Below are 55,706 nucleotides of genomic sequence, written 5' to 3'. Positions count from 1 at the left end.
GCCGGCGTGGTGAACATCGTCAACGGGTTCGGCATCGAGGCGGGCGCGCCGCTCGCTCAGCACAAGCGCATCCGCAAGGTCGCCTTCACCGGCGAGACCACCACCGGGCGCCTCATCATGCAGTACGCGTCGCAGAACCTCATCCCGGTGACCCTGGAGCTCGGGGGCAAGAGCGCCAACGTCTTCTTCGAGGACGTCGCGCGCTCCACCGACGATGCCTACTACGACAAGGCGCTCGAAGGCTTCACGTTCTTCGCGCTGAACCAGGGCGAGGTGTGCACCTGTCCGTCGCGCGCGCTCATCCAGCGGTCCATCTACGATCGCTTCCTCGGCGATGGGCTCGACCGGGTGTCGAAGATCGTGCAGGGGAACCCCCTCGACCCGGCGACCATGATCGGCGCGCAGGCCTCGAACGATCAGCTCGAGAAGATTCTGTCGTACATCGACATCGGCAAGCAGGGTGGCGCGAAGCTCCTCACCGGCGGCGAGCGCGTTGACCTCGGCGGAGACCTGTCGGAGGGCTACTACGTCGCCCCGACGGTGTTCGAGGGCACGAACGACATGCGCATCTTCCAGGAGGAGATCTTCGGGCCCGTCGTGTCGGTGACCTCGTTCGACGACTTCGACGACGCCATCTCGATCGCCAACGACACCCTCTACGGCCTCGGCGCCGGGGTGTGGAGCCGCTCGGGCGACACCGCGTACCGCGCGGGCCGGGCGATCGAGGCCGGCCGGGTGTGGACCAACACGTACCACCAGTACCCCGCGCACGCCGCCTTCGGCGGCTACAAGCAGTCGGGCATCGGGCGGGAGAACCACCTGAAGATGCTCGACCACTACCAGCAGACCAAGAACCTGCTGGTGTCGTACGCCGAAGGCGCGATGGGCTTCTTCTGAGCCGTCGACGTTTCATCCCCCGCTTCGCGGCTCGCTCAACGACCGGGTCCCCCGCCCCCGGTCGTTGAGCGAGCCCAGCGCCCACCCCGGTCGTTGAGCGAGCCCAGCGCCCACCCCGGTTGTTGAGCGAGCGCAGCGAGTCGAAACGCCCGAAAGGAGAAACCGATGAGCGACCCGACGCCGCACAGCCGCGTGGCGGTCTCAGACGCGGCGGCGACCCTGCTGCGCAGCCTCACCGCGCAGTACGGCCCGCTGATGTTCCATCAGTCGGGAGGATGCTGCGACGGCAGCGCACCGATGTGTTACCCGGTCGGCATGTTCCTCATCGGGCCCAGCGACGTGCACCTCGGCTCGCTCGAGGTGGGGCTCGATGCGCCGATCGAGGTCTACATCTCCGAGGCCCAGTTCGAGTACTGGAAGTACACCCACCTCACCATCGACGTGGTGCCCGGCCGTGGGGCGGGCTTCAGCGTCGAGGGGCCCACCGGCAACAGGTTCATCATCCGCTCGCGAATGCTCGACGGGGCAGAACTCCAGGCTTTCGGCCTCGCTCCGTCGGCCTGACACCGCGTCGTCCGGCGTACCTGGGCGTCGCGTCTGAGATCCCGTGAGGATTTGCGTCCTCCTCCCCACCGATGCCTACCGTGGAAGTCGGGCGACGGAAGGGAGTGGTGTGTTCCTCACCACGGACGACGGGAACATCGGCGACAACGTCACGCAGGCGCTGGAGGAGGGTTGGCGGACCTGGACGGGCTTCGGCCTCGCACTGGCAATCGCCGTCGGAGTCGCCCTCGCGGTGATGGTCGTCGTCTCGGTGGCCCTTTCCCTGATCGGCCGCCGTGGTCGGTGGGCGGCTGAGCTGCACGCCCGCACGCGGTGGCCGTTCCGTGCCACCCTGCTCGTCATCGCACTCCTCATCGCGTCCATCGCCCTCCCCGTGGGGCAGAGTCTGCGAGACGGAGTGCACCACAGCCTGGGGATCGTGCTCATCGCGTCGGCGGCCTGGTTCCTCACCCGGCTGTTCCTCTTCTTCGTCGACAGCGGTACGAAGCGGTATCAGCGTCACGGCGTGGACAGCTTCTCGTCGCGCAAGGTGAGGACGCAGCTGCAGATCATCCGGCGCCTGGTCGTCGCGGTCATCGTGATCTTCGCAGTCGGTGCGATCCTCATGACCTTCGAGTCGGTGCGGGCGGTGGGCGCGAGCGTTCTCGCCTCGGCCGGCGTCGCGTCGATCGTCGCAGGCCTTGCCGCGCAATCCATCCTCGGAAACCTGTTCGCCGGAGTGCAGCTCGCCTTCAGCGAGGCCATCCGGGTCGGCGACGTCGTGGTCGTCCAGGGCGAGTACGGGAAGATCCGCGAGATCACGCTCAGCTATGTCGTGCTCGAGGTCTGGGATCAGCGCACGCTGGTGCTGCCCTGCACCTACTTCACCACCACGCCGTTCGAGAACTGGACCAAGCTCGGCCGCGCACTCATCGGCACGGTCTACTTCGATCTCGATTGGCGCGTCGACGTCGATGCCCTGCGCGGAGAGGTGGACCGCCTGCTGTCGACCACCGATCTTTGGGACGGGGTGGGAAGCGGAGTGGTCGTGACCGACGCGAGCGCCGGGATGCTGCAGGTGCGCGTCATGGTCAGCGCGGTCGACGCCGACAAGCTGTGGTCGCTGCGCTGCCTGGTGCGCGAGCAGCTCGCGAGCTGGGTGCGCCGCGAGCATCCGGATGCCCTTCCCCTGCAGCGGGTGCGCATGGACGAGCCGACCGGCGGCCCGCGCGATTCCGTCGACGCGATGAGCGCCCGCGCCCTGGCCGGTGCCGGTGCGGCGCTCCCCGCGCGGTCGTTCGTATAGCCCAGCGCCCCGCGCGGGGCGGCGCCTCTCGGGCCGGGTCGCAACCGCGGGGATCGGGCCCGACACGCCGCGGCGCGGCATCCGTCCCCCGCGTGTCCGCCCGCGGCCCCGCCGTCCAGCACCGCCTCGCGCCGGCGGGGTGTCCTCAGCTCGGCACGACCACCGCGCGCCCGCGCACCGTGCCGTCGTGGAGCTTGCGGTAGGCCGCGACGGCGTCGTCGATCCCGAAGCGTTCGACGTGCACCGAGACCGCGCCCGCTCGGGCGAGGTCGAACACCTCTTGCAGCTCCGCGCGCGTTCCCCAGTAGGGTGCGCGCACGGCGGCACCGAACGGTGTGGCGAAGAACCCCGTCGGCAGCACGCCGCCGCCGATGCCCACGATGTGGATGTACCCGTCGACCGCCACGACGTCGCGCGACATGTCGAGCGTCGGCTGCGCTCCGACGAAGTCGAAGACGGCCTCGGCGCCGCGACCACCGGTCAGGGCGCGGATCTGCTCGGCGGTGTCGGGTCCTGACACGAGGGTCTCGTGAGCGCCGACCTCGGAGGCCAGGGCGAGCTTGTCGTCGTTGAGGTCGACTGCGATCACGCGCGCTGTGGAGATCGCGCGAAGGATCTGGATGCCCACGTGCCCGAGGCCGCCCGCACCGATGACGACGGCGGTGGAGCCGGGGTACAGCTTGTGCTGGGCGGCGCGGATCGCGTGGTACGGCGTCAGGCCGGCATCCGTCAACGACACGAACTCGACCGGATCCAGGTCGCCGAGCGGTACGAGATGGCGGACGTCGTCGACGATCATGTACTCGGCCATCGCGCCCGGGGCCCCGAGCCCCGGCGGCACGATGCCGAGGTCGGCGGCGTTCGGGCAGTAGTTCTCGGCGCCCTGCGCGCACGCGTGGCAGAGCCCGCAACCCCAGGGACCGTAGACGGCGTAGGAGCTCCCGAGCTCGACACCCTCGACGCCCTCACCCAGCTTGTCGACGATGCCGGCCCCCTCGTGACCGAGGGTGAGGGGAAGGCCGTAGATGTACTGCTCCTCGGGAAGATCCATGAGGAACCAGTCGGAATGGCAGAGCCCGGCGGCGGTCACCCTCAGCCTGATCTGGCCGGGACCGGGCTCGGGCACGTCGATCTCGACGACCTCGGGACCCTTGCCGATCTCGCGATACTGCACAGCCTTCATGGCGTCTCCCCACTGGTTGTGGACGGTCGACTCCACTCTCCGGCGCGGCATGGCATCGCGCCACCCCTTCTCCCATTCACCGCCCGTGACCCGGGAAACACGACGAGGGTGCGTCAGCGGAAGAAGAGGCCGAGAAACCCCGTCTGGCTGATGAGCCAGAACAGCCCCATGACGCCGAAGACGATGATGGCGACCCACGGCACCCCGCGTTTGAGACGTCGACCGGGCGCGGCGACCCCCGGCGGAGGGCGGAGCGCCGCTGTCGGAACCAAGAAGGGGACCGCGGTCGCGGCAGGTGCCGACGGACCGGGAACAGGCAAGGCGGATGCCGCGGCTGCGGCGTGCGCGGCCTGAGCGGCCCCGTCGGCGAGCCGTTCGTCGCGCCATCGCGTCCACTGGGCGAGCTTGTCGAGGAGGGCGCCGACGACGGAGAACAGCCAGGCCCAGGTGGCGGGGTCGAGGGTGGAGAAGTCGCGCTTGGCGTAGAGGAAGAGCCAGTCGTCGACGATCTCGACGTCGAGGGCGGCGGCGTTGTCGATGAACCGCGCCATGATGTCGGGGGTGAAGAGGTAGAGGGCGTCGCGCTCGTACCCGGCGGGGCAGTAGAGGGAGAAGTAGCGGTCGAAGTCGCCCTCGAGGCCGAGGCGCTGGTCTTTGTCGAAGGTGAGCGGCAGGTTCGAGCCGAACAGGCCGTTGTTGCCGGTGGCATCGAGCACGATGTGGGGAAGCGGCACGTCGAGCTTCACCGCCACGTATCCCCACTTGTGAGTGGTCTGGTTCTTGCCCGATCCGGTGACGAAGCGGTAGTTCGCGAACTCGACGAATCGCGGACGATCACCGCGCACGAGGTCGGTCGACTGGCGCGACCGGCCCTGCGTGAAGATCATGCCGGGCAGTCCCGGCGATGCGAACTGCGGCACGTAGCTCATTCCGTTCGCCCGCGCGAACCCCTCGAGGCGATACCAGCGCTCGGCGGAGCCCTGCACGGCGCGCACGATGAGCACCGCCGCCAGCGCGATCACCCCGATCACGAGCACTGCCGGGATGAGGCCGACGAGACCGGCCGCGGGGGTGTTGCTCTGAGCGAACGCGAACAGCACGGTGGCGAACACGCCGAGAACCGACGTCCCCACGAAGACCAGGACCACTCCGGCGACGACGAAGCCGATGATCGCCTGCGGCGACCCGAACATGCTCGGCACCCGGCCCTCGGCACGGAGCCGCCGGGCGAAAGCGCGGACCGCCCGTCGGTCGACCGGCTGCACGAGCGGGCTCGCGTCGAAGGGGTAGGCCGTCCGCATCCCCGCCCCCTCCGGCGCGGTCACCCGTTCACCTCGTCGCCGCCCCACGACAGGTTCGCGCCCTCTTCGAGGGCCTGCGCCTCCAGACGCCGATCGCTGCACACCGCGCGGATCGCCGCGGCGGACCCCGCGATCACCGTGGAATCGGAATCCACATCGGTGGCCAGCACCCAGGCCCGATCCATCGGCCAGACGAGACTCGGCGAGACAGCGGATGCCGCGCCGCCGGGCGCCTCCAGCGTGCGGTCGCGCCAGGGCACCCGCCAGGGCCATTCGGGGTCGGTGATGATGGTCAGGTCGGCGTGGAAGAGGACGTGGTCGCGGTTCGGCAGCCGCAGCCGTGGTCCGCGCGACACCTCGTCGTCGAGGACCCCTGGCTGCCACGAGGGCCGCCGGAACACATCGTTGAAGCGGTCGCGCAGCGAGGTGGCGAGGAAGTTCGCGTGACGATCGGCGCTCGGGTCCGAGGCGTCGCCGGCGGCGGCGAAGAGCACCCGCGACGGACCGTAGCCGAGTCCTCCGACCAGTCCGCCCCAGCCCTCCCAGAGAGCAACGAACCCGTCGCCCGGGGTGGTCGTGTGAGCGAGCAGCGTCTGCGTCACTGCCGAGACCAGATCGCTCGGCAGCTCACCGGTCGGTGGATCGGAATAGCGCCAGCCCGCGGCATCCCTTGGCCCGTCCTCGTCCTCGACCTCGCGGGGTCCGACGATGCCCTGCCACTGCGCCCGCGCATGCATGGTGGTGCCGAACGCCTCGGCGACGGCGGCCCAGCTCACCCGTTCGACGTCGATCTGAGGCGCGTCGGCCTGGAAGGCCGCCCATTCGCGGTGGTGGCGATCGTAGGGGAGTGGCGGCCAGGGGCGGCCGACGGGGCGGTCGCGGTCGGCGGGGTGGAAGATGCGGGCGTAGGCCTCGTAGCCGCGCGGCACCCAGGCATGCATGGTGGCGCCCCATGCGGGACCGTCCGCGTCGAGCCGGCCGCGCAGCCAGTCGCCTGCGGCGACGTCCCCGGTCCATTCCATCCGTTCACGCTAGCCCGACCGGCTTCGCTTCGTGGTGGTCACAGGTCGATATGTCTGCGACTTCGGGGAGCACGAGCGACCTACACTGGCGCCGTGCCGACACTCGCCGAGGCCCCGACGCGGGCAACCGTCGTGCTCGACGGCGGGCTCGGCACGCTGCTCGAGGCTCACGGTCACGACCTGACGTCGCACCTCTGGACGGCTCGGCTGCTGCGCGACGACCCCGTCGCTGTGCGCCGCGCGCACGAGGCGTACTTCGCTGCCGGTGCGCGGGTGGCGATCTCAGGGTCGTACCAGGTCAGCTACGAGGGGCTCGCCGCGGTGGGGGTGGAGCGTGCCGAGGTCGACGGACTCCTCGCTCGCAGTGTCGAGATCGCCCGCGAGGCGCGAGCCGCGTCGGGTCTCGGCCCCGGAGAGGCCTGGGTCGCCGCGTCGGTCGGACCGTACGGGGCCGCCCGCGCCGACGGCAGTGAGTACACCGGCGACTACGGGATGACGGTGGCCGAGCTCCGTGCCTGGCACCGTCCGCGCCTCGCGGCGCTCGCCGCCGCGGGCGCCGACGTGCTGGCGGTCGAGACGATCCCGTCGCTGGCGGAAGTGGAGGCGATCTGCGCCGAGCTCACCGACCTCGACGTGCCGGCCTGGGTGAGTCTCACCATCGCCGATGACGGCGCGCTGCGCACCGGCGAGTCACTGTCCGAGGCGGCGGGGATCGCGGAGTCTCTCCCGCAGCTCGTCGCCGTCGGACTCAACTGCTGCGACCCGCGCGGTGTCGAGGCGGCACTGGGGGTGCTGGCCGGCGCGACCGGTGCGCCGCTCCTGGTGTACCCCAACAGCGGGGAGGCGTGGCGGGCGGAGGAGCGGCGATGGTCGGGCGCCGGACGCGGGCGAGGACTCGCCGATGATGCCGCGGCGTGGCGCGACGCCGGCGCCCGCGGCATCGGCGGGTGCTGCCGGGTCGGCCCGGACGAGATCCGCGCCATCGCGGGCGCGCTCGGCTGACGTCGGCGCGGTGGTGCTCGGCGGAGCGTGGTGCTCGGCGGCGCGCGGTGGTGCTCGGCGGCGTGCGGTGCTCGGCGGCGTGCGGTGAATCCTCGACGTCGACGGTGATACTCGACGGATGTCGGGCGCATCGCGCCGTCATCGCCTCACCCGTCACACCGGTCTCGTCCCGCCCCGGCGGTCTTGCATCCGTCGCGGCATGCGCCTTCGAGACACACGGAATCGCGCCGGGACGGGCCATCCGGTAGCATGGGAGGGTTGTCCGGCTGGGCCCTCTGCCCGTGAGTCCGTGACGACGTGCACACACCCTCCTGCTACCGGGAAATGCCCGGCAGCCGTTCTAGTCCGAAGGAGGTGGGTAAGTGACGCACACGCACCAGTACGAGCTCATGGTCATCCTGAACCCTGAGATCGACGAGCGCCAGGTCGCCCCGAACCTCGACAAGTTCCTGAAGGTCATCACCAACGCTGATGGCTCGATCGACAACGTCGACATCTGGGGTCGCCGCCGTCTCGCCTACGAGATTCAGAAGAAGACCGAGGGCATCTACGCCGTCGTGAACTTCACCTCGACCAGCGAAGCCGCTCAGGAGCTCGACCGTCAGCTGAAGCTCAACGAGAGCATCATGCGCACCAAGGTCCTGCGCGCCGAAGAGGCGCAGGCCATGGTCGCCGCCGAGAAGAAGCGCGCCGACGAGAAGGCTGCCCGCAAGGCTGCCGCTCCCGCCCGGGCCTCGCGCCGCGAGTCGGCTGAAGCGAAGGCGTAACGACGATGGCCGGCGAAACGATCATCACCGTCGTGGGCAACCTCACGGCAGACCCCGAGCTGCGGTACACGCAGAACGGCCTGCCCGTCGCGAACTTCACGATCGCATCGACGCCGCGTACCTTCGACCGTCAGGCGAACGAGTGGAAGGACGGCGACGCGCTGTTCCTCCGCGCGAGCGTGTGGCGGGAGTTCGCCGAGCATGTCGCCGGGTCGCTGACGAAGGGCTCCCGCGTCATCGCGACCGGTCGCCTGAAGCAGCGCAACTACCAGGACCGCGAGGGCAACAACCGCACCTCCATCGAGCTCGAGGTCGACGAGATCGGTCCGTCGCTGCGCTATGCGACGGCCCAGGTCACGCGCGCATCGAGCGGCGGTGGCGGTGGTGGCGGCGGTGGCGGAAGCCGTCAGCAGGCGCAGGTGGCGGATGAGCCGTGGGCGACCCCCGGCTCGTCGAACGCCGGCGGCGCCGACGCCTGGAGCACCCCCGGGTCCGCCGCCTACGGCGATGACACTCCGTTCTAAGAGATCTCAAGAAACGTAAAGGAACACCATGGCTGGAAAGTCGAGCGGCGACCGCCGCAAGCCGCGGAAGGGCGCGAAGAACGCCGCTCCCGCGAAGGCGATCCGCGTCGGCGTCATTGACTACAAGGACGTCGCCACGCTTCGCAAGTTCATCTCGGAGCGCGGCAAGATCCGCGCCCGTCGTATCACCGGTGTCTCGGTGCAGGAGCAGCGTCTGATCGCCCGCGCGATCAAGAACGCCCGCGAAATGGCGCTCCTGCCCTACTCCGGCGCTGGCCGCTAAGGAGCACCCATGTCGAAGCTGATTCTCACGAACGAGGTCGCCGGCCTCGGCTCGGCCGGTGACGTCGTCGATGTCAAGGACGGGTACGCCCGTAACTACCTCATCCCGCAGGGCTTCGCCGTGCAGTGGACCCGCGGTGGCGAGAAGCAGGTGGCGTCGATCCGCGCCGCCCGCGAGGCCCGCGCCTTCCACGACCACGAAGAGGCCGTGGCCCTGAAGAACCGCCTGGAGTCCAACACCGTCAAGCTGACCGTCAAGGCCGGTGCCGAGGGGCGTCTGTTCGGTTCGGTCAAGACCGGTGACGTGGCCGACGCGGTCAAGGCCGCCGGCCTCGGCGAGCTGGACAAGCGCACCATCCACATCACCTCGCCGATCAAGGCCGTGGGCGACCACGAGGCGACCGTTCGCCTTCGTGACGACCTCACCGCCGTGATCACGCTGCAGGTCGTCGCCGCGAAGTAGACGCGACCCGCAGAGCGGATTCCGGATGCCGCGGAGCGGCCCTCCTCAAGAGGGTTGCCCCGCGGCATCCGTCGTTTTCGCGCGCGCTCGGCGCCCGTTCCGCGCCGGCGCACCGCTCCTGTGCCCTCCCCGCGCCGAGGTGTCGGGCGGGACGGGAAGCGACGAGGTGAGGGGGCCGGATGCCGCGGAGCTGCCCATCCCCCCGGGGCCGTGCTCCGCGACATCCGTCGTAGCGGCGTGACGATCATGGTGCGTGTCCCCCGCGGCACGCACCATGATCACAGGTGTCACGCCGTACGGTTGCGCGCCGTCCGCAGGACCATGCCCAGCGCGATGAGTCCGAGCGCCAGCAGCGAGGCTGCAGGGCCGGCCATCGTGCCGCCGGTGGCGGCGAGGGGCGTGGAGGCGGTGGCGGCGCCACCCGTTACGCGCTGTGCAGCGAGTGACGGGTCGGCGGATGTGCCGGCGGCGCCCGGAATGCCAAGCTGACCGGGCGTGCCAGGGGTGCCGGGCGTTCCGGGGACGCCGGGTGTGCCAGGAGTTCCCGGCTGACCCGGAGTGCCAGGCATACCGGGGGCTCCCGGTGTTCCGGGCTGACCGGGCGTGCCGGGGGCGCCGGGCGTGCCAGGAGTACCCGGTTGACCCGGGGCGCCAGGGGTTCCGGGCTGTCCAGGAGTCCCCGGGGTACCGGGCGTTCCGGGAGTTCCCGGGGTACCGGGCGTTCCGGGTATTCCCGGCGTGCCGGGGTTCCGGGCTGTCCGGGAGTTCCCGGGGTACCAGGCGTTCCGGGTGTGAACGGAGTCCCCGGGGTTCCCGGCACGACCGTGGTCGAGCCGGTCTCGCTGTCTCCGACGACCGAGATGGCGTTGCCGCCGATGGTGACGGGAAGCGTGATCGGGGCGATGACCTGGGTTCCGCCGAGGATGCTGTCCTCGCCGGAGGTCACCCCGGTGATCCCGGTGCTCCCGCCGTCCCCTCCGGTGTTGGCCGCGGTGTCGGACGAGCTGTCGCTGTCTCCGAGGCCGGAGATGGCGGTGCCGGCGACGGTGATCGGTGCGGTGATCGGCGCGATGACCTGGGTTCCGCCGAGGATTCTGTCCTCGCCGGAGGTCACGCCGGTGATCCCGCCGCTGTCGCCCGTCCCGCCGGTGTTGACCGCGGTGTCGGACGAGCTGTCGCTGTCTCCGATGCCGGAGATGGCGTTGCCGGCGACCGTGATCGGTGCGGTGATCGGCGCGATGACCTGCGTTCCGCCGAGGATGCTGTCCTCGCCGGAGGTCCCCCCGGTGATCCCGCCGCTGTAGCCGCCGCCTCCGCCACCGGTGGCCGTGGACGACGAGCTTTCGCTGTCGCCGACGACCGACACAGCATTGCCCGACACGGTGACGGGGACGTCGACCGAGACGATCCCCTGGGTTCCACCGAGGATGCTGTCCTCGCCGGATGTCTCGGCGGTGACCGGCGCCGACACCGGCGCCGAGGTGGTCGTCGATGACTCCGAAGAGGTGTCACCCAGCACCGAGATCGCGTTGCCGGCGACGGTGACGGGCGCCTCGACGCCGAGGACGGCTTGCGAACCCGACCCGATCGCCTCGGAGCCGTCGGTGGTTGCCGCCGGTTGCGACGGCGACGACTCACCCCCCGGCGGCAGGGCGGTCGACGTCTCCGACGACGACTCGCTGTCGCCGATGACCGAGACGGCGTTGCCGACGAGTGAGACCGGCGCGTTCAGCTGGGCGACGGCTTGGGTGCCGGAGAGGAGGCCGTCCTCTCCCGTGGTTTCGGCCGCCGTGGCGACCGTTGCGCCGAACAGCGTGAGACCGCCGGCGATGACCGTGCCCCAGAGGGCACGCTTGACGAACGTATGCATGGAAGTTTCTCCCTAGAACGGATGGATGACGCGCGAACGCGGTGACTCTCGTGCCGCCGTCGGGCGGCGCGAAGTCCATCAGTCGGGAGAAGCGTCTGTCTCGAAGATCGGCGCCCCGGGAAGGCGATCATCCTCAGGACCGGCTCGACGCATCCAGGCACGGTATGCGAAAAGCGGTCCGAGGGCGATCAGCCCCCAGGCGCCGGAATTGGCGCCGCCAGAGGGAGCAGCGTTGGCGTCACCGGGGGCGAAACCCCCGGGTGAGTGGAAGGGGAAGGGGCCGCCGCTCGGGGTGATGGCGGCAGCAGAGGTCGTATCGTCGGCCGATTCGGCGACGGGTGCGGGCGAAGCCCCGCCCGCACCCGCGAGCGCGAGGCGTGTGCGGTCGGTCGGGTAGTGAGCGCCGAAGGAAGGGCCGGATGCTGCGAGTGCGGCCGCGCTCCTGGCATCCGCCTCTCCGCCGGCGGCGGGAAGGACGGTGACCAGCACTGACCCAGACCAGGTGGGCCGCTCGCCTGCCACGGGAGGCCGAGCCGGGGGAATCGGCGGGAGCGGGCGTGCCGGAGCGAGGTTCTCGCCCGAATCGCCGATGGTCTCACCGACGGATTCGACGCCCCCGTCGATCGATTCGCCGACCTGATTCACGGCGTCGGGGATGCCCAGCCCCTCGGTCACCTCACCGACGACCGGGGTGTGCTCGACGACGTCGGTCAGCGCGCCGATGACCTGCGACACCGGCCCCTCAGCGCCCACCGACTCCGTCAGATCACCGACGGTGTCTGCCACCCCCGACACCGTCCCGGCGACCGGCCGCACGACCGGCTGCAACGGCGCCGCATCGAGAACGTCACCGGCAGCGCCGGTGACGCCGTCGACGACGTCACCCGCCCCACCAGTCGCTGCGCCCACAGCGTCGTCGACGAGTCTGGCGCCCCCACTCACGACGTCGCCCACCGGCGCGCTGAGCGGCTCGATGGCCTCCGAAGCCGGCTCCGCCGCCCTGGTGGCGGGTGCGGCGACCTGTGCGAGCGGCACGGCGGCTTCCGCAACCGGCTCTGCGACCTCGGCGGCCGGTTCGCTGACCGCCGCAACCGGTTCAGTGACCCCCACGACCGCGTCAACGCCGTCCGAGATCACCCCGCCCGCCGTGTCTGCGACAGGTTCAGCGACAGTGCCCACAACCTCGGCGCCGCCCGCTGCAACGGTGCTCACGGCACCCACCAGTCCCCCAGAGTTCTCCGACTCGTCGGCGAGGGCGCTCGAGGACGACAGTCCGAGCGCGATGGACAGAAGCATCCAGCCGATCGCGAGGCCGAGGCCCGCCAGCACAAGCTGCACGGGTCGCGGGCTACGACCGGGAATCGCCCTGTCCATCCTTCACCTCCGCACGCGAATGACTCGCTCCGCCTCTTGTCGGGCGGATCTGGGGTGCCTGGACTCCCGACCCTATGACCGGGCTATGAGACTGTCAAGGGGCCCTCGAATCGAGCCGCAGTGCGAAGCACAGCGAGTTCGGCATGGTCTCCCGGTAGGGCTCATAGACCGGAATCGGGGTGAACCCCATGCCCGCGTAGAGAGCGATCGACTCGGGCTGCGCTGGTCCCGACTGCAGGATCATCCGCTCGGCACCCGCGTCCCGCGCTCGCGCGATCACCTTCTCGGTGAGCGCGCGTCCGATCCCGCGGCCCTGAGCGTCGGATGTCACGACGAGTCGTTTCAGCTCCCACTCGACGCCGAGCCGGCGCAGCATGACGTGGCCCGCGGGGGTCTCGCCGACGAGCGCGATCCAGGTGGCGACGATCTCATCGGGCGCGATGCGCAGGGCCTCTGCGCGTGCCGCGGCAATCTCGGCCGGCTCATCCGGGTGCAACGGCCGGTACCGCCGCTCGAGGTCTTCGTCCAGCACCGACCTCAGAGCCACAGCGCGAGGATCGTCGTATGCGACCTCGAGAATCTGATACGTCACCCCACCATCCTCGCCGCGTTGCGGCGGCCGGATGACCACCGGCGGAGTCCGCGAGTTGTACACAGTCGTTTGTCAAGTCGAGAAACCTTCAACGCGTACTTCAATCACATCGTTATCCACACTGTGGGGAAAAGGAAGCGCCTGATCAGCGAGGATAAGCGCCCTCAGGTTCGTGCCCTGACCCGAAGTTGTCCACAACCGTTGTTCACAGGTCGGACGGCGTTTCGCGCACAGTTTGCACAGAGTTATCCACAGGTCATCTTGCGAGTGTCCGAGCCCCTCCTTACCGTGAGGGGAGCTCAGGACGAGCCGCACGCACAGCGTCGACGCGGACGCTGCGGGAACATCCGATCCCGGGGCCGGCGTGACGGGTCGTTGCTTCCGCGCGCGCCGAAAAATGGGAGAACACACCGTCTTATGTCGATCGCAGACATCTCTGATGAACGCATGGGCGGCCGCCGCGACCCGGAGCGCACACCGCCGCACGACATGGCGGCAGAGCAGAGCACCTTGGGCGGGATGCTGCTGTCGAAGGACGCCGTCGCCGATGTCATCGAGACACTGCGCGGCGCGGACTTCTACATTCCCAAGCACGAGATCATCTACGAAGCCATCCTGTCGCTGTACTCGCACGGCGAGCCGACGGATGTCATCGCGGTCACCGATGAGCTGATCAAGACCGGCGACCTGCAGCGAGCGGGCGGGGCGGACTATCTCCACACACTCACCTCGATCGTCCCGACCGCGGCGAACGCCGGGTACTACGCGTCGATCGTCGCCGAGCGCGCGCTGCTGCGCCGGCTGGTCGAAGCCGGCACACGCATCGTGCAGATGGGCTACAAGGGCGAGGGCGACGCGATCGAGCTCGTCAACAACGCCCAGGCCGAGATCTACTCGGTCAACAGCGGGCAGGAGACCGAGGATTACGTTCCCCTGACGATCGCCGTCGACGCCGCGGTCGATGAGATCGAGGCCGCGCGCGGGCGGGACGGTCAGATGACCGGCATCCCGACGGGCTTCTCGGGGCTCGACCAACTGACGAACGGTCTGCACCCCGGACAGATGATCGTCGTGGCGGCGAGGCCCGCTATGGGCAAGGCCTTGGCGCTGGATACGCCGCTTCCCACCCCGTCGGGGTGGACCACGATGGGCGAGGTCAAGGTCGGCGACGAACTCTTCGACGCCGATGGACGGCCGACGAAGGTCGTCGCCGCCACCGAAGTCATGACCGACCGCCCCTGCTACGAGGTCGAGTTCTCTGACGGCTCGCGCATCGTCGCAGATGCCGAACATCAGTGGGTGACGGAGACTCGTGCCGCGCGTCGCGGTGGTCGTGCGACAGCCGGCGTCGTCACGACCGAGCAGATGGCGGCGACGCTGACGGTGGGCGCCGACAAGCGGGCGAATCACTCCGTGCGCAACGGTCGGCCGCTTCAGGCTCCTCATGCTGATCTCCCGGTGGCGCCCTACGCCCTCGGTGCGTGGCTGGGCGACGGTCACACCGCCGGCAATCGCATCACCAGCGAGACCGACGAGATTCCCGGCTTCATCCGCCGCAGCGGTCTTCGTGTCGAGGCGCGGGGTGGGATGCTCTCCTCCGTGCATCTTCTCAAGCGAGAGGAGTTGATGCGGATCTGCGAGATCTGCGGCACGAGCTTTCGCGCTCGCCACCCGCACGTCCGCACGTGCGGGCGCACCTGCGGTCCGAAGAACAAGGGCGCGCACCCGGAGCGCTTGCCCTGCCCGGACTGCGGTCAGCCCTTCTCGGGGGAAGCTCAGCGCTGCGCCGCCTGCCATCGTGACCACGGCTCATTCACGGCCCTCCTCCGGGAGGCGGGCGTGCTCGGTGACAAGCACGTGCCGCTCGCGTACCTCCGAGCGTCTGAGGCGCAGCGCCGCGAATTGCTGGCTGGGCTTCTCGACACCGACGGCACGGTCGTGCGGGGCGTCGGATCCTGCCAATTCGCCGTCACTAACAAGAAGCTGGCCGACTCCGTGTACGAGTTGATCGTCAGTCTCGGTTACCGCTGCGAACGCACGACCAAGCGCGTGCATGGCCGATCTTCAGAGTCGTCCACCTGCTACATCCTCAACTTCTCGACCACGGACGATGTGTTCTGGCTCGAGCGTAAGCGTGCTCTTCACGCTCAGGAGCGACCGGTCGACGTGACGCGGACGGGTCGTCGCTATGTCACTGCAGTTCGGCCAGTTGCGAGTGTGCCCGTGCGCTGCGTGCAGGTCGACAACGACGACCATCTGTACCTCGCCGGGCAGTCGATGATCCCGACGCACAACTCAACGCTGGCTCTGGATTTTGCGCGCGCGGCCGCGATCAAGAACAACATGCCGACCATCGTCTTCTCCCTCGAGATGGGGCGAAGCGAGATCGCGATGCGCCTGATGAGCGCTGAAGCGGCCGTGCCGCTGCAGAACATGCGCAAGGGCACGCTCGATTCGCGCGACTGGACGACGATCGCCTCCACGCGCGGGCGCATCAACGACGCGCCCCTCTACATCGACGACAGCCCGAACATGACCCTCGTCGAGATCCGCGCGAAGTGCCGTCGCCTCAAGCAGCGCGTGGGTCTGAAGATGGTCATCATCGACTACCTCCAGCTGATGACGAGCGGCAAGCGGGTCGAGTCGCGTCAGCAAGAGGTCTCGGAGTTCTCCCGTGCCCTGAAGCTCCTCGCCAAGGAGCTCCAGGTGCCGGTGATCGCCCTGTCGCAGTTGAACCGTGGTCCTGAGCAGCGCGCCGACAAGAAGCCGGCGCTGTCAGACCTCCGTGAATCGGGATCGATCGAGCAGGATGCCGACATGGTCGTCCTCCTTCACCGTGAGGCGGCGTACGAGCGCGACAGTCCCCGCGCGGGAGAAGCCGACCTCATCGTGGCCAAGCACCGTAACGGCCCGACCGACACGGTGGTCGTGGCGTTCCAGGGTCACTTCTCGCGGTTCACCGACATGGCTGTGGGGATGTAACGACCGTGTTGTAGGTTCCGCTCGGAGTTGTCCATTTCGCAGGTGAGATGTCCACGGTGTGTCCATATGGACATTTCAGCTGGTCGCCACCGAAGCGGAGGTTGGCATCGGCCTCGCTGTGCTCGCCGGGTACGCTGTGATCTACTGTCTGCCCTGCCTCATTATTCTTGCCGTGGGCTTGATCGCGTGCGACCGGGTTCAGTGGCACGGTAAGCGTTCGATCCCTGTAGCGGTGATCTGGATACTGCTGGGCGCCGCCGTGTTGAGTGTTCCGTTCTGGCTCTCCTGATCCGGGTCACCGACCACAGGATCAGCTGGTCTTCGCTGACCCACCACCAGCATGCGGTATCCCCTTATTGCGTGATGTCACGCCGATGGAGGGTGACTGCCGCGACCGTCAGGCATGCGCCGATCAGCGCGGCGGCGATCAACGTGGCGAAGAAGAACCATGGGTCGGCGGTGCCGCGGGAGACGACAGCGAGGGTTTGGGCGGGGAGGAATCGGCCGGCGTCACCGAGGGTCGCGGAGAGCAGGCCTTCGAACAGGCCGTAGCCGAGCCCGATCCCGATTGCCACGATGGCTGATCGGGTGAGGACGGCCAAGAGCATTCCTGCGGTGGTGAAGCCGATCAGTGCCGCAGCGACTCCCAGCGTACGGATCGCGGCGAGGCTGAGACCTTCGGGAGTGAACCAGGCTGCGGTGTCGACCCCGTACGCGGAGGCCAGAGCGGTGGCGGTGGCGAGGACGGTGATACTGCCGATGAGGGTCAGCGCGACAGTGAGCCCACAGAGGGTTAGCCAGGTGCCGAGGAGCCATGTGGTGCGGTGCGGCTGCCGCACGAAGATGGTGCGCACGAGTCCGGTGCTGAAGACGCCACCGACGTGCGCCGCGGCGACAGCGAGGGTGACCGCGCCGGTGATCATGAGGATCCGACCGACCAAGTCGGCGGGGACGCCGACCGCGCCCATGGTCTCGATGGTGAGGGGGATGGGGCCGAGGCGGGAACCGCCGGGGCGACTGGCGGTGAAGAAGGTGGCGACGGTGACCGCGATGCCGAACGCGGCAACGGCGCCGATTCCCGACCACAGCAGTGCGGGTCGACGTAGGAGTATCCAGGTGTAGCGCGCGGATGCGATCATCGGGCACTCCCCGGTTCGGGTCGGGATGTGCCGGTCATCCGCAGGAACGCCACTTCCAGCGTCGGTGCCGTGATGCGCATCTGGGCCACCGAGATACCGGCGCGCACGGACTTCTCGAGCAGAGATGCGGCAAGCACGCGATCTCCACGCACGAGCACCACCCCAGCCCCAACCTCAGCCGAGTCTCCGGCGAGCTCTGCAAGCTGGCGCAGCTGATGCGCGTGCAACGGTTCGATGTCTATGGTTGCGAGGTCCGCCAAGAGTCCGGTTGTCGGACCGGAGTAGGTGATGTGGCCCGCATCCATCAGCACGACGTGGTCGCACACCTGCTCGATCTCGGTGAGCAGGTGGCTGGATAGGAGGACGGTGACGCCCTCGTCGGCGAGGTGGCGGAGGAACCGGCGAAGGTCGGCGATTCCGTGCGGGTCCAGCCCGTTCGCTGGCTCGTCCAAGATCACGACGGCCGGATCGTGCAGAAGCGTGATGGCCAACGCCAGGCGCTGCCGCATCCCCAGGGAGTACTGGGAAACCCTCTGATCGGCGGCGTCGAGGAGCCCGACTCGATCGAGCGTGGACTCGATCTGTGCCGCATCCCATCCGGCAAGGGCCGCGACGGCTTCCATGTTGCGGCGACCGGTGAGCCCATGAACCAGCGCCGGGGACTCGATCAGCGCCCCAACGCGCCCCAACGCTGCCCGATCCTCGTTCCCGCCGACGTCCAACGTCACCGTCCCGCCCGTGGGCGCGACAAGCCTGACCAGCATTCGCAGCACCGTCGTCTTTCCCGCGCCGTTCGGGCCGATCAGCCCGGTGATCTGACCGCGAGGGACGGTGAAATGGACCGGGCCTATCGTGGTGCCCGAACGGTACTGCTTGGTGAGGCCTTGGACAGCGATTGCATGACCCTCCTGGTCGGCGGGTGGAAGGTGGTCCGGCTCCGCGGCCCCCGGTGCGGGTGGCTGTTCTGCCCGTCTGGGGTGGGTGAGCCGGACGGCGACGAGACCGCCGATCACCGGAAGCCACGCGACCGCTTTCGCCCGCCGCGGAATCGGTGACAGCGCCGCCAGAGCGATCGTCGCCAGATACGCGAACCCGTGGATCGGGCCCATGCTCGAGGTGATCATGTCCAGATGCACCGTCGCGCGGTTGATCAGAAGGATAGCGAGGCTGGCGACCTCCACTCCGGCAGCCAGCACGAGCCACCGTCGCAGGGTCATCCCGCGACTCCGGTCGTGGAGCCGGGCCGGAAGATCATCAAAGTGACAACGACCATCCACAACAGGGTGAATACCACGGTGCTGCGCTGGAGCCACGGCGCTGATTGCGCCGCGAGTGCGCGGCGCTGACCCCCCACGACACCCCACACAAACACCGCCGCGGCGGCGGCAGTGAGGGCGATGGCAATGAGCAGCCAGGCGTCGGTGAGCAGCCCGAGCTGTACCGCGGTGGCGAATCCGAACACTGGCACCGACAAGGCAACCACCGCCCCTATCGTGTTCACGCGGTGCAGGAACATCAGCGTTACCCCGCCGTTCATCGTGCCGCCACGCGGCGGCACCGAAGTCTGAATGTCACCTACTACCGGTGTGGGCCGACCCATCCATACGAACAGCCACGCAGCGACCGTCACCGGACCCACCGTGACGATAGCGGTCAGCACATGAAGGCTGAGCATCACCTTTTCCATGACGACTCCCTCAGGACGTGAGGGATTCAACGATCTTGCCGCGACTGCCGCGCATCACCAGGCTTAGGAACCTGTCTCGCTCCGCGGGGGTAACCGCTTGCGTGGGTCGCGGCGCGAACGGGGGCCGGAAGAGGTCCAGGTCGTACTCCATCCCTACCTGAATCGCGCGCGCATCCTCCGCTTCGACGTACTTCGAGGCCAGCAGTAGGGCGAGGTCGATCGTGGATGCTGTGTTTCCGGCCGATACGTACTTCCCATCCACAACCACCCGACCGGGCACCTTGACTTGCCCGAAGGCCGGCATCGGCACCCCGTTGTCGTCGGCAACCCGGATGCCGCTCAAGAGTCCTGCGGCCCCGGGGAGCCACCCGCCCACGCACGCCCACGAGGTGTACTCGCTTCCCCGGTCCAAGCGTCGGAACTCCTCGAGCAACTCCGGGTGCCCGGTATCGATCAGGATCGCGCCGCCGGGCACATACAGCACGTCCGCACCGGTGACATCCGACAGCGGAACACTGTCCAAACGCACCATCCCCGTGTCTGAACTGACCAGACCCCCCGTCCGCGACGCAAACACGATCTCCGAGTCCGGGACCAGGCTCAACACCTCGTACGGCGCAACAGCCTCGAATGCTGAAAACGCGGGCGGCAGATAGACAACGACGACAAGCTCCGGGCGTTTCATGACCACTCCCTAAAATCAGTGCAACTGATTATTGCACCAATTCGAGTAGGCTGTGGCGTGAAGGGATGAGGAGCGTGAGAGATCCGATGACGGCCGATTCGGTAAGCCGAGCGCACACAGCCGGGGCGGTCAGCGGCGCGTCTCAAGCACAGGTCGAAGAGGCCCTGCTCAACGCCACTCCTCAAGCCATGACGGGCGCGCTGGCGTTGGTAGGCATCGGCACCCTGGTGCGAAAGCTGCTCGATGAACGTCTTGGGGAGAGCGGAATGAGCGTCCGGCATCTGTCGGTTCTCGGACACGTACGCGGCCGGCCCGGCATGTCGATGGCCGAACTTGCTCAACGCATCGGGATTACCAACCAGAGCATGCATACAACCGTCCATCAGCTCTTAGAAAGAGGTCTCATTGAACCCGCTGGTCCACTCTCCCGCGGACGATCCAGTGCTCTCCGCATCACCCCCGATGGCACCCACCAACTGATGCAAGCCCTGAACGTCGTCGCAGAGGTCGACCAGATCGTCAACCTCGACAAACACACCACGTCCGCGATCCTCGACGCCGCGGTGCGAATCGCGAAGAGATAGCAGATCGTCGAGCCGATCGTTACCACCCGGCTCCTGGTTTCTCACGGTCGCAATGGCTGCTCCCATGGACAACTAGGCCTTCGTCGCTGAGCGCCCGTCCCAGACACCTCATCCTTGCCACGCCCGGAAATGCAGCATCATCGTGGACATCTCCGAGCGGTTCCTAAAGCGGATTGTAGGTTTTTTTAGAAGTTGTCCGTTTCGCAGATGAAATGGGCACGGTGTGTCCACCTGGACATCTCGGCGGCACGGCCGCCGACGAGCGATTACCTCGCAACGACGTGACGGGTGCTGATCAGGCGTTGATGAGCTCGTAGAGCGACCCGTGCTTGTTCGTCATCATTGCCTCGACGGACGTGGCGAGGGCGCTGTCGCGGACGAGGATGCCGAACTCGACGTTTCGGTTCTCGGCTGAGTAGCTGAAGTTCGCGCTGGTAGGCCTGGGACCAGAGCTAGAGAAGGGCGGTGCCCGCCGCTGGGACCGAACCATGATGCCCGGCAACGGCCCCGTCCTACCCCACCTGCTCGACCCTCGGCTGCAGCTGGCGCGCGACCCACGCTTGCTTCTGACCTAGTGCTACTAATCGGTGAAGTGCGCCCAGTGACCGGAGCGACGAGGCTTCATGATCATCATTCTCAATTGCATGCACAAATTGCGATCTATTTATGTGTTCTGTTTTGATGGTGACGTGGAACGTGAGGCGGGGTTGGAGGCAACAGCGGCTTTATTCAAGGTCCTCGGCTCCCCGTCGCGCCTTTATCTCCTGCGTCTGCTGGCCGCGGAACCCGCCGGGGTGAGCGCGCTGGTGAAGCGCAGCGAGATGTCGCAACCTCTCGTGTCGCAGCATCTCCGGACGTTGCGTCAGGCGGGAATCGTGACTGTGTCACGCACAGGACGCGAAGCCGTATACCAGCTCGCGGACTATCACATCGCGCACGTCGTCAACGACGCGATCACCCACGTCCTCGAAGAGGACGCCCCCGACAAAGGAGACCCCGATGAGCACAACTGAGATCCACGCCGAGCACACCCGGTCCGAGCACGAGCACGGCACCGACTGCGGACACGAGGCTGTCCAGCATGATGACCACGTCGACTACGTGCACGGCACCCACCACCACGCACTCCACGGCGACCACTACGACGAGCACGAGAGCGTCGCCGAGCACACGGTTGCGGAGCACACTCACGGCACTGACTGCGGACACGAGACGGTGCAGCACGACGACCACGTCGACTACGTGCACGACGGGCATAAGCATGCTTCCCACGGCGAGCACTACGACGAGCACTAAGCCTGTGGGATGCCAATCTCGCACTTAGACGGAAGGGCTGGCGGTATCCGCCGGCCCTTCCGCATCCCTCGCGAGTCTGCCCTCGTGCGTATCTCCTACTGCTCAGTGCGGGCGGTGTCCGGGAGAGGGAAGAACGTGAGCTGGGGCACGTTTTCGGTGTCGGCGCGACGGGCACCGATGCCGTACGTGGACGCGATGAGCTTGGGTCGCAGAATCTCGTCGGGTGTGCCGATGGCGACCATGCGGCCTTTGTCGAGGAGGACGAGCTCGTCGCAGTACCTGGCCGCCAGGTTCAAGTCGTGCAGCACCACGAGCGTTGTCAGCGGCAGGCTGCGCACGAGTGCGAGGATCTCGTGCTGGTAGCGGATGTCGAGATGGTTCGTCGGCTCGTCGAGGAGCAGGTGGCTTGCTCCTTGGGTGATCGCGCGGGCGATCAGGACGCGTTGGCGTTCACCGCCGGAGAGCGTGTCGACCGATCTCTGGGCGAGGTGGGCGACACCAGCGCGTTGCATCGCGTCTTCGGCGGCGGCCTCGTCTTCGGGCCGGTACCGGCTCCATCCGGACATGCGGATGGAGCGTCCAAGGATCACTGAGTCCCACGCCGTGAGGGGAAGACCCGTCCGTTCTTCCTGGGCCACGACGGCGATCCGTTCGGCGCGTTCCCGTGCGGAAAGCGTGTCGAGGGCATCGCCGTCGACGACGACCGTTCCGCGCATCCGATCGATGGCTCCGAAGATGGCTCGCACGATGGACGACTTCCCTGAGCCATTCGGACCGATCAACCCGACCGTCCTGCCGGTGGGGAGGTCAACACTGACATCGTCGACGGCGACGGCTTGGCCGTAGCGCACGACCAAGCCGTCGACGTCGATCACTGCGAGAGGCGCCCGGTACCCTCGAGCACGGCACGGAGTCCGCGGAGCGCTCCGGGGTCGGGCGAGAGGTCGGACGCGAGTACTCCTACGATGCGGTCGGCCTTGACGGCTTCAAGATCGGTGACGCCGGGCTCGGAGAGCAGGTGAGCCTTCGCGTCCTCTAAGCTCTCTCCGTAGAGGCCGTAGGCGAGCACGATGGTGTCGGGGTTGGCGTCGAGGAGCGTCTCCACGTTCACCTCGAGGTAGACGGACGGCTCGTCGCCGTAGACGTTGTCGAAGCCGGCGCGGTCCAAGACGTCGTCGGCGATGCCCTGCCCGCCGCGGGCGGACAGCGTGGACGATTCGGAGAAGTAGTAGACGACGGCCGCGGTCCCGCGCTCAGTTTCCGTGGACGCGGCGGGGGTCAGCTCGTCGAGCTCTGCGCGAAGCTCCTCGAGGTTGGCGTCGGCGGCAGCCTCGGTGCCGAACACGGTGGCGAGCCGGTTCACGTCGGCGAAGATCGCGTCGAAGTCGGTCTTCTCTGTGAGCGCGGCGTCGTGGCTGCACTCTCCGTCGATCACGATCTCAGGGATGCCTGCTGCGGCGATGTCTTCCGGGGCGGCATTGAACAGTCCGTAGCCGACGATGATGTCGGGTTCTGCTCCGATGATGGACTCGGCGGTGGGGTCGGAGGGGTCGACGATGGTCGCGTCGGTTGGCGGGTTGTCGAGACCTTCGGGAAGGTCGGCGCCGAATTCTCCGCTGCGGGCGGTGATCCGGTCCGAGGCGCCGGCAGTGTCCAGGAGGGCGATGGCCGAGGTCCCGATCGTCAGAACCGAAGCGGGTTCGGACGCGATCTCCAAGTCGGCGCCGCAGTTCTCGATGGTGAGCGGGTACGCGCCGTCGGTCTCGGTGTCAGCGGTTGCGGTGGCGCAGGCCGTCAGGGCGACGAGCGCTCCCGCAGCGACGAGAGCGACGCCGGAGCGTCGCCGGAGGTGATTGATCATGGTTTCTCTCTTTCGGGTGATGGGGCAGGGTTTGCGATGGCGAGTGGATGAAGGGCGATCAACGTTCTGCTGAGCGACGGATGAGGGCGATGAGGAGCGGGGTACCGATGAGTGCGGTGAGGATTCCCAACGGCAGTTCGCGTGGCGCGAAAGCGACGCGCGCTGCGGCGTCGGCCCAGACGAGTAGGAGCGCCCCGAGGACGGCGGAGGTCGGGATCACGATGCTGTGGCGCCCGCCGACGAGGCGTCTGACGATGTGCGGCACGACAAGGCCCACGAAGCCGATGAGGCCGGACACGGAGACAGCGGCGGCGATGACCAGACACACCACGATCACGCCGGCGGCTCGGAAGCGCGTGGGGTTGGTGCCGAGTGCGAGGGCGGTGTCGTCGCTTATGGCGATCGCGTCGAAACGACGTGCCCACAAGGTGAAGAAGACAAGCGCGACGATCACGGCGATGAGCCCGATCGGCACGGAGGGCCATCGGGCTTGACCAAGGGATCCGAGCATCCAGAAGAGCACCGCGCGCGTGCCATCCCGGGACTCGCTCGCGAAGACGAGGAAGTTCGTCAACGCCGTCAATGCGAAGCCGACGGCGATTCCGGCAAAGATCAACCGAGACGGAACGAATCGGCCCCCGATTCTCGCGATCGTCATGACGAGCACGATCGCGAGCAGCGCTCCGACGAACGCGCTGCCGGTGATGGCGATCGCGCCGAGGCCGGAACCGACGCCGAACAGGATGCTCGCCGCCGCTCCGGTTGAGGCACCGGATGAGATTCCCAGTAGGTAGGGGTCAGCGAGCGGATTCCGCACGAGCGATTGGATGGCCGCGCCCGTCATCGCGAGCACGGCTCCGACGAACGCACCCAACAGCACCCGGGGAACGCGAATCAGCCACACGATCGATTCCTCGGAGGAGCTCCACGTCGCCTCGAGGGGGAGGCCGAGTTGAGCGCCGACCACCCGTGCGACCACAGCGGCGGATACGTCCACCGGACCGATCCCGACGGCAACGATCGCCGACCCGACGAGCGCCAAGCAGAGCGCGACAAGGAGGACGCCGCCGCGCCGGCGGACGCGCCGCGCCGCGTCTCCCAATGTCACCCCGGATGAAGCGTCGGAGTGGCGCGGAGGCGCATCGGTCGTGTACACAGGAACACAGCTTATTGATAACGATTCTCGTTTGCACAATCGAAGGGCTCCGTGATTCACCTCCGACTTCTGCGACTGGCCGCGCCAGCGCGCGTTGCCGTCGCCGCCACAATCGTGATGGGGCTGGTGCTCAGCGCGCTCGCGATCACGCAGGCCGTCTCGACAGCGCGCGTTTTCGCCGGGATCGTGACCGGAGAGCCGCTGTCTGCCCTGGTCGTCCCGTTGATCGTGCTGGCGGCCGCTCTTCTCGCTCGACCCCTCGCCACCGCGGGTCGAGAGATCGCCGCCCACGCTGCGGCGTCGCGAGCGAAGACGAAACTACGCGCCCAGATGCTGGACGCAACCGCAGCCGCCGGCCCCATCACGGCCGGTGTGCAGCGAGCGGGTGAGGCCGACTCGCTCCTGGTCGACGGGGTCGAGAACATTGAGCCGTACGTGGCCCGCTACATCCCCCAGGTTGTCGTCACCGCCGTCACCGCCGTATGCGTGATCGCATTCCTCACGGTGATCGACCCGGTCGTAGGGCTCGTGGCGGCGGCCGCGGCCATCGCGGTACTAGCTGTGCCGCGACTCTGGGACGCGGCGCTGCAGCGTCGCGGTGACGATCACTGGGGGGCGTACTCCGGCCTGCACGCAGACACTGTCGACGCGATGCGCGGGATGGAGACGCTGAAACTGCTCGGTGCGACGCGTCGAACCCGGCGACGGCTTCATGCAGCGGGCGAGAACCTGCTGACGGCCACGCTCGCTCAACTGCGGCTGTCGCTCGTCGAGTCCGGGCTCACCGGGTTCCTGCTTCTCGCCGGTCCTGCCATCGTCCTGTGTGTCGCGGTGGGGCGGGTAAACGCCGGGGCTCTGCCGGCCTCCGCTCTCTTCTTGGTGACCATGCTGTCCTTCGAGGCCTACCGTCCGTTTCGGGATCTCGCGAATCACTGGCACGCCGGCTACCTCGGCGTCTCAGCTGGCGGCCGCATTCTTGACGAGCTCGATCGAGCGCCGGCGTCCGCGGTCGCCCGCCCAGATTCTCGCGCCGCTACAGCGGCGCCGAATGCGGTCGAGCTCGAGAATGTCGTCGCCCGCTACCCCGGAGCCGATACCGATGCGCTCATCAATGTCTCGCTCCGAATCCGGAAGGGCAGCCGCGTCGCCATCGTCGGAGCGTCAGGATCCGGCAAGTCGACGATCGCGAACATCTTGCTTGGTTTCCTCACGCCGACCTCCGGGCGCGTCGCCATCCAGGAAACCGCCCGGGGGATGGCGATAGCGCTTGTGTCACAGGATCCGGTCATCTTCTCGGGCACCGTGCGCGACAACCTCGCCGTAATCGCACCGGAAGTCGATGACGCCCGCCTTCTCGAGGCGCTCGAGATTGCGCAGGCGCTCGAGCTGGCCAGTATCGATCGAGGCGGACTGGATGCTCCGGTCGGCGATACCGGCGGTCTCTTGTCAGGCGGCCAACGACAGCGGCTCGCGGTGGCGCGCGCGTTGCTCCTCGACGCTCCGATCCTGCTGTTGGACGAAGCGACCAGCGCGCTGGACACACGTCGGGAACGCGCACTGCTGGCAGGTCTTCCCCGGCACGCCAGCGATGGCGCCCCCGTGACGATAGTGGTCGTCGCACACCGGCTCAGCAGCATCCGCGACGTCGACGAGGTGTTCGTCATGGGCGAGGGGCGGGTCCTCGAACACGGCCGCTACGACGAACTCGTCGCCGCCGGCGGGGCGCTGGCGAAGCTGGACGCTGCGCAGCGAGACGAGGTCCCGGCATGAGCACGATGGCGATGCTTCGACCCGTCCTCCGACTTCTCGCCGTGCTCGCTCCCGCCGATCGCCGACTCTTCATCCGATCAGCGCTGTCGATGACGGCCTATCAGCTGGCAGCCGCTGCCGCGGCTGGGCTCAGCGCCGCGATCGCTTCCGTCGTCACGGCAGGCGACGACGCGATTGTGGCGGCCCTACTGATCGGGCTCGCCGCCGCGATCGTGGCCTGCGGCGCGTTCACGTGGATCGAGTCCTGGCTGAGTCACGTGCTCGCCTACCGGGTGATCGCCGCGCTCCGTTTGCGGGTGTACGACGCGATCGAACGCATCGTGCCTGGTCGATCGGCTCGCCGGCGCGCCGGGGAGGTCACCGGGACCGCCATGGGTGATGTCGAAGCGATGGAGTGGTTCTACGCCCACACCCTCGGCGCCGCGCTGAACGCCCTCCTCACCCCGGTTCTGTTCGGCATCGCACTCGTCATCCTCGTCGGCCCCGTGGGGCTGGTCGTCCCGGTCGGGATCGCCCTGCTACTCACAGTGCCGTGGCTGCTCGCCCCTATGCAGACACGGCAAGGCGCGGACATCCGGGAACGTTTGGGCGCGTTGCGCGCGACCACGTTCGAGGGGATGGAGTCCCGCCGAGACATCGCCGCCCTCGGTCTCGCCGGCCAGCATCGCGACACAGTTTTGGCACACACCCGCGCCGTGCAGTCCGCGAAACGTCGCTTCTCACTCCGCAGCGCGCTCGAAGCCGGTCTCGCCGACCTCGTGGTGGCCGCCACCACCTTCGGCTTCCTCCTGACCCTCGTCGGCGCGGCCGGGGCAGGAACGATCGACCCGGTCCTGATCCCGCCGGCGACTGTGCTCGCGACGGCGTCGATCGTCCCCGCCGCCGGGGCCTTTGCGATGCTGCAGCGCATCGGCGAGATGTCCGCAGCAGCGACCCGCATCCTCTCGCTCCTCGACGAACCCGACGAGGTCTTCCCAGGCGGCGACACCCGTCCCGGCCCGGTCGCCGGGGCGGTTCAGCTGCGCGACGTGACGTTCGGGTACACCGCGGGACATCTCGTGCTCGACGGCCTCGACCTCGACATTGAACCCGGCGAACACCTGGCGCTCGTCGGCGCCTCGGGAGCGGGAAAGTCCACCATCGCCCGGCTGCTCACCAGGCTGTGGGACCCGACCTCCGGCAGTATCCTCCTCGACGGACGATCCCTCCGCACCCTCACCCCCGACACCGCCCGACGCGAAGTTGCCCTCATCCCGCAACACCCCTTCATCTTCCGCGGGTCGCTCCGCGACAACCTCCTGCTCGCCAACCAGGACGCCACCGACGCCCAGTTGGAAGAAGCCGTGCAACGAGCAGGCCTCGCCGACACCGTCGCCACATTCAGCCGGGGCTTCGACGAACCGGTCGGGGAACGGGGCACCGCACTGTCCGGTGGGCAACGGCAACGAGTGGCGATCGCCCAGGCGATGCTCCGCGATGCCGCCGTGCTCATCCTCGACGAGGCGTCCGCGAACCTCGACACCATCCTGGAACGCGACCTCGCCGACACCCTCGCCCGCGTCCGGTTCGGACGGACCACCGTCGTCATCGCACACCGGGTATCCACCATCCGCCGGATGCCGCGCGTCGTGCTGATCGAAGACGGCCGCGTCATCGCAGACGGCACCCACGACACGCTCACCGACGACCCGCGATACCGCTCGCTGCTCGCCCTCGAAGACCCTGACGCCTCGACCATCCGGGTCGGCGCACAAGAAGGAAAGAGGGGGTGACGAGTATCGGTGGGGTCGCGGGTCTGGCACCGTTCGACCGGCACCGTCGATACGCCGAAACTGCTTTCGCTGATGCGCGGGGCCTCATTGACCCCATGTGTCACGTGCAATATGGGCTCAGCGCATCGAGTGTCACACGGGTGAGGCGCAGGACGATTCCGTCCGGCTCAGCGCCTGATGAAGGATCGGGCGCGCCGCCACTAGCGGCACTCTTCGGCGCGAACACGCGGGTCGTCGTGGTGGATGTCACAACTCCGCGGGTACGTGAAGCGGGCTACTCAGCATGCCGTGTTCTTGCTCCGGCCTTCGAGCGGCTCACACCTGCTGCGTTCCCCGCAAGGATCGACCGGACTCCACCTTATCCCGGCTGGTGAGAGCCTCGACACGAGCGGGCCGCGGCAATGACATAGTTCAGCGTTTCATGTACTGTCGCTGTCATGCCGACGATGACCGCCACTGTCACGCACACCGCTGCGCTTGCCCGACTTGGTCATGCGCTCTCGGACCCGACGCGGGCGGGCGTCCTGCTCGCGCTGCGGGAGGCTCCGGCGTACCCGTCCGATTTGGCTGATGCGCTGGGTGTGTCACGGCAGGTGATGTCGAACCAGCTCGCGTGTCTTCGTGGGTGCGGCCTCGTCGAGTCAGTTCCCGATGGACGACGAACCTGGTATCGGCTGGCCGACCAACATTTGGCGCCGGCGCTCGACGAGCTCCTGCGCGTCGTGCTCTACGTCGAGCCCGGATGCTGCGCCGGCGAGACCTGCAGCTGCGCATGAGCGCCACGCACACGCCAACCGATCACCGCCGGCACGTCCTGCAGCGCCGCATCCGATGGATCGTCTTCGCGACGATCGGCTACAACATGGTCGAGGCGATCGTGGCAATCACGGCCGGGACGATCGCCTCCTCGGCAGCACTGGTGGGCTTCGGTCTCGACTCTACGATCGAAGTGCTCTCTGCGGCGGCGGTCGCATGGCAGTTCACCCGGCGCGATCCCGAACGCTGGGAGAAGGGCACGCTGCGCGTCATCGCGATCGCGTTTTTCGCCCTCGCGGCCTATGTCACCGCGAGCTCTCTGATCGCGCTTGTCGCTCGAGTTGAGGCCGAGCACTCGCCGGTGGGGATTGCGATCACCGCACTCAGCGTTGTCATCATGCCCTTTCTCTCGCTCGCCGAACGCCGTGCGGGGCGGGAGCTCGGATCTGCCACGGCTATCGCGGACTCCAAACAGACCCTCATCTGCACCTACCTCTCCGGCGCCGTCCTAATCGGGCTCGTGCTCAACAGCCTGTTCGGCTGGTGGTGGGTCGACGCGATCGCCGGCCTCGTGATCGCCGTCTTCGCCATGCGCGAGGGACTCGAAGCGTGGCGGGGGGATGCCTGCGCAACCTCGGTCGGGATGATCCTCGAAGACCACGCCGACCACCACGACGACTAACCCGTGCGATTGGGACATGTCTCTTCGGAATCGCGCACGCCGATCGTGGACATCTAGGGTCGTTCAGCCCGCCAATCCGGGACATCTCCACGCGGAATTTACAGTCTCCATCTGGCGTTTCGGGCGAGCGCCCTACCTTGGCGAGCTGACCTTGCGAGTGCCGGCTCCGGCACGGAGTCACGAAGATCTAGCGAAATCGTCACTGACAACGGAGCCTGCTACCGCGCTCGATCATTCACGGATGCTCTCAATCACGCCGTGACGCGTCAAAAGGTCCTGTCGTCTTGCGACTGGGTGTCGGAACTCGCGTTCACCCTTGTCCACGCCGGCCACGTCGCTGATGATCTCAAGAGTGACCGTGCTCTTGACCGTTCCTGCTCCGGTTGACGCACCCGGGCGCATCCCGGTCGTTCCGGTGGCGCGTGCACTGGCGGCGGGACTGCTCGTCAAGGGGCAGGCTGTCCGGGTGCTGAGCCGCGTTCGGAACGAGGTCTGGCCCGAGGGTGTCGAGTTGGTCGATGGTGACGTGGCTCAGCCCGAGGGCGCCGCGCCGGCTTTTGAGGGGATATCTGCTTTGCTGTTGGCAGGGGCGTCGCCCGCGACAGTCCACCGAGCGCTGGAGCTAGCGGCGGCGGGTGGGGCGGGTCGCGTCGTCGTCCTCTCATCCCACGGCCCTGACGTCGAGGTGGCCTTCCCTCCGGAGTACTGGGAGTGGCTCGCGGTCGAGGTGGTTGCCGAACGGTGCGGGTTGCCGTGGTGTCACGTCGTGCCCTCGCTGCCTTTCGCGACCGCGATCTCTGCCAGCTATCCCATGGCTTTGCCGTCACTACGGGATTCAGTGCAGGCGGGAGGGCCGGTGATGCGCCCGTTCGCGATGGCGAGGCTGCCGTCGATCGACGAGCGCGATCTCGCCGACGTGCTCCGGCTCGCGCTGTTTGACCGTGACTTCGTCGGCAAGCGGATCCACGCGACCGGGTACGGGCTGAGCGAGGCCGATCGGGTGGAGGCGGTCATCCGAGCAACAGGCCAGGCTGTCGAGCTACGGGACCTGTCGCGAGACGACGGCCTCCTGTACCTCACATCCCAAGGACTAGAGGATGATGAGGCCGCTTACGTCCTCGACACGACGGGGTGGTTTCTCGAGCATGTCGATGCGCACGAGGGGGAGGCGGCGCGTCTCCTCGGCCGATCATTGCGTAGCTTCGACGCCTGGGCACGGGAGAACTGCGACGCCTTCCGGACTGCTTGAGCATCTGGCGAGCAGCCTCCACACGGTCCTGGCCATTGAAATCGGGACGGCGATCCGAGGACATATGCCCCGGAAGAACGGCCCGATCTGGACGTTTGTCGGCGGTCCCTACACCACCGACGTAGGGTCCGCTCGGGCTTGTCGATTTCGCGGGGCGAATGCCCGCGAGGCGTCCATCTGGACGCCTCGATCGAGCGCCGCGAGCTCTGACAGCATTGGCGGATGGCATTCACGATCAGGGAGCCGCGCTCGGGAGAGGCGTCTGCGATCGCCGATGTTCACGTCGCGGCGTGGAAGGAGGCGTACTCCGATCTGCTTCCCGAGGATCACTTCTCGGAGGAGTACGTCACGGCTCGTCACCGGATGTGGCAGCACGTCCTGACTTACCCGCGTGACGACATGCGCGTTCGAGTAGCTGAGGCCGGCGGCGAGATCGTGGGATTCGCTTGGGTGGGGCCGGGTGAGGGCGTCAACGGCGAGCGGGCGCCTCGTGAGCGTCTCCTCTACGCGATCTACGTTCGGGCGGCGCAGTACGGGACCGGAATCGGTCAGGCGCTGCTGGACGAGGCGCTGGGGGATGGCCCGGCGATGCTCTGGGTGGCCAAAGAGAATCCGCGCGCGACGGCCTTCTATCTCCGCAACGGGTTCCGTTTCGACGGCGTCGAACAGGTCGACCCTCACGCTCCGTTGATCACCGACGCGCGGATGCTGCGATAGCCGTGTGGGAGAGGACGGGCGACCGACTCCATGCCGTGAGGGCTGCGGAATCGGCTCTCCTCGACAGTGGCTGTATCTGACAGCTCGGTCACACCTCTCACCACACAACGCACCCACGAGACGAGGTCCGCCATGCCCGAGTTCGACACCCATCTGGTCAGCGACAGTCCGGCCGTCGGCCGGCTCGCGTCGCCGGCCGATGCCGATCTGCCGGTAGCCCTGACCGGCGACTACCCGTACATCCGCGACGAGCTCGTCATCGATGACACGGTCCAAACGTTCTGCAGCCTGAAGAGGGGCAGCGGTCCAGTCTTCCTCCTCGGCCGTGTGGTGCGTCACGCACAAACCCTCAGAGTCGAGCGCCCGATCGTCATCGTCGCCGACGTCTACGACGGCACCGGGGGCGGGATCGATGCGTCGGGGGTCCCCGGTGCTGGAGGTGCATCCGGCGCGGATGGGCGAGGTCCCGGAGCGGGTGGGGACTCGGGCGGTGCGGGCGGTACCGGTGGACCCGGCGGCACCGTCACCGTCTACTGCCGGCGCTCGATCAATGTGCAGATCAGCGTCCGGGGCGGGCACGGCGGTACGGCAGGAAACGGCGGCAACGGGGCCGGCGGCACTCCGGACGGCGAGATCGCCGGCTACACCGAGGTCGTCGACTCGACGCCGGACGACCTGTCCGACTTCGCCACCCACGAGGTGTACCACCCGCCCGTCCCTGTTCCCGGCATCCCCGGCGGCCGGGGCGGGTGGGGAGGCACCGGCGGCTCCGGCGGACCCGGTGGCACCATCGCCTTCACGAGCATCGCCGATGACACTGCGCCGGTGCTCGATGCGGCCGGCGGCGCAGGTCAGCCGGGCGGATACGGCGGCACCGGGGGGATGTTCGCCCCCGCCGAGGGAGACGGTAGCAGCACCGCTCCGAATGGCGCGGAGGGCAGCTGGGGAGCAAGCGGCGCTGTGACCCAGAGCATCCTGGGCGAGGAGGAGTTCGCCGCCGGACTCCGCCCCCTTCTCGGCGCACACGCCGACGACTGGGCGCAGTTCCGCGCGGGGGTTGGCGAGTACCTGTATCACCGGCACAACGACGACATCCCCGACCGGACCGACTGCTCCGAGCGCGCGGCGGCGGAGTTCCAGCGCGCTCTCGAGCTGCAGCCGATGAACCCGAAAGCCCTCGCGCTGCAGAAGCAGCTCGAAAGCGGCGTCAACGCTCTCGGCCTCGATCCCCACCTGGACGTGCTCCCGAGCTTCACTGAGTACATCAGCGCCTACACCGGCTTCGGCGGGCTCGCGCTGAACTTCCTGACCAGCGGTACGCAGGACCTCGTCAACGCGCTCACACTCGCCCACCTCGCAACGTTCGCCGAGCTGATGGGCCTGCAGACAGCGTCCGCGAGAGACGCCGCGGTCGATCAGCGAGCCATCGCTCGCACCGAGGAGCAGCTGGCGACCGTCGAGATCGAGCACGCTCAGCGGCGCCTCGATCAGGCCAGCGCCGACATCACCGCTGAGATGGAGCGCATGGAGCAGGCCGCGCTCGAATCGGACGGCTTCTTCGGCACTGTCGCGCAGGTGGCCGCGGCGGTGGTCGGGGTGATCGCGGCGATCCCCACGGCAGGCGCGAGCCTCGTGACCCTGGTGCCCGCGGTGGTGAGCCTCGCCGACATCGCGCTCGACGAGGGCCCCGACATCGTGAAGGCCGTGATGCAGGGCAGTGAGGCAGACGTCGAGAAGATCAAGAAGGCTTACCAGAAGATCGGCAAGAAGGAGATGGATGCTGTCGCCCAGGGCGCGAAGAGCATCATGAACTTCGTCTCGGTGATCGAGAAGCTGACGGCCAGCCGGACTTCCGACAACGCGCGGTACGTCGACCTCGTGCGTCGCGGTGCCGAACTGACGCACGAGCTGCTGCTCGCCCGGCGCCGCGCGGGACTGGCCGGTCAGCGCGTGGCCGCCGTCGAGAATCAGATCGCCCGGGCCGACGTGATCATCGCGCGGGCGGCCGCGCTCCGTGACGACTCGACCGCCGATGCCGGCACGCTGAAAGCCGCCGGCGGCCTCTCCGTGGCTACGGCGCAGGCGGCCGCAACGACCCTGCTCGGGCTGGCGTTCCGCGCGCAGCGCGCGGTGGAGATCTACACCCTGGAAGACGAAGGTGCGCACCTTGACCTCGCTACCGGGATGCTCGATCCCGACTTCGTGCGCCGCTACCGTGAGGGCCGGCACACCGAGGCGGAGCTGGTCGCTGCATTGAAGGCATCCTGGAGCGGCCTGATGCAGCCGATCGCGATACAGGGCGACTACACGTCGTACTTCGACACGCCGCCCGATCACGATCAGCTGCGACTGACTTTCGAGGCGGACAGTCTGGAAGTCGAGACTCTCAGGGCGACGAAGCGCCTGGCGTTCCGGGTCGACGTCGACGACATCCCCGACGGCAGGTACGACGCGAAGGTCGTGGGGGTGCGGATCGCTCTGGTCGGGGCGACCCATCCGAACGGAGAGGTGTCGTGTCAGCTGCGCCACGGGGCGCAGTACGCTCAGCGTCGCCCCGACGGCGACGGATCGGTGCAGGTGCAGGTCCTTGCCCCGCGGACGAGCACCCGCAAAGCGATTCTGACGACACTGCCGGCCGATCCGGGATTCGTGCCGGATCCGCCGCTGACGGCTCCGACCACCCTGCGGTTCTGGGGTCGCGGGCTCGCGGGGGACTGGGAGCTGAGCATCCCCGACGACCAGCTTCCGGGTCTCGATCTGAGCGGCGTGACCGCGGTGCAGGTCTGGCTGGGTTACCGCTTCGTCGGGTGAGCCCGATCGGGACATCTGCGCGCGGAATCTCCGCGGGCCGCCGAGTCTCGAGTTGCGGCCCCACCGGTCGCTCGGACACGCCAGGATCTCTGTATGGCTGTGGACGTGATGGTGGTCGGTGGGGGAATCTCCGGGCTCGCGTGCGCTCGCGCGGCTAGCGACGGCGGACTGTCGGTGCGCGTTCTCGATCGCGGTCGCCGCGTCGGCGGGCGCCTGTCGAGTCGCACCGTCTGGAAGCGCGCCGTCGATCTCGGCGCGTCGTACTTCGTGCCGGGCCGGTCCGAAGACTTCCGGGAAGTCGTCGCCGGCTGGGAAGCGCGAGGCCTTGCTCGCCCCTGGACGGACACCTTCGTCGTCATCGACGCCGACGGGGAGCAGACGCTCAAGCAAGGGCCGATGCGCTGGGCGGCTCCCCGGGGGCTGCGGTCGCTGGCGCTGGATCTTGCCGAAGGTCTCGACGTTCGGCAGGAGCACACTGTGGCGCGCGTCGAACCGTATCGCGTCGACGGCGACGATGTCGGTGAGGTGGTGCTCGCCATGCCCGGGCCGCAGGCGGCACGCCTCACGGGCACTGCGCCGGGCGTGGAGCTCGCGTGGGAGCCCGTCATCGCTGTTGCACTGCGATGGCCGACGCGTCAGTGGCCGAGCGACCTGCGGGGCGCCTTCGTGCACGGCGATCCCGACGTGACGTTCATCGCGGACGACGGTGATCGCCGCGGTGACGCTGCGCCCGTGCTGGTCGCACACACGACGGCCGAGCGCGCCCGGTTGCATCTGGACGACCCGGCGGCCGCGATCTCCCCCGTTGTGGCCGCTGTGCAACGACTGTTGGGCATCGCGCCCGATCCCGCCGCGACCTTCGCCCATCGCTGGACCTTCGCCCGACCCGTCGAAACCGCGGGTGCGCCGTTCTTCCGAGCACCCGGGCTCTCGGCGTGCGGCGACGCCTGGGGCGAGGACGCAGCCGTGCGCACCGCCTGGGGGTCAGGGCACGCTCTCGGACGTGCGCTCGCCGCCGCGTGAGTCGATGCCCCGTGAGGGGTTCCGCCGACGCGAGACCCGACGACGAAACCCCCGCTCGATCGCATCGGGCGGGGGTTCGTTTTGGTACTTCAGCGTCCGTAGGCTCTCATGATCGACATCCTTCCGTCGGGGAGATCGACAGTACCCAGTGACCCGCGGATCGGCAAGGGGTGAAGCCGCCCGACCTCAGCTCCCCGCCCGACGCCACTCGTCGGAAGTCAGGTGCGACCCCGCCTGAGGTCCCATCTGCAGCATCCCGCCGTCGACGACCCAGCTGGCCCCTGTCACGTAGGAAGCGGCCGGCGAAGCGAGGAACGCGGCGACAGCCGCGATCTCTTCCGGGCGGCCCGGACGGCCGAGAGGGATGCCGGGGCGATGCGTCTTCTCGGCCTCTTCAGCGTCCATGTCGTTCATGGGCGTGGCGATCTCGCCCGGGCCGAGAGCGTTCACGGTGATGCCGTGCTCGCCGAGCTCCTGCGCCATGGTCTTCACGAGACCGCCCAGCCCGTGCTTCGACGCAACGTACGCGGCACTTCCCACGCGAGGCTGATGCTCGTGCACGCTGGTGATGGCGATGATCCGTCCACCACGGCCGGCCGCGACCATCCGGCGCGCGGCAGCCTGCATCCCGACGAACGCGCCGTCGAGGTTGAGCAGAACGTCCTTCCGCCAGGCGTCGACATCGAGGTCGAGGAACGGGCCCCCCGATCCGCCACCGGCGTTGTTGACGAACACGTCCACACCGCCGAGCTCGTCGGCCAGCGCATCGATGACCGCTGCGGCTCCGTCGAGATCGGTCGCGTCGAACTGCGTCACGACCGCGCGGGAGCCGCGGGCGCGCACCTCTTCGGCGGTGTTCTCGGCTCCGTCCTTATCGGAGTGCCAGGTGATGCCGACATCCAGGCCCGCCTCGGCGAGAGCGATGGCGGTCGCTGCGCCGATGCCGGAGTCGGAGGCGGTGACGATGGCATGCCGAGGAGTGAGAGTGTCAGTCATGGTCCGACGGTAGGCCTCTCGACGCCACCGCGGGGGGGCCTTGCGCCCGGCGGGCTGCGTCGCTAACGACGCGCCCGCCGGGACGGGGTGGGCGCGCTCGCCGTGGTCGCGACGCGCGCCCACCTTTCACTTCTGGATGAAGGGAAGAAGCACCGCGTTGACCTCGTCGGCGTGCGTCCACAGCATGCCGTGGGGAGCACCGTCGATCTCGACATACTCCGCTTCGGGGAACGCGGTGTGGAACGGGCGTCCGGTCGCCTCGATGGGGAGGATGTTGTCGGACGTGCCGTGGGCGATGAGTGCGGGCTTGCCGGTGGCTCGTACCGCGGCGACGTCACCGGTGAAGTCCTCGATCCACGACGGAACCACGGCGTACGCCGCGATCGGCGCACTGGTGCTGGCCGTGTTCCAGCTCGCCGTCACGGCCTCCTCGCTGATGCGCGTACCCAGGGTGTCGTCGAGGTTGTAGAAGTCCGTGTAGAACGCGGTGAACCATGCGAATCGATCCGCCTTGGCCGTCGCCGCGATCTGGTCGAACTGCGCCTGCGGCACGCCTTGACCGAGCATTCCGGGCTCGACGGAGGCGAGGAACGCGTATTTGGCGACACGGTCGGAGCCGTGACGCGTCGTGTAGCGGCCGAGCTCGCCCGTGCCCATCGAAAACCCGACCAGGATGACGTCGGTGAGATCGAGCGTGTCGAGGACGACGCTGAGGTCGTCGGCGAACGTGTCGTAGTCGTATCCGCTGGTGACCTTGCTGGACCGGCCGAACCCGCGACGGTCGTAGGTGATGACCCGGTAGCCGAGGTCGAGCAGCTCGCGGGTCTGCTTCTCCCACGAACTGCCATCCAGCGGGTATCCGTGGATCAGTACGACCGGCTGGCCGCTGCCGTGGTCCTCGTAGTACAGCTCGATCGGCGTCGAGTTCTCCTGGCCGACGGTGACGTAGCCCATTTCGTTTCCTCTCCTCAGACTGAGAACGATCGTTCTCATGTTGGCTCTCACTGTAGAGAACGATCGTTCTCAGCGCAAGTGCGCTCTCCGACATCGCTTTGCTATCGTGAGAACGTCCGTTCTCAGATTGCAGCGACTGATCGGAAGAAAAGGAGGAGTGGATGCAGACCGACACGCGGAGGGAACAGGAGCGCGACGACAGGGCGAGGATCCTCGAGGCGGCCGATCAGCTCTTCTACGGCCGAGGGATCCAGGCAGTGGGGATGGACGCTGTGCGTTCCGCCTCGGGAGTTCCGCTGAAGCGGCTGTACGCGTGCTTCCCTTCCAAGGAGGCTCTCGTCCTCGAGATCTTGCGCAAGCGCGCGGAGAGCTGGAACTCCTCCATCACCGCGGTGACCGCCGCTGCCGAGACTCCCCGGGGGAAGCTGCTTGCGGTGTACGACTTCCTGGATGAATGGTTCCGGCAGGACGACTTTCGCGGGTGCGCGTTCATCAACGCGTTCGGCGAGCTCGGCGGGACGTCATCCGATGTCGCCCTGGCTGCGCGGACACAGAAGCAGGCCTTCCATGACCACCTGTCGCGATTGGTCGCCGAACTGGGGGCCCCGACCTATCTCGTGACCCAGCTCGCGCTCCTGGCGGAAGGGGCGCAGACGACGGCCGCGATCGAAGGCCGCCCGGAGGTCGCCGCGGAAGCCCGTGCCGCGGCCGAGGTTCTGATCGACGCGGCGATGGCCCGCTGAGAGTTCGCTCGCGACCGGCGACGCGCTCACCTCGCAGCGCTCGTCCCGTGGGGGGACGAGCGCTACGGTCGAGCATGGCAACCGCTACCCACACGCGAGGACCACGCATGGGCACCATGTGGCGGGTCGCTGTCGTCCTGGCCGCGACCGTCGCGATCTGGAGCCTCATGGTCGGGCTGTCATCGGCCACGACCGGTGATCCTCCTCGGCAACCACGGAGTTCAAGTGAGCAGCGCCCTGGCGGTCACGGTCGCCGGGATCGTGCCCGCCTTCGTTCTCGCCATCGCCCTCACGAGAGCGTTCTTCCGCCGGAAGCCCATTTGGACCCTCCCCGAGCCCGACCCGTGCCTATGACCGCCGGCCCGCTCAGCAGCGATCAGTCCTTCGTCGCGTCACCTGATGCGTCCGCGGTGTCGGTGGCGGGTTCCCGAGTCGCGCGCGGGCGCTCGCGGGTCACGGTCTGCGCGGGGGCACCCGCTCCCGCCATCCCCGCCCCGATCCCGCGGCCGACGGCCTGACCCTGGATGATGCCGGCGAGGTCGAGCCCGGTGGCCGACTCGACGCTGTCGAAGACCGACCGCAGCGCCTTGGCGCTGTCGCCGCCGACGACATCCGAGGCACCGTCGGCGCCCGAGCTGCCGATGATCGAGACGTTGCCGATCGTGGAGTAGCCCTTGGCGAACTCGGACATGATCGAGGGCAGAATTTCGAGTGTGCGCTGCGACAGCAGGGCCTCCTGGTTCGAGGCGATGGCCTCGGCCTCGGCTTGCACGGCTGCGGCGCGCGCCTCACCCTCAGCCCGGATCGCGTCGGCCTCTGCCTGCGACCGCAGGCGACGCGCCGTCGCTTCGGCGTCGGCCTGGGCGCGAAGGGCGTTGGCCTCACCGGTGGCCTTCGCCTCGGCGGCCGCGGCCTCACCGGCCGCGCGGGCGCGGTCGGCCTGCGCCTGCTGCTCGGCGATGCGCGTGCGCGCCTCGGCCTGCTTCACCTGTTCGATCGCCGCGGCCTCGGCTGAGCGCTCGCGAGTGTAGAGCTCGGCTTGCGCCCGGGTCTCGGCCTCGTACCGCTGCGCGTCGGCGACGCGCTTGACGTCGGCGTCGAGCTGGGCCTGCTTGTTCTCGGCCTGCTGCTGTAGAACCGCCTGCTCGGCCTGGGCGCGCGCGAGCTGCTCGGCCTGCTCGGCCTCGGCCCGGGCACGACCGACCCCCGCGGCGGCGTTGGCGGTGTTGGTGTCGAGCGCGGTCTGCTCGACGAGGTTCGCCTCCTGGTTGGTGATGATCTTCTGGTTGATCGCGCGGTCGGCGTTGGTCTGCGCGATCTCGGCCGCCTGGCGCTTCGCCTGGATCTCCGGAGCACCGAGCGACCGGATGTACCCGACCGAGTCGGTGATGCCCTTGATCTGGAACGAGTCGAGGATGAGCCCCTGCTCGGCGAGCTCATGCGAGACGTCGGCGGCGATCTGGTCGGAGAACTTCTTGCGCTCGCGCATGAGCTCCACGACCGACAGGGTCGCGACGATGCCTCGCAGCGCGCCCTCGAGCTGCTCGGTGGTGAACTGCTCGATCGCGGCGTCCTGCGACGCGAACCGCTCCGCGGCGCGCCGCACGAACAGCGGGTCGGAGCCGATCTTGACGATCGCCACCCCGTCGACGTTGAGCGTGACGTTGTCGAGCGACTGCGCCTCGGCGTTCAGCGACACCTGGCGCGAGCGCAGCGAGATGATCTCGTGGCGCTGGGTGATGGGGTTGACGAGCGACTTGCCGTTGACGATCACCGTGACGGGCGACTCCGACATCTCCGACGAGCTGGTGCCGTCGGCGGCCAGCACCGTGCTCTGCACCTTCTGCTTGCGACCCGATATGACCAGTGCCTCGTCGGCGCGGGCCACCTTGATCCAGCTACGTGCGAACAGCAGTGCGACCAGGCCGATGACGACCGCGGCGACGACCGCGATACCGACGATGATCAGGATGCCGACGACTCCGGCGATCTCCATGAATGGTTTCCCCTTGCGTGTGTGAGTTCGGTCGTGCCGAGCGTCGGTTCCCCCCGCGCCCCGCCCCAGCCTGCCAGAAACCCATCGATCCTGGTTCTCGCCTGTGAGGACCGCCACGATGGCGGGAGGGTCGGCCGTCGTCCTCTCTCGCCGTGGTCGCCCGCGCCGACGGCTCTTGGGTCCGATCTCGGAGGAGGAGGCGGGCGGCTTCGACCGCTACGGGCGCCGCACGAGTGCGACCGAGCGCTCCTCCGCCACGAAGCCGAGGCCGGAGTAGAGCGTGTTCGCGCCGGTCGGGCTCTCGGTGTCGACGTCGAGGATGGCCTCGTCGATGTCGGCGTCGGCGATCGCCTGCAACGCGTGGGCGATGACGAGCGGCGCCAGCCCCTGCCGCCGCCGATCGCGCACGACGCCGATGAGGTCGATGTAGGCGTTGCTGCGCCCCCGGGCCTCCCAGTCGTCGTGATTCACAGTGACGAGGCAGAAGGCGATGATCCGTCCGGTGCCGTCGACGACGAGCCGGGAGAGGTCGCCGCGGAAGAACTCGCTGCCGACGAACTTCCCCCATCCTTCGGAGGTGGACGGAAGGCTTCCCCAGTGGTCGCGGAACGCATCGTTGCGCGCCTCGCGTGCATCCTCCTCCCGGTCGCTCGTGTACGCGACGACCTCGACGCCCTCCGGCGCCGCGACCGCAGGCACCTCGGAACGCGGACGCACCATTGTCGCGAACCACCGCTCCGCAGCGAACCCGAACGCCTCGGCGAGTGTCTGATGTCCGACGTTGACGGCTTCGGCGTAGGTCTTCAGTTCGACCGGGAGCGTCTCGGCGCCGGCCGCGGCCTCCGCGACCTGCTGCTCGGCTCGCGCGTTCTGCCACGCGAACAGCTCCCGGCCGATGCCGCGCCGCCGCCAGGCGGGGTGCACGGATCCGGCCAGGTGGACGCTGAGCTTCTCGCTGCGCGACGGATGGAGGAACGAGCTGCCGGCCGCGATCGCGCGGCCGTCCTCGGAGAATCCGATGAGGGTGTCGCGCGCATGGTCGATGTGGGGGAGGTCGAAGGTGTCGGCCACCTCCTCGCGCGGCGTGATCCAGGTGGGATGGTCGACGGCGTCCGCGGCAGCGAAGACACCGTGGAGGGCGTCGATATCCGCGCGGGTGGCCGTCCGCCACAGGGCGACATCCGGATGCTGCGGCAGCACCGGCTCGCCACTGTCACCGGATCGGGGTTCGACCGTGCTGTCCGCGCTCACGGGCTCACCCTATCGACGGCGGCGGGGTGGACCTGCCCGCGGCGCGAGGACGATCGGTCGAGGCGTGTGCTATCCGAGCCGGCCCGTCCTCCCCCCGACCGATCGTCCTCATCTCGGCTGCGACGTCGCGCAGCGCGCGAACGGGCCGCCTAGCGGTGACCGTCCTGATCGACGTCGGTGTACTCGCCGGGCGTCCCCTCAGGGTGGTTGCGGATACCGTCGCGCCCCTGGGCATCCTCGTACTCGCCCGGCGTCCCGCCACGATCCGAGGTGCGCGTGCCATCGGCTCGCTCGGCGTCTTCGTACTGCCCCGGCACCTCGCCGTCGTGATGGGTGAAACGGCCGCTGCGCGTTTCCTCGTCGGTGTACTCGCCCTCTTCGGGGGTGGACCTGTCGCTCACGATCGTCTCCTTCGTCGTCGTACCTGACACGCTACGCCCGGCGGCCGCTCCGCGGCATCCCGGTTGACGCAGATCCTCATCCCAGCTCGAGGCTGGTGATCCCGAAGAGGCCGTCGGTGTCGACCCGCGGCGGCTCGCCCGTGTACATGCGGGCCGTCTCGAACGACGGCGACCACCGTTGCGCCTGAGCCCACCCGACGGCGCGCGGGTTGACGTCGGGCACATCGACGGCGACCGTCGTCGCTCCGCGGTCCGCCGCGAGCGCGGTGACGAGGGCCGAGGCGATCGCATCGTCGTCGGCGAAGAGGGGGCCGAGTCGCGAGGCCGCATGGGCATCGCGCAGGACGGCGAACCCGACGATCTCCTCGCCCCGCAACGCGACCCGTGCGCTCCGCGCGGGGAGGCTCACCCACGCAGCGAGGAAGGCGTCGCGGGGAGCTCCGAAGAAACGACGGTCGTACGCCGCAAGGCGGTCGAAGGGGATGCCGCGGGCGTCGACGATCCGCACGCCGGCGGGCGCGGGCGCCGGCGACGGGGCACCCTCGTAGCGGGTGTTCGTCCACGCCGGACGGAACCCCGAGCGACGGTAGTTCGCCTGTTGGGCGACCACCCCGTCGAGGGCGACGACGCGTCCCGCCATCCGCTCCATGCCGGCCTGCCAGGTCTGCAGGCCGAATCCTCGCCCCCGTACGTCGGGCCGGGCGATGTACATGCCGAGGAACCCGAAGCCCTCGCCGTATCCGATGACCGAGATGGATGTCACCGGCTCGCCGTCGATCCGGCCGATGAGGAATCCGCGGGGATCGCCGACGGCGAAGGCCTGCGCGTCGGTGACCCCGGGGTTCCACCCCTCGGCCACCGCCCACGCGGCCATCATCGTCACCTCCGCGACGCTCGCCGTACCGATGTCGAATCCCATGGTCAGACCGTAGCGTCGAGCGCTCCCGCCGTCACGGCCGGGCAGTCCGCTTCGTGCCGGGTGGCCGCGAGAGGGCGCCGGGCTTGACTCCGCCGTTGCGTCATAGTTCTGACTGGGTGCATGAACGTCATCCCCGTCGCCTACCTCGCGTCCTACCTGCTGTCGCTCCTGGGAAACTCGATCGCCGGCATCGCCCTCCCCCTGATCGTCCTCCAGGTGACAGGCAGCGCTCTCGGGGCCGGCGCGGTGGCGGCAGCGACGGCCATCCCGGCCGTCCTCGCGGGCCTCGCCATGGGAGTGGTGATCGACAGGATCAATCGGCGAACCTCTTCGGTGATCACCGACCTCGTCTCCGCCGCGTCCATCGCCGCACTCCCGCTCATCGACCTGATCTCGGGGTTGAGCCTCGGCTGGTTCATCCTGTTCGGCATCATCGGCTCGCTCGGCGATGTCCCGGGCATGACCGCCCGCGACGCTCTCCTCCCCGCCATCGTGCGTCACGGCGGCATCGGAGCCGAACGGCTCATGGGCATGCGCGAGACACTCGGCGCCGCCGCGCTGCTGCTCGGGCCGGCCGCGGCGGGAACACTCATGGTGCTCTTCGACGGCTCGACCGTCCTCTGGATCACGGCGGCGACGTCGCTCGCGGCGGCGCTTGTCACCCTGATCATTCCTCACCGTGTCGGTGCGGTCCTCATCCCGTCCCGCTCCGCCGGCACCACACCCACCAACAGCTGGACCCAGCTGCGGGAGGGGTGGCGGGTGCTGTTCCGCAGTCCGTTCCTCGTGGTGACGACGGCGCTCAGCCTCATCTCGGTGTTCGTGCTGTCGTCCATGCAGGGGCTGATCCTTCCGGTGCACTTCTCGCTCATCGACCAACCCGGAATGCTCGGCTTCGTGCTCACCGCGCTCGCGGCGGGGATGCTGCTGGGCGGCACGATCTACGCCGTCGCCGGGGCGCGGGGTCGGCGACGGACGTGGTTCCTCGTCGGGCTGTTCGGCAGCGCAGCCGGCTTCGGCGTCATCGCCGCACTCCCCCATGTCTGGGTCGTCTTCGCCGGTGCCTTCGTCGTCGGGCTGTCCAGCGGCGTGTTCGGCAGCCTCATCGGCGTGCTGATGATCGAACGGATCCCCGAACAGATGCGGGGCCGGATCATGGGCACGCAGAACGCGATCATGACCGCTGCGCCCGCGGTGGGGATCGTCGCCGCAGCAGTACTCACCGAGTACGCGGGCGTGAACGTCGCAGCGATCGCCCTCGCCGGCGTCTGGATCGTCGCGCTCGGGCTCGGGGTGTTCGCCCGCTCGCTGCGTAATCTGGAGCGTGGAAGCGCGGGGCCGGGCGAAGCCGGGACGGTGGTGAGCGAGCGTGCGTAGTGCAGAGCTGGCGCGATTGGCCGGGGTCACCGTACGTGCGCTCCGCCACTACCACCAGGTCGGCGTGCTCGCCGAACCGCCGCGTGGGTCCAATGGATACCGCGACTACGACGTGCACGACCTGGTTCGGCTGCTGCGGATCCGGCGGTTGGCGTCTCTCGGCGTTGCCCTTGAGCGTATGCCCGACCTCCTCGATGCCTCGTCCGGAGGTGCCGCCCTGCTCGATGAGCTCGACGCCGAGCTCGCGGAGCAGATCGCGCGGCTCACCGAGCAACGCGCCCTCATCGGTCGGGTTCGCGCGTTGGATGCCCCGCCCGACGTCCCTGTCGACTTGGCGCCGTTCCTCGCGTTCTTCGCGGCGGCGGGGGCCCCGTCGGAGCTGACCCGGATCGATCGCGACCAGTCCATCCTGCTCGCTCACCTCCTCGGCGACGACCGGATGCCGGAGCTGGTGCGCTTCTACGAGAGGCTGAGCGACCCCGCCACCGCTCCCGCGGTCGTCGCCTTCTCGGAGCGGTTCGCTCACGTGGGTCCTCACACGTCGGAGGAGGAGGCCGCGACGCTCGTGTCGGAGTTCCTGCGTGCCTTCGGACCCCTTCTCACTGCATCATCCGCGGACGCTCTGCCGACGATGAGCCGCGCCGGCGAGCAGCTGATCGCCGAATACACCGGAGACGTGCTGAACCCCACGCAGCGGCGAGTTCTCGCCGATCTCGCCGCGGCGGTCGAGGACCGGCTCGCGTGAGCGAGCGTGGCCCGCCCTCAGTCGTTCTCGCCGAAGCCGTCCCGCATCAGCTCCCGCAGGGCCGCGACCGCCTGCTCCGCGTCGGGGCCATCGGCCTCGATCCGCAGGACGTCGCCCTTTCCCGCCCCGAGGGAGAGGAGGCCGACCATGCTGTTGGCCTTCACCGGTCCCGCTCCTGACGTGGCGTTGGAGATCCGGATGTCGGAGGTGAACGTCCTGACCGCCCGCACCAGCGTCGCCGCGGGTCGCGAATGCAGCCCGACCTTGTTGACGAGAGGCTCCTCGGCGGTGACGCCGGCGCCCGGCGAGTCGGGCGAGTCGGCAGGAACCGGCGCGCGCGCAGATTCCGCCGGCTCCGACGCGTCGTCCGGCTCGTCCCGCCGCTTCGCGGCCAGCGCCCCCCGCGCCTCGGTCGCGACCTCGTCGAGCGTGCCGCCCGACAGGGCCCGCACGATGCCGGCGGTCATCCCCTCGACGAACGGCCCGTCGCTGATGCGCACCGGGTGCGTCGATTCGCGCAGCTCGAGGGCGAGTTCTGCGCTCAGCACCGCCGAGCCGAGGTCGGTCATGATGAGCACCCCCTCTGCATCGGCGAGCTCATCGATCGCCTCGGCGATCGCAGCCGCGTCGGTGCCGAACCCGTCCTGGGCGCCCGAAGCGATCCGCACCGGCGGGGGTTCGTCGTGCACCATCTGCATCGCGAGGTCGAGCGCCGCCTCGGCGAGGGGCCGGCTGTGCGAGACGATGACGAAGCCGATCACCCCGCAGACTCCGTCAGCGCCTCACTCATCGTCCGCAGCAGGATCGTCGCCGACACCGAACCGGGGTCGATGTGCCCGGCGCTCCGCTCGCCGAGGTACGAGGCGCGGCCTTTGCGTGCGACGAGCGGCTCGGTGGCATCCGACCCCTTCTGCGCCGCCTCCGCGGCGGCCGTCACCGCCTCCGCCGCCGTCGCTCCGGAGGCCACCGACGCCGACAGCGCCTCGACCGCCGGGTCGAGCGCGTCGACCATCGTCTTGTCGCCCACCTCGGCGTGACCCCGCGCGACGATCCCGGCCACCCCGGCACGCAGCGCCTTCTCGAGGTCGGCCGCGTTCATCTCCCCGTCTGCGGGGGAGTTCTTGCCCATCTCGAGGAACAGGGTGCCGTACAGGGGCCCGCTGGCTCCGCCGACCGACGAGATCAGCGTCATCCCGACGGTCTTGAACAGCGCCGGGATGTCAGCCGGCGAGCCCGCATCGAGCTTCGCCGTGATCGCGGTGAACCCACGGTTCATGTTGGTGCCGTGGTCGGCGTCGCCGATCGCCGAGTCGAGCTGAGTGAGGTAGTCGGCGTTCTCGCTGAGCGCCTGCGCGGCGCGACGGAGCCAGTTCTGCAGCGTGGCGGTGGTGACGGCATCCGCCATCTCAGGCACCCCACCGCAGACCGCTGGTGTTGACCGGGGCATCCCAGAGGCGCAGCACCTCGTCATCCGCCAGGGTGAGGGTCAGCGAGCACCCGGCCATGTCGAGGCTCGTGATGTAGTCGCCCACCAGGGAGCGGGCCACCTCGATGCCGCGCTGCTCCAGCGCCGCGGCCACCTCGGCATAGACGACGTACAGCTCGATCAGCGGGGTGCCGCCGAGGCCGGTGAGCAGGGCGATCACCGGACCGCCCGTGAAGTCGAGGTCGGCGGTGATCGAGGAGACGAGTTCTTCGGCGATGTCGTGCGCGCTCGCGAGCGGCTTGCGCGTGCGACCCGGCTCGCCGTGGATGCCGACGCCCATCTCGATCTGGTCCTCCGGCAGATCGAAGCTCGGCTTCCCGGCGGAGGGCACGGTGCAGCTGGTCAGGGCGACGCCCATCGACCGGCTCGCCTTCGAGACCTTCTCGGCCACGGCGGCCACCTCGGCCAGGGGGCGGCCTTCGGCGGCGGCGGCTCCGGCGACCTTCTCGACGATGACCGTGCCGCCGATGCCGCGGCGCCCGGCCGTCCAGGTGGAGTCCTCCACTGCGACGTCATCGGCCACCAGCACCGACGCGGTCTCGATCCCCTCGTCCCCTGCGAGGTCGGCGGCCATCTCGAAGTTCAGCACGTCGCCGGTGTAGTTCTTCACGATGAAGAGCACGCCGGCGCCGGTGTTCACCTTCTGCGCGGCGGCGAGCATCTGGTCGGGGGTGGGGGAGGTGAAGATCTCGCCCGCGCAGGCCGCGGCGAGCATGCCGGGGCCGACGAAGCCGCTGTGGAGGGGCTCGTGCCCCGAGCCGCCGCCGGAGACGAGCGCGACCTGACCTTCCGTGCCGGCCGTCGGGCGCAGCACCAGGCGGTTCTCGTGGTCGACCTCGAGTTCAGGATGGGCGGCCTCCACCCCTCGCAGCGCGTCAGCGAGCACCGTTGCGGGGGCATTGATGAGTTTCTTCATGCGGGTCTCCTCTTCATTGAGCGCCTCGGTGGGCGGCGCGCGACCGGGATCTGCGCACCTGAGACGACAGTAGACACATCGGGCGGGGTTTCGGTATGGGTTCATGGGGACTTCGAAGGGGCGCCGGGCCGCCAGGCCCGCGGAATGCCAGCCCGCCCGCGGGGGTTGGAAGGGGCATGGACGACACCGGCCCGACCTCCTCCCACCTCGCCGATGACACGGCGATGGGCCCGGTGACGCTCCTCGTCGCCGACCTCGACGCGATGACGCGGTTCTACCGCGACGTCGTGACCCTCCAGGTGCTGGCGGCCGAGCGCGACACCGTCACCCTCGGGCGCGCAGGCCGGCCCATCGTCGTCCTCGCCCACTCGCCCGGGCTCCGTCACGCGCCGCAGGGCGCCGCCGGGCTGTACCACACCGCCATCCTGTTCGAGTCGCAGGCGGCGCTCGCCGCCGCGGTGCTCTCGGTGGCGCGGCAGGCGCCGCAGACCTTCACCGGCAGCGCCGACCACCTCGTCAGCCAGGCGTTCTACTTCACCGATCCCGAGGGCAACGGCATCGAGCTGTACTGGGACCGGGCGCGCACCGAATGGTCGTGGACGCACGGTCGGGTGGAGATGGCCACGCTGTTCCTCGACCCGAACGCGTTCCTTCGCGAGCATCTGACCGAGGATGCCGCGGCCGGCGCGACCGCCGGTGACGCCGCCGCCGTCGGTCACGTGCACCTGTCGGTGGGCGACATCGCCACCGCGCGGGCGTTCTACGTCGACGGTCTCGGTTTCGACGTGACGGCCGAGCTGCGGGGCACGGCGCTGTTCGTCAGCGCCGGCGGGTACCACCACCACATGGCCATGAACGTCTGGAATTCCCGCGGGGCGGGGCCGCGCATGCCGGCGCTCGGGCTGGGTCGGGTCGACCTCGTGCTGCCCGGCGCCGACGACCTCGGCGACCTCGGCGAGCGTCTGCGCCACCACGGCGTCGCGGTGCGCGACGACGGCCGCGGGCTCTCGTTCGACGACCCCTGGCGGAACGCGGTCTTCGCTACTGTCGCCTGATGGTCGAAGCGATCCAGCTTGCCTACCCGTTCCGCGGAGCGTGGCGGGTTCAGAACAGCCCTGCCGATCGGGTGCCGAGTCACGGGACGCGCGCATTCGCGTCATCCTTCGCCTACGACTTCGTCCCTGTCGATGATCGCGGTCGTTCAGCGCCGTTCACCCTCCGATCGCTTTTCCGAGACGAGCCTGCCGAGGCGTTCCCCGGGTTCGGACGCCCGATCCTCGCGCCGGTCGCCGGTACCGTCGTCAGCGTGCACGACGATGAGCCGGATCATCCCGCTTACCGAGGATTCCGGTCGATCGGGTATGCGATGACGCAGCGGCGACGCGTGGCCGGCGGGTGGCGGGGGCTGGCAGGAAACCACCTCATGATCCGGACGAGCGACGCCGTGATCGCCCTCTGTCACCTGCGGGCGGCGAGCATCGTGGTCGCGGCGGGCTCCGAGGTGAGCGCCGGCGACACGGTGGCCGGCTGCGGCAACTCTGGCAACAGCACCGAACCGCACCTGCACATCCAGGCGATGGACGATCCCGATCCCGAGCGGGCTCGCCCGCTCCCGATCAGGTTCGCCTGGTCGATGCCGCGAACTGGTGAGATCGTCCGAGCCGGCGAGTAGGGTGGGCGCGTCCTCGGCCGACAGAGGGGCGACGCCACGTGAGCGGGAGAAGACGCCATGGGTGAAAGCAGCGAAACGCCTGGCACCATCACTCCGGCGGCTTTCCATGCCCAGCCGGGTGTCGCGGATTGGCGGGTGACGAGCACCGGGCCCCAGGCCGCCTGGCGGTCCGCGTCCCTACGGAGTGCCGCCTCGCTCGTCGACGACATCCTCGCCGCGGCCGAGAGCTCCGAGATTCTTCCCGATATCGATCTCCGGCCGGAGGCGGTCGTAGTTCGCGTGCCCTCCCGCGATCTGGACGGCATCCCCGCGCGAACCCCGGCGTTCGCCGAGGCGGTCTCCGCGGCGGCAATCGCGCGGGGTCTCGTCGCCGACCCGTCCCTTGTCCAGACCGTGGGGATATACGTGGCTCAGCATTCGAGCGTGGATGCCCGCCCGTTCTTCCTGGCGGCCCTCGGATACGAGCCGGTGGGTGACACCGACGCTGCCGATCCCCTCCGGACGGGGCCACCGCTGGCGTTCAACCCGATCACCGGCGACGCTCGAGGTCGCGGACGCACGCATTTTGACGTGTTCGTGCCCGCCGATCAGGCGCGGGCGCGAGTGGATGCCGCGCTCGCCGCCGGCGGCCGACTGGCCGACGACTCCTACGCGCCGCAGTGGTGGTCGCTCGCGTCACCCGACAATCACGGCGTCGACATCGCGTCCTGGACCGATACCTTCGACTGACGCGGTGTTCGGCTCGGCCAGGCGGGGTGCCGGCGGATCATGGCGGCGAGCGCGACCCCCAGGACGGCGCCCAGCCCGTTCGCGACGAGGTCGCGCGGGTGGGAGATCCGGTCGAGAGGGATCTGCGCGAGCTCGATCCCGAGGGTGAGCAGCAGCGGGAGAGCCAGTGCCATCACGCCGCGGAGCAGCAGCCCGGTCGCCACCCCGATGGGCACGAACATGAGCACGTTCAGCAGGATCTCCAGGCTCCGCCCGTCGGTCCACGCCGCCTCATCCGTCCAGGCGGCGGGGTTGAGAATGCCCCAGCGCGCCTCCGAGCCCTCGGTCGCCCAGGGCAGCGGGCGCAGGGTCACCCAGAGGACGAGGCTCGTGTAGAGCAGCCCCAGCACGAAGACGACGGCCCCGACGGTTCGTCGGACGGCGGATGACGCGGGGCTGCCCATGAACCGATCGAACCCGTCGGCGCGGGCGCCGTCAACGCGATTCGGCAACCCCAGCGGCTCTGCTCCGCCGTTTCCCAGGCTCGCGTCGCCGCCGGCGCGCGGTCACCGGCGGGCGAGCGCCTCCCAGTCGGCGTCGATCATGCGGGGCTTGCGACGGGAGATGCGTGCCCGCAGCACGGTTCCCACATCGGGCCAGTAGCGCTTGTCGAGCACCACCTCGGTCTGCAGCGTCTCGCCCTCGAGCCCGGGTGCTTCAAGGGCCAGGTCCATCGTGCAGACCTGGTAGCGCCGGCGCTGCGTGGGAGGGGTGAGCGAGAGGATCCGGATGGCACCGACGTACGCATCCGCCATACGCGAGCCGCTCAGCCGTTCGAGCGTTGCGGCGGCATCGTCCTCCCACTCCTCCATGGCTCGAGCGTACTGGGCGCGCGGGCGCGCGCCGGCCCCCGGCCCGGGGGTGTGCGGGCTGTGCTTCGATGAACGTATGACGCCGCAGGAGAGCTCGCAGTGAAGGCCACGATCATGTACGGCGCCGGTGACGTGCGCGTCGAAGAGGTCGCCGATCCGGTCCTCCAGCAGCCGACCGACGCGATCGTCCGCACCGTCCGCACGTGCATCTGCGGATCCGACCTGCACCCCTACCACTCGATGAAGCCGTCCTCGCGGGGGCAGAGCATGGGCCACGAGCTGCTCGGCGTCGTGGAGGAGACCGGAGCCGCCGTCACGACAGTGAAGAAGGGCGACCTCGTGATCGCCCCGTTCGCCTGGTCGGACAACACCTGCCCGACGTGCCGCGCCGGCTTCCAGACGGCGTGCCCGCACGGCGGGTTCTACGCCACGCGTCAGACGGCGGGGCTGCAGGCCGAGGTCTGCCGCATCCCGCTCGCGGACGGCAGCCTCGTGGCGGTGCCGGGTGTGACCGAGGACGACACGGCGGTGCTCCCTTCGCTCCTCACCCTGTCGGACGTCTACCTCACCGGGTATCACGCGGCCTTCATGGCGCGGGTGCGCCCCGGTCAGTCGGTCACCGTCGTCGGCGACGGGGCGGTCGGCCTCTCCGCCGTGCTCGCGGCCACGCAGATGGGCGCCGAGACCATCATCCTGATGGGCAGGCATCCCGCCCGCACCGACCTCGAGGTGGAGTGGGGCGCGACCCACGTCGTGGCCGAGCGCGGCTACGAGGGCGTGCAGCGCGTTCTCGACATCACGGACGGCCTCGGCACCCACGCCGTGCTCGAGGCGGTCGGGCACATGCCCGCCTACGAGCAGTCCTTCAAGGTCGCCCGCACGGGTGGCGTGATCTCGCGGGTGGGCGTGCCGCAGTACGAGGAGGCCGGAGTCGGCTTCCGCTCCCTCTTCGGCCGGAATCTCACGCTCACCGGCGGCCCCGCGCCCGTCCGCGCCTACATGGAGCAGGCGATCCCCCAGGTGCTCGACGGGACGATCGAGCCCGGCCGCGTCTTCGACATCACGATGCCGATCGACGATGTGCCCGCCGGCTACGCCGCGATGGATGCCCGCGAGGCGCTCAAAGTCCTCGTCACCGTGTGAGCGCGGTGCCCTCGACCGGCGCGCCCGCAGCCTCCCCCGCCGTCGGCACCCCCGCGGTGCTGGTCGCGCAGCTGCTGATCCGCAGCGCGTCGGCCGCGGGCGCGCTGGCACTGGGCGCGTACTTCGTCGACCTCGCCCGGGAGGGTGCTCCGGTCGGCGCGCTGATCCTCGGAACCCTCTCGGGCCTCAGCTTCCTCGCCGAGCTCGTGCTGGCGCCGCTCGCGGGGTCGGCGAGCGACCGTCGCGGGCGCCGGGTGTTCCTGGTGGCCGCCCCGCTCCTGGCCGCGGCGGGGGTCCTCATCACACCGGGTGCCTCGCTCATCGCGGTGGCGCCCTCGGCGGCGCTCGTGATCGCGGTCGTCGCGACATCCCGGATCCTCGACGGCGCGGGTGCCGCGATCGCCGCTCCCGCGACGCTCGGCCTCCTCGCCGACGCCAGCGACGAGGATCGGATGCGACGGGGCCGCGTCACCAGCCTGTACGAGCTGTCGTCATCCGGCGGGATCGCGGTGGGCGCGGTGGCGGGCCCGCTCCTCTACGGGGCGTGGGGTCTGTGGTCGTTCGTCGCGCTCGCGGGGGTCTACATCGTGGCATCCCTGCTGGTGCTCGTCTTCGTCCGGACGGATGCGGCGGGCTCGACGTCTCAGGTGCGCTCGGGGGTACGCGCCCGCATCCGGGTCATCGGTCAGCCCCGGCTCCTGGCGTTCCTTCCGGCCTGGATCGCGGTCAACGCCATCCTCGGCACCTGGGTGACCTCCCAGATCACGTTCGTGCTCGCCGGCGACCGCACCGCCGGGGGCCAGATCATCCCGGGCGCGTTCGCGGGCAACGAGGCGGGCCTGTCCGCCGTGCTCGGCATCTATGTGCTGGTGTTCAGCCTGTGCATCGTCGCCTGGGCGTTCTTCATCGGACACCTCCCGACCATTCCGACGCTGTTCGTCACCGTGGCGGGCGCAATCGTCGCGTCGATCGGACTGCTGCTGCTCAACCACGGCGTCTCGCTCGCGGTGACGATTCCGATCGTGGTCGCCGGCATGTTCCTCGAGGCGGGCTTCACGCCGGCGGCACTCACGCACCTCAGCGACATCTCGGCCGAGTTCCGCGAGAACCGCGGTCTCATCATGGGCGTCTACTCGGTGGTCGTCGGCGCGGGATATCTCCTCGGCAACGTCCTCGGCGGCGTGTTCGCCGAGTGGCTGCTCTTCGACGGACTGGCGATCCTCACGATCGGGCTCGCGGTGGTCGCGATGGCGTCGATCGCGGTGATGGCGGTGATCGAGCGACGGATGGCCGAAACGCCCGCGTGAGGCCATCCTGTACGCATGGGGATGCTGCGTCGACACGGCTTCCGAATCGTCGCGACCTTCTTCGCCCTCACCCTGGCGATCCTCGGCACCGTCGTCGCCTCGACCGGGATCCGCGTACTCGGCAACGCCGTCGAGCGAGCCGGGGTCGACGACTTCTACGTCGCGACACCGGGCGACGCCGTGGGCGCTCCCGGATCGGTAGTCAAGACCGATGCGCTCCTGGGTGCACCCCTCGCCGCGCGGGGGTGGCGGATCATGTACCGGACCACCGATCTGAACGGCGCGCCGCAGGTGGCCACCGGGGTGCTGGTCGTCCCGCTGACCCCGCCGCCGGCCGAGGGTCGCACGGTGGTCTCGTGGGGTCATCCGACCACGGGGGCGGCGCGCGGCTGCGCCCCGTCGTACGGGTTCGACCCCTATCTGGGAATCGAAGGGCTGCGCTTCCTCCTCGACAGGGGGTACGCGGTGGCCGCGACGGACTACATCGGCATGGGCGTCGCCGGGCCCGACAGCTACCTCGTCGGAGAGAGCGCCGGACGCGCCGTCCTCGACGCCGTACGCGCCGCCCGGTCCGTCGAGGCCGCCGACACCAGTGATCGCGTCGTGCTGTGGGGTCATTCGCAGGGCGGGCAGGCGGCACTCTTCGCCGCGGAGAGCGCCGCGTCGTACGCCCCCGAACTCGACCTCCGCGCCGTCGCGGTCGCCGCCCCCGCCGCTGATCTGCTCGGTCTCATGGCGGCTCATCTCGATGACATCTCGGGCGTCACCATCGGCTCGTACGCCTTCGACGCCTACGCCGAGATCTACGGCGACTCCGTCTCCGGGACGCAGCTCAGCGACATCCTCACCCCCGAGGCGATCGACATCCTGCCGCGGATGAACGAGCTGTGCCTTCTGACGAGCATCCCCGAACTGCACCGTCTCGGCGAGCCGCTCGTGGACGGGAACTTCACGACAGCCGATCCGACGACGACCTCACCGTGGCGGGAGCTGTTCGCCGAGAACTCGGCGGGCTCCCGCTCCTTCGACGCGCCGCTGTTCATCGCTCAGGGGTTGGACGACGAACTCGTCGTCCCCGCCGACACACTCCGCTTCGCCCGGCACGAAGCCGGGCTGGGTATCGACGTCACCTACCAGGAGATCTCCTTCGCAACCCACGGCACGGTCGCCTACCTGGCGCTCCCGGGCATGCTGCAGTGGCTGGATCGGGTGCTCGCCGACCCCGCGGAGGTCAGACCGAAGAGCTGAAGTACAGCAGTCCGATCGGCACCAGCATCAGCAGACCCAGCGCGAGGCCCGCGATCGACAGGCCGAACCGGCGCTTGCGGGTGAGGCCCACGATCAGCCCGATGATCGCGAGCAGGAGCACCACCGCCCCGCCGATCCCGAGCATCGGGATGAGGGCGACCAGCAGCCACCAGATCGCGTTCATCTCGGGGATGAGGCCGATGAGGAAGACGAAGAGCGTCGGCATCAGACCGACCATCGCGATGATGACGGCGATGAGCCCGAGGATGTCGAACCCCTTCTTGCGCACCGGCTGCGGAGCGCGCATCGTGGCGTACCCCGGCCCGGAGCCCTGGCCGTACCCCGGCCCGTACCCTGCCGTCATCGGCGTCCCCCTTTGTCGGAGCGATCCTAGGGGAGCACGAGGTGCGGGTCGATGATCGTCATCCCGGCCGGCGCGGCGGTGTCGAAGCGGGGGAGAAGGGCGGATGCCTCGTCGAGGCCGATCACGCGCTCGATGAGCTCGTCGGGGCGCAGGCGTCCGGAAGCGACGAGCTCCATCATCGCCGGGTAGTCCGCGGCCGCCATCCCGTGGCTGCCGAGGATGTCGAGCTCCCACGCGATCGCGCGCGCCATGGGAACGGGTGAGCGGCCGTCGTCCGTCGGTAGGAGCCCGACCTGCACGTGGCGTCCTCGGCGGCGAAGGCTCAGCACCGCGTCCGCAGCCGTCTGTGCGCTCCCGACGGCGTCGACCGAGACGTGCGCACCGCCGCCGGTGAGCTCGTGGACGACGTCGGGAACAGCCGGACGGTCCGGCCCCGCGTCGACGACGTGGGTGGCGCCGAGGCGCTCGGCGACCTCGAGTGCGCGCGGGTTGGTGTCGATGGCGATCACCCGCGCCCCGAGGGCCACGGCGATCATCACGACACTGAGGCCCACCCCGCCGGCGCCCACCACGGTGACCCATTCCCCTGGGGCGACGCGAGCCCGGGCGGTCAACGCCCGGAAGGCCGTCGCGAAGCGGCAGCCGAGGGCGGCAGCCGCCTCGAACGACACCTCATCGGGGAGGGCGACGAGGTTCGCGTCGGCCGCGTGGAGCGCCACCTTCTCGGCGAAGGATCCCCAGTGGGTGAACCCGGGCTGCTGCTGATTCGGGCACACCTGGGCATCGCCCGCGCGGCACCACGGGCACACCCCGCACCCGCAGACGAAGGGGACCGTGACGCGGTCGCCGACATGGAAACGGGTGACCCCGGCACCGACCTCGGCGACGACGCCCGCCAGTTCGTGGCCGGGCACGTGCGGGAAGACGATCTCGTCGTGCCCGGCCCACGCATGCCAGTCGCTGCGGCACACCCCGGTGGCACGGACGTCGACCACCACCCCGCCGTCCGGCGCGACAGGCTCGGCGACGTCGGCCACGATGAGCATGCCGCGGACGGCATGGATGAGAACGGCGCGCACAGGGCGAATCTACCCGCCCGTCCGCCGTCTAGGGTGGGCTCGTGCCAGAGCCTCACCCCACGCGTCCGGCCCCCACCGGCCTCCCCGACACCGACACCGTCGTGACGTACCCGCAGGGTGCGACCTCGAGCACGGGTCGTGTGCTCCACGTCGAAAACCTCGGCGACGGGCGCTCCGCCGTCCTCCTCGACGTCACGTGCGTGCATCCCGTCACCGCGGCGTGGCCCGACCAG

Annotated in this window: 59 protein-coding genes (2 of these 59 only partly in view); 32 read left to right on the top strand and 27 right to left on the bottom strand. The window is 69.1% G+C overall.

Translation table 11 applies throughout. The features are described 5' to 3' along the window. The 3 genes from HDC37_RS14435 to HDC37_RS14425 form a co-directional block, all read left to right on the top strand. A protein-coding gene (locus tag HDC37_RS14435) for an aldehyde dehydrogenase family protein (protein ID WP_179561092.1) crosses the window boundary here: on the top strand, nt 1–897 show its 3' portion. 654 nt of this gene lie to the left of the window's left edge; 897 of the gene's 1,551 nt are visible here — the last part of the coding sequence; its start codon lies beyond the left edge, outside the window; the stop codon is at nt 895–897. A 165-nt stretch (nt 898–1,062) separates the two neighbouring features. Beyond that, nucleotides 1,063–1,461: a DUF779 domain-containing protein gene (locus HDC37_RS14430; protein ID WP_179561091.1), complete on the top strand. Its 399-nt coding sequence runs from the start codon at nt 1,063–1,065 to the stop codon at nt 1,459–1,461. Nucleotides 1,462–1,570: 109 nt separating this feature from the next. Continuing rightward, complete coding sequence (locus HDC37_RS14425) at nt 1,571–2,746, top strand: mechanosensitive ion channel family protein (RefSeq protein ID WP_179561090.1); 1,176 nt, start codon at nt 1,571–1,573, stop codon at nt 2,744–2,746. A 145-nt stretch (nt 2,747–2,891) separates the two neighbouring features. On the opposite strand, the gene HDC37_RS14420 is transcribed toward HDC37_RS14425, so the two are convergent. The 3 genes from HDC37_RS14420 to HDC37_RS14410 all read right to left on the bottom strand — a co-directional run bounded on the left by HDC37_RS14420 (nt 2,892) and on the right by HDC37_RS14410 (nt 6,252). Continuing rightward, nucleotides 2,892–3,929 carry an NAD(P)-dependent alcohol dehydrogenase gene (locus HDC37_RS14420; protein WP_179561089.1) on the bottom strand — a complete coding sequence of 346 codons (1,038 nt, stop codon included), beginning with the start codon at nt 3,927–3,929 and terminating at the stop codon, nt 2,892–2,894. Between the two features lie 113 nt (nt 3,930–4,042). Next, the gene (locus tag HDC37_RS14415) at nt 4,043–5,230 is read right to left on the bottom strand and encodes a hypothetical protein (RefSeq protein WP_179561313.1); all 1,188 of its coding nucleotides are present in this window, start codon (nt 5,228–5,230) and stop codon (nt 4,043–4,045) included. Nucleotides 5,231–5,250: 20 nt separating this feature from the next. Beyond that, entirely contained in the window at nt 5,251–6,252 is a 1,002-nt protein-coding gene (locus tag HDC37_RS14410; protein WP_179561088.1) for a hypothetical protein, read from the bottom strand. 93 nt (nt 6,253–6,345) lie between these two features. Here HDC37_RS14410 and mmuM point away from each other — a divergent pair, with 93 nt between their 5' ends. From mmuM to rplI, 5 genes are all read left to right on the top strand, one after another. Beyond that, nucleotides 6,346–7,254, top strand: coding sequence for a homocysteine S-methyltransferase (mmuM, locus tag HDC37_RS14405; RefSeq protein ID WP_308472231.1), 909 nt, complete (start codon nt 6,346–6,348; stop codon nt 7,252–7,254). 389 nt (nt 7,255–7,643) lie between these two features. Beyond that, nucleotides 7,644–8,021 (top strand): 30S ribosomal protein S6, encoded by a 378-nt coding sequence (rpsF, locus tag HDC37_RS14400; RefSeq protein WP_218869876.1) that lies wholly within the window; start codon nt 7,644–7,646, stop codon nt 8,019–8,021. A gap of 5 nt (nt 8,022–8,026) precedes the next feature. Continuing rightward, nucleotides 8,027–8,545 (top strand): single-stranded DNA-binding protein, encoded by a 519-nt coding sequence (locus HDC37_RS14395; protein ID WP_179561085.1) that lies wholly within the window; start codon nt 8,027–8,029, stop codon nt 8,543–8,545. Between the two features lie 28 nt (nt 8,546–8,573). Further along, a complete protein-coding gene (gene rpsR / locus HDC37_RS14390) occupies nt 8,574–8,828 on the top strand; it encodes a 30S ribosomal protein S18 (protein WP_124291977.1) in 255 nt (84 codons plus the stop codon). 9 nt (nt 8,829–8,837) lie between these two features. After that, nucleotides 8,838–9,290 carry a 50S ribosomal protein L9 gene (gene rplI, locus HDC37_RS14385; RefSeq protein WP_179561084.1) on the top strand — a complete coding sequence of 151 codons (453 nt, stop codon included), beginning with the start codon at nt 8,838–8,840 and terminating at the stop codon, nt 9,288–9,290. A gap of 424 nt (nt 9,291–9,714) precedes the next feature. Here the strand turns inward: rplI and HDC37_RS17435 are convergent, their stop codons facing one another. From HDC37_RS17435 to HDC37_RS14370, 3 genes are all read right to left on the bottom strand, one after another. Continuing rightward, nucleotides 9,715–11,160 carry a hypothetical protein gene (locus HDC37_RS17435; RefSeq protein WP_218869842.1) on the bottom strand — a complete coding sequence of 482 codons (1,446 nt, stop codon included), beginning with the start codon at nt 11,158–11,160 and terminating at the stop codon, nt 9,715–9,717. A 78-nt stretch (nt 11,161–11,238) separates the two neighbouring features. Next, complete coding sequence (locus HDC37_RS14375; RefSeq protein WP_179561083.1) at nt 11,239–12,498, bottom strand: hypothetical protein; 1,260 nt, start codon at nt 12,496–12,498, stop codon at nt 11,239–11,241. 130 nt (nt 12,499–12,628) lie between these two features. Then, the gene (locus tag HDC37_RS14370; protein ID WP_179561082.1) at nt 12,629–13,126 is read right to left on the bottom strand and encodes a GNAT family N-acetyltransferase; all 498 of its coding nucleotides are present in this window, start codon (nt 13,124–13,126) and stop codon (nt 12,629–12,631) included. Between the two features lie 417 nt (nt 13,127–13,543). Here HDC37_RS14370 and dnaB point away from each other — a divergent pair, with 417 nt between their 5' ends. Together dnaB and HDC37_RS14360 are read left to right on the top strand one after the other, a co-directional pair. Beyond that, nucleotides 13,544–16,108, top strand: coding sequence for a replicative DNA helicase (gene dnaB / locus HDC37_RS14365; protein ID WP_179561081.1), 2,565 nt, complete (start codon nt 13,544–13,546; stop codon nt 16,106–16,108). Nucleotides 16,109–16,166: 58 nt separating this feature from the next. After that, on the top strand, nt 16,167–16,397 hold the full coding sequence (locus HDC37_RS14360) for a hypothetical protein (RefSeq protein WP_179561080.1): 231 nt from the start codon (nt 16,167–16,169) through the stop codon (nt 16,395–16,397). A 64-nt stretch (nt 16,398–16,461) separates the two neighbouring features. On the opposite strand, the gene HDC37_RS14355 is transcribed toward HDC37_RS14360, so the two are convergent. From HDC37_RS14355 to HDC37_RS14340, 4 genes are read right to left on the bottom strand one after another with little or no spacing between them, the layout of a single operon-like run. Further along, nucleotides 16,462–17,247 carry a hypothetical protein gene (locus tag HDC37_RS14355; protein ID WP_179561079.1) on the bottom strand — a complete coding sequence of 262 codons (786 nt, stop codon included), beginning with the start codon at nt 17,245–17,247 and terminating at the stop codon, nt 16,462–16,464. Then, the gene (locus tag HDC37_RS14350) at nt 17,244–18,464 is read right to left on the bottom strand and encodes an ABC transporter ATP-binding protein (RefSeq protein ID WP_179561078.1); all 1,221 of its coding nucleotides are present in this window, start codon (nt 18,462–18,464) and stop codon (nt 17,244–17,246) included. The genes HDC37_RS14355 and HDC37_RS14350 overlap by 4 nt, the downstream gene beginning before the upstream one ends. Beyond that, complete coding sequence (locus HDC37_RS14345; protein WP_179561077.1) at nt 18,461–18,934, bottom strand: hypothetical protein; 474 nt, start codon at nt 18,932–18,934, stop codon at nt 18,461–18,463. Before HDC37_RS14345 ends, HDC37_RS14350 begins: the two co-directional genes overlap by 4 nt. Nucleotides 18,935–18,944: 10 nt before the next feature. After that, entirely contained in the window at nt 18,945–19,619 is a 675-nt protein-coding gene (locus HDC37_RS14340; RefSeq protein ID WP_179561076.1) for a DJ-1/PfpI family protein, read from the bottom strand. A gap of 74 nt (nt 19,620–19,693) precedes the next feature. On the opposite strand from HDC37_RS14340, the gene HDC37_RS17430 reads away from it, so the two are divergent. Then, entirely contained in the window at nt 19,694–20,203 is a 510-nt protein-coding gene (locus tag HDC37_RS17430; RefSeq protein WP_218869841.1) for a MarR family winged helix-turn-helix transcriptional regulator, read from the top strand. 295 nt (nt 20,204–20,498) lie between these two features. Here the strand turns inward: HDC37_RS17430 and HDC37_RS14330 are convergent, their stop codons facing one another. Then, the gene (locus HDC37_RS14330; RefSeq protein WP_218869840.1) at nt 20,499–20,693 is read right to left on the bottom strand and encodes a hypothetical protein; all 195 of its coding nucleotides are present in this window, start codon (nt 20,691–20,693) and stop codon (nt 20,499–20,501) included. Nucleotides 20,694–20,826: 133 nt separating this feature from the next. Between HDC37_RS14330 and HDC37_RS14325 the strand changes: the two genes are divergently transcribed. After that, complete coding sequence (locus HDC37_RS14325) at nt 20,827–21,216, top strand: helix-turn-helix transcriptional regulator (RefSeq protein WP_257021531.1); 390 nt, start codon at nt 20,827–20,829, stop codon at nt 21,214–21,216. Then, a complete protein-coding gene (locus HDC37_RS14320; protein WP_179561074.1) occupies nt 21,203–21,499 on the top strand; it encodes a hypothetical protein in 297 nt (98 codons plus the stop codon). The genes HDC37_RS14325 and HDC37_RS14320 overlap by 14 nt, the downstream gene beginning before the upstream one ends. Nucleotides 21,500–21,594: 95 nt before the next feature. On the opposite strand, the gene HDC37_RS14315 is transcribed toward HDC37_RS14320, so the two are convergent. The 3 genes from HDC37_RS14315 to HDC37_RS14305 are packed head-to-tail and all read right to left on the bottom strand — an operon-like array spanning nt 21,595 to nt 24,468. Beyond that, nucleotides 21,595–22,374, bottom strand: a complete 780-nt coding sequence (locus HDC37_RS14315) for an ABC transporter ATP-binding protein (protein ID WP_179561073.1) — start codon at nt 22,372–22,374, stop codon at nt 21,595–21,597. Continuing rightward, a complete protein-coding gene (locus HDC37_RS14310) occupies nt 22,371–23,360 on the bottom strand; it encodes an ABC transporter substrate-binding protein (protein ID WP_179561072.1) in 990 nt (329 codons plus the stop codon). The genes HDC37_RS14315 and HDC37_RS14310 overlap by 4 nt, the downstream gene beginning before the upstream one ends. A gap of 58 nt (nt 23,361–23,418) precedes the next feature. Next, a complete protein-coding gene (locus HDC37_RS14305) occupies nt 23,419–24,468 on the bottom strand; it encodes an iron ABC transporter permease (protein WP_179561071.1) in 1,050 nt (349 codons plus the stop codon). Nucleotides 24,469–24,567: 99 nt separating this feature from the next. Between HDC37_RS14305 and HDC37_RS14300 the strand changes: the two genes are divergently transcribed. The 8 genes from HDC37_RS14300 to HDC37_RS14265 all read left to right on the top strand — a co-directional run bounded on the left by HDC37_RS14300 (nt 24,568) and on the right by HDC37_RS14265 (nt 35,296). Next, nucleotides 24,568–26,286 (top strand): ABC transporter ATP-binding protein/permease, encoded by a 1,719-nt coding sequence (locus HDC37_RS14300; RefSeq protein ID WP_179561070.1) that lies wholly within the window; start codon nt 24,568–24,570, stop codon nt 26,284–26,286. Next, a complete protein-coding gene (locus HDC37_RS14295; protein ID WP_179561069.1) occupies nt 26,283–28,058 on the top strand; it encodes an ABC transporter ATP-binding protein in 1,776 nt (591 codons plus the stop codon). The genes HDC37_RS14300 and HDC37_RS14295 overlap by 4 nt, the downstream gene beginning before the upstream one ends. Before the next feature lie 437 nt (nt 28,059–28,495). Further along, nucleotides 28,496–28,834, top strand: a complete 339-nt coding sequence (locus tag HDC37_RS14290; RefSeq protein WP_179561068.1) for a helix-turn-helix transcriptional regulator — start codon at nt 28,496–28,498, stop codon at nt 28,832–28,834. After that, nucleotides 28,831–29,496: a cation transporter gene (locus HDC37_RS14285; protein ID WP_179561311.1), complete on the top strand. Its 666-nt coding sequence runs from the start codon at nt 28,831–28,833 to the stop codon at nt 29,494–29,496. Before HDC37_RS14290 ends, HDC37_RS14285 begins: the two co-directional genes overlap by 4 nt. A gap of 352 nt (nt 29,497–29,848) precedes the next feature. Beyond that, nucleotides 29,849–30,745 (top strand): NAD(P)H-binding protein, encoded by an 897-nt coding sequence (locus HDC37_RS14280; RefSeq protein WP_179561067.1) that lies wholly within the window; start codon nt 29,849–29,851, stop codon nt 30,743–30,745. 222 nt (nt 30,746–30,967) lie between these two features. Continuing rightward, nucleotides 30,968–31,462, top strand: coding sequence for a GNAT family N-acetyltransferase (locus HDC37_RS14275; protein WP_179561066.1), 495 nt, complete (start codon nt 30,968–30,970; stop codon nt 31,460–31,462). Nucleotides 31,463–31,594: 132 nt separating this feature from the next. Next, nucleotides 31,595–34,273 carry a hypothetical protein gene (locus tag HDC37_RS14270; RefSeq protein WP_179561065.1) on the top strand — a complete coding sequence of 893 codons (2,679 nt, stop codon included), beginning with the start codon at nt 31,595–31,597 and terminating at the stop codon, nt 34,271–34,273. A 93-nt stretch (nt 34,274–34,366) separates the two neighbouring features. Next, the gene (locus HDC37_RS14265) at nt 34,367–35,296 is read left to right on the top strand and encodes an NAD(P)/FAD-dependent oxidoreductase (protein WP_179561064.1); all 930 of its coding nucleotides are present in this window, start codon (nt 34,367–34,369) and stop codon (nt 35,294–35,296) included. A gap of 186 nt (nt 35,297–35,482) precedes the next feature. Here HDC37_RS14265 and HDC37_RS14260 read toward each other — a convergent pair whose 3' ends face one another. Then, on the bottom strand, nt 35,483–36,292 hold the full coding sequence (locus HDC37_RS14260; RefSeq protein WP_179561063.1) for an SDR family oxidoreductase: 810 nt from the start codon (nt 36,290–36,292) through the stop codon (nt 35,483–35,485). A gap of 126 nt (nt 36,293–36,418) precedes the next feature. After that, nucleotides 36,419–37,246 (bottom strand): alpha/beta fold hydrolase, encoded by an 828-nt coding sequence (locus HDC37_RS14255; protein WP_179561062.1) that lies wholly within the window; start codon nt 37,244–37,246, stop codon nt 36,419–36,421. A 161-nt stretch (nt 37,247–37,407) separates the two neighbouring features. On the opposite strand from HDC37_RS14255, the gene HDC37_RS14250 reads away from it, so the two are divergent. Further along, complete coding sequence (locus HDC37_RS14250; protein ID WP_179561061.1) at nt 37,408–37,989, top strand: TetR/AcrR family transcriptional regulator; 582 nt, start codon at nt 37,408–37,410, stop codon at nt 37,987–37,989. Nucleotides 37,990–38,214: 225 nt separating this feature from the next. Beyond that, complete coding sequence (locus HDC37_RS17305; RefSeq protein ID WP_257021530.1) at nt 38,215–38,343, top strand: hypothetical protein; 129 nt, start codon at nt 38,215–38,217, stop codon at nt 38,341–38,343. Between the two features lie 22 nt (nt 38,344–38,365). Here HDC37_RS17305 and HDC37_RS14245 read toward each other — a convergent pair whose 3' ends face one another. From HDC37_RS14245 to HDC37_RS14230, 4 genes are all read right to left on the bottom strand, one after another. After that, the gene (locus HDC37_RS14245) at nt 38,366–39,985 is read right to left on the bottom strand and encodes an SPFH domain-containing protein (protein ID WP_179561060.1); all 1,620 of its coding nucleotides are present in this window, start codon (nt 39,983–39,985) and stop codon (nt 38,366–38,368) included. Nucleotides 39,986–40,201: 216 nt separating this feature from the next. Next, complete coding sequence (locus tag HDC37_RS14240) at nt 40,202–41,236, bottom strand: GNAT family N-acetyltransferase (RefSeq protein WP_179561059.1); 1,035 nt, start codon at nt 41,234–41,236, stop codon at nt 40,202–40,204. 149 nt (nt 41,237–41,385) lie between these two features. Beyond that, nucleotides 41,386–41,637: a hypothetical protein gene (locus tag HDC37_RS14235; RefSeq protein ID WP_179561058.1), complete on the bottom strand. Its 252-nt coding sequence runs from the start codon at nt 41,635–41,637 to the stop codon at nt 41,386–41,388. Between the two features lie 76 nt (nt 41,638–41,713). Beyond that, a complete protein-coding gene (locus tag HDC37_RS14230; RefSeq protein WP_179561057.1) occupies nt 41,714–42,556 on the bottom strand; it encodes a GNAT family N-acetyltransferase in 843 nt (280 codons plus the stop codon). A 120-nt stretch (nt 42,557–42,676) separates the two neighbouring features. Between HDC37_RS14230 and HDC37_RS14225 the strand changes: the two genes are divergently transcribed. Further along, on the top strand, nt 42,677–43,933 hold the full coding sequence (locus tag HDC37_RS14225; RefSeq protein WP_179561056.1) for an MFS transporter: 1,257 nt from the start codon (nt 42,677–42,679) through the stop codon (nt 43,931–43,933). Then, nucleotides 43,926–44,678, top strand: coding sequence for a MerR family transcriptional regulator (locus tag HDC37_RS14220; RefSeq protein WP_179561055.1), 753 nt, complete (start codon nt 43,926–43,928; stop codon nt 44,676–44,678). The genes HDC37_RS14225 and HDC37_RS14220 overlap by 8 nt, the downstream gene beginning before the upstream one ends. Nucleotides 44,679–44,695: 17 nt before the next feature. Here HDC37_RS14220 and dhaM read toward each other — a convergent pair whose 3' ends face one another. The 3 genes from dhaM to dhaK are packed head-to-tail and all read right to left on the bottom strand — an operon-like array spanning nt 44,696 to nt 47,080. Then, nucleotides 44,696–45,439: a dihydroxyacetone kinase phosphoryl donor subunit DhaM gene (gene dhaM, locus HDC37_RS17570; RefSeq protein WP_179561054.1), complete on the bottom strand. Its 744-nt coding sequence runs from the start codon at nt 45,437–45,439 to the stop codon at nt 44,696–44,698. After that, entirely contained in the window at nt 45,436–46,083 is a 648-nt protein-coding gene (gene dhaL, locus HDC37_RS14210) for a dihydroxyacetone kinase subunit DhaL (RefSeq protein WP_179561053.1), read from the bottom strand. The genes dhaM and dhaL overlap by 4 nt, the downstream gene beginning before the upstream one ends. A gap of 1 nt (nt 46,084) precedes the next feature. Beyond that, the gene (gene dhaK / locus HDC37_RS14205) at nt 46,085–47,080 is read right to left on the bottom strand and encodes a dihydroxyacetone kinase subunit DhaK (protein WP_179561052.1); all 996 of its coding nucleotides are present in this window, start codon (nt 47,078–47,080) and stop codon (nt 46,085–46,087) included. 176 nt (nt 47,081–47,256) lie between these two features. Here dhaK and HDC37_RS14200 point away from each other — a divergent pair, with 176 nt between their 5' ends. From HDC37_RS14200 to HDC37_RS14190, 3 genes are read left to right on the top strand one after another with little or no spacing between them, the layout of a single operon-like run. Further along, on the top strand, nt 47,257–48,135 hold the full coding sequence (locus HDC37_RS14200) for a VOC family protein (protein WP_257021529.1): 879 nt from the start codon (nt 47,257–47,259) through the stop codon (nt 48,133–48,135). After that, nucleotides 48,135–48,752 carry a M23 family metallopeptidase gene (locus HDC37_RS14195; protein WP_179561051.1) on the top strand — a complete coding sequence of 206 codons (618 nt, stop codon included), beginning with the start codon at nt 48,135–48,137 and terminating at the stop codon, nt 48,750–48,752. The genes HDC37_RS14200 and HDC37_RS14195 overlap by 1 nt, the downstream gene beginning before the upstream one ends. Nucleotides 48,753–48,809: 57 nt before the next feature. Next, complete coding sequence (locus HDC37_RS14190) at nt 48,810–49,481, top strand: VOC family protein (protein WP_179561050.1); 672 nt, start codon at nt 48,810–48,812, stop codon at nt 49,479–49,481. Here HDC37_RS14190 and HDC37_RS14185 read toward each other — a convergent pair. Beyond that, nucleotides 49,439–49,972, bottom strand: a complete 534-nt coding sequence (locus tag HDC37_RS14185; RefSeq protein ID WP_179561049.1) for a VanZ family protein — start codon at nt 49,970–49,972, stop codon at nt 49,439–49,441. The genes HDC37_RS14190 and HDC37_RS14185 overlap by 43 nt on opposite strands. A 54-nt stretch (nt 49,973–50,026) precedes the next feature. Continuing rightward, nucleotides 50,027–50,332 (bottom strand): hypothetical protein, encoded by a 306-nt coding sequence (locus HDC37_RS14180; protein WP_179561048.1) that lies wholly within the window; start codon nt 50,330–50,332, stop codon nt 50,027–50,029. A gap of 99 nt (nt 50,333–50,431) precedes the next feature. On the opposite strand from HDC37_RS14180, the gene HDC37_RS14175 reads away from it, so the two are divergent. From HDC37_RS14175 to HDC37_RS14165, 3 genes are read left to right on the top strand one after another with little or no spacing between them, the layout of a single operon-like run. After that, the gene (locus HDC37_RS14175; protein WP_308472230.1) at nt 50,432–51,475 is read left to right on the top strand and encodes a zinc-binding dehydrogenase; all 1,044 of its coding nucleotides are present in this window, start codon (nt 50,432–50,434) and stop codon (nt 51,473–51,475) included. 5 nt (nt 51,476–51,480) lie between these two features. Beyond that, the gene (locus tag HDC37_RS14170) at nt 51,481–52,782 is read left to right on the top strand and encodes an MFS transporter (RefSeq protein WP_218869839.1); all 1,302 of its coding nucleotides are present in this window, start codon (nt 51,481–51,483) and stop codon (nt 52,780–52,782) included. Nucleotides 52,783–52,797: 15 nt separating this feature from the next. Further along, the gene (locus HDC37_RS14165) at nt 52,798–54,030 is read left to right on the top strand and encodes an alpha/beta fold hydrolase (RefSeq protein ID WP_257021528.1); all 1,233 of its coding nucleotides are present in this window, start codon (nt 52,798–52,800) and stop codon (nt 54,028–54,030) included. Here the strand turns inward: HDC37_RS14165 and HDC37_RS14160 are convergent. Continuing rightward, a complete protein-coding gene (locus tag HDC37_RS14160) occupies nt 54,014–54,394 on the bottom strand; it encodes a hypothetical protein (protein ID WP_179561046.1) in 381 nt (126 codons plus the stop codon). The two genes, HDC37_RS14165 and HDC37_RS14160, sit on opposite strands and share 17 nt — an antisense overlap. Nucleotides 54,395–54,420: 26 nt before the next feature. Beyond that, nucleotides 54,421–55,473, bottom strand: coding sequence for a zinc-binding dehydrogenase (locus tag HDC37_RS14155; RefSeq protein WP_179561045.1), 1,053 nt, complete (start codon nt 55,471–55,473; stop codon nt 54,421–54,423). Between the two features lie 41 nt (nt 55,474–55,514). Here HDC37_RS14155 and HDC37_RS14150 point away from each other — a divergent pair, with 41 nt between their 5' ends. Next, a protein-coding gene (locus HDC37_RS14150) for a metal-dependent hydrolase (protein WP_306457571.1) crosses the window boundary here: on the top strand, nt 55,515–55,706 show its beginning. The gene runs 714 nt beyond the window's last position; the window shows 192 of its 906 coding nt (coding positions 1–192); the start codon lies at nt 55,515–55,517; the stop codon falls past the right edge of the window.

Source organism: Microbacterium sp. AK009 (assembly GCF_013410955.1).
Classification (GTDB): Bacteria; Actinomycetota; Actinomycetes; order Actinomycetales; family Microbacteriaceae; genus Microbacterium.
This window is presented reverse-complemented; position numbering and strand designations above follow the sequence as displayed.

Coding starts and splice junctions, on each gene's coding strand:
- HDC37_RS14430 (WP_179561091.1), top strand. CDS start 1,063: ATGAGCGACCCGACGCCGCACAGCCGCGTGGCGGTCTCAGACGCGGCG.
- HDC37_RS14420 (WP_179561089.1), bottom strand. CDS start 3,929: ATGAAGGCTGTGCAGTATCGCGAGATCGGCAAGGGTCCCGAGGTCGTC.
- HDC37_RS14415 (WP_179561313.1), bottom strand. CDS start 5,230: ATGCGGACGGCCTACCCCTTCGACGCGAGCCCGCTCGTGCAGCCGGTC.
- HDC37_RS14410 (WP_179561088.1), bottom strand. CDS start 6,252: ATGGAATGGACCGGGGACGTCGCCGCAGGCGACTGGCTGCGCGGCCGG.
- rpsF (WP_218869876.1), top strand. CDS start 7,644: ATGGTCATCCTGAACCCTGAGATCGACGAGCGCCAGGTCGCCCCGAAC.
- HDC37_RS14395 (WP_179561085.1), top strand. CDS start 8,027: ATGGCCGGCGAAACGATCATCACCGTCGTGGGCAACCTCACGGCAGAC.
- rpsR (WP_124291977.1), top strand. CDS start 8,574: ATGGCTGGAAAGTCGAGCGGCGACCGCCGCAAGCCGCGGAAGGGCGCG.
- rplI (WP_179561084.1), top strand. CDS start 8,838: ATGTCGAAGCTGATTCTCACGAACGAGGTCGCCGGCCTCGGCTCGGCC.
- HDC37_RS17435 (WP_218869842.1), bottom strand. CDS start 11,160: ATGCATACGTTCGTCAAGCGTGCCCTCTGGGGCACGGTCATCGCCGGC.
- dnaB (WP_179561081.1), top strand. CDS start 13,544: ATGTCGATCGCAGACATCTCTGATGAACGCATGGGCGGCCGCCGCGAC.
- HDC37_RS14355 (WP_179561079.1), bottom strand. CDS start 17,247: ATGATCGCATCCGCGCGCTACACCTGGATACTCCTACGTCGACCCGCA.
- HDC37_RS14350 (WP_179561078.1), bottom strand. CDS start 18,464: ATGACCCTGCGACGGTGGCTCGTGCTGGCTGCCGGAGTGGAGGTCGCC.
- HDC37_RS14345 (WP_179561077.1), bottom strand. CDS start 18,934: ATGGAAAAGGTGATGCTCAGCCTTCATGTGCTGACCGCTATCGTCACG.
- HDC37_RS14340 (WP_179561076.1), bottom strand. CDS start 19,619: ATGAAACGCCCGGAGCTTGTCGTCGTTGTCTATCTGCCGCCCGCGTTT.
- HDC37_RS14330 (WP_218869840.1), bottom strand. CDS start 20,693: ATGGTTCGGTCCCAGCGGCGGGCACCGCCCTTCTCTAGCTCTGGTCCC.
- HDC37_RS14325 (WP_257021531.1), top strand. CDS start 20,827: ATGATCATCATTCTCAATTGCATGCACAAATTGCGATCTATTTATGTG.
- HDC37_RS14320 (WP_179561074.1), top strand. CDS start 21,203: ATGAGCACAACTGAGATCCACGCCGAGCACACCCGGTCCGAGCACGAG.
- HDC37_RS14310 (WP_179561072.1), bottom strand. CDS start 23,360: ATGATCAATCACCTCCGGCGACGCTCCGGCGTCGCTCTCGTCGCTGCG.
- HDC37_RS14295 (WP_179561069.1), top strand. CDS start 26,283: ATGAGCACGATGGCGATGCTTCGACCCGTCCTCCGACTTCTCGCCGTG.
- HDC37_RS14290 (WP_179561068.1), top strand. CDS start 28,496: ATGCCGACGATGACCGCCACTGTCACGCACACCGCTGCGCTTGCCCGA.
- HDC37_RS14285 (WP_179561311.1), top strand. CDS start 28,831: ATGAGCGCCACGCACACGCCAACCGATCACCGCCGGCACGTCCTGCAG.
- HDC37_RS14275 (WP_179561066.1), top strand. CDS start 30,968: ATGGCATTCACGATCAGGGAGCCGCGCTCGGGAGAGGCGTCTGCGATC.
- HDC37_RS14270 (WP_179561065.1), top strand. CDS start 31,595: ATGCCCGAGTTCGACACCCATCTGGTCAGCGACAGTCCGGCCGTCGGC.
- HDC37_RS14265 (WP_179561064.1), top strand. CDS start 34,367: ATGGCTGTGGACGTGATGGTGGTCGGTGGGGGAATCTCCGGGCTCGCG.
- HDC37_RS14260 (WP_179561063.1), bottom strand. CDS start 36,292: ATGACTGACACTCTCACTCCTCGGCATGCCATCGTCACCGCCTCCGAC.
- HDC37_RS14255 (WP_179561062.1), bottom strand. CDS start 37,246: ATGGGCTACGTCACCGTCGGCCAGGAGAACTCGACGCCGATCGAGCTG.
- HDC37_RS14250 (WP_179561061.1), top strand. CDS start 37,408: ATGCAGACCGACACGCGGAGGGAACAGGAGCGCGACGACAGGGCGAGG.
- HDC37_RS14245 (WP_179561060.1), bottom strand. CDS start 39,985: ATGGAGATCGCCGGAGTCGTCGGCATCCTGATCATCGTCGGTATCGCG.
- HDC37_RS14230 (WP_179561057.1), bottom strand. CDS start 42,556: ATGGGATTCGACATCGGTACGGCGAGCGTCGCGGAGGTGACGATGATG.
- HDC37_RS14225 (WP_179561056.1), top strand. CDS start 42,677: ATGAACGTCATCCCCGTCGCCTACCTCGCGTCCTACCTGCTGTCGCTC.
- dhaL (WP_179561053.1), bottom strand. CDS start 46,083: ATGGCGGATGCCGTCACCACCGCCACGCTGCAGAACTGGCTCCGTCGC.
- dhaK (WP_179561052.1), bottom strand. CDS start 47,080: ATGAAGAAACTCATCAATGCCCCCGCAACGGTGCTCGCTGACGCGCTG.
- HDC37_RS14200 (WP_257021529.1), top strand. CDS start 47,257: ATGGACGACACCGGCCCGACCTCCTCCCACCTCGCCGATGACACGGCG.
- HDC37_RS14195 (WP_179561051.1), top strand. CDS start 48,135: ATGGTCGAAGCGATCCAGCTTGCCTACCCGTTCCGCGGAGCGTGGCGG.
- HDC37_RS14190 (WP_179561050.1), top strand. CDS start 48,810: ATGGGTGAAAGCAGCGAAACGCCTGGCACCATCACTCCGGCGGCTTTC.
- HDC37_RS14180 (WP_179561048.1), bottom strand. CDS start 50,332: ATGGAGGAGTGGGAGGACGATGCCGCCGCAACGCTCGAACGGCTGAGC.
- HDC37_RS14165 (WP_257021528.1), top strand. CDS start 52,798: ATGGGGATGCTGCGTCGACACGGCTTCCGAATCGTCGCGACCTTCTTC.
- HDC37_RS14160 (WP_179561046.1), bottom strand. CDS start 54,394: ATGACGGCAGGGTACGGGCCGGGGTACGGCCAGGGCTCCGGGCCGGGG.